The organism is Micromonospora sp. NPDC053740 (genome assembly GCF_040677775.1).
Lineage (GTDB): Bacteria > Actinomycetota > Actinomycetes > Mycobacteriales > Micromonosporaceae > Micromonospora > Micromonospora alfalfae.
Window position 1 is genome coordinate 173,015 of the sequence record NZ_JBFASO010000013.1, and the last position, 53,948, is coordinate 226,962.

Consider the following 53,948-nt stretch of genomic DNA (forward strand, 5'->3'; position numbering starts at 1 on the left):
AGACAAGCGAGTTGTGCGTCGATCGGGGAGACGGGCGACTTACGCGGACTCCCGGCGAGATGTGCCGCTGAGCGGCCGGCCGGGCGACGCAGCGGATCAGGACAGGGCGTAGGTGTCCTCGATCTCGTGGCGGCTGCCCGGCATCACCAGCACCGACGTCATGATCGGATCGCCGGATGCCTGATGCACGGTGATGACGACGCTCATCACCGACTCGTCGGCCGGCACGTCCAACGCCTCAGCCTCAGGCTGACTCACTCGGCGAGCGGTCATCCGCTCGGTCGCGTAGTCGGCCCGTAGACCCTTCTGACGCGCGATGAGGCCGAGCAGGCCACCAGGGATCGGGTCCGGCTTGGTGATGTCGGTACCGACCGCGACGTCCACCGGGACGAACGTGGCGACCAGATCCACCGGCCCCGCCTCCGAGACGGTCCGTCGGCGCCGCTCGTAGACCGGCGTGCCCTCTGGAATCTTCAACTCCGCCGCGATCCGCGAAGAAGCGAGCACCGGACCGACATGCAGGATCTCCGTCTCCCCGGCCTCGTCCAGCTCGACCGCATCACGGGCATAGTCGGGCGAGGTGCGGCCGGCCGCGGGCCGGCCACGGACAAAGCTGCCCTTGCCCTGCTGCGACTCGATCCAGCCGTCCTGCTTGAGGATGCCCAGCGCCTTGAGCACCGTCGGGCGGGACACCCCGAACTCCGTACAGAGCTGGTTCTCCGACGGCAGCGCCGCACCGGGCGCGTAGTCGCCGTCCTCGATGCGCTTCCGCAGCGTGTTCAACACGCGCAGGTATTTCGGCGTCGGTATCTCGTACGCCATCGCGGGCCACCCCACCTAGGAACGCTGCATGAATCTCAGCAGCTTATGAGTTGTTTGCATGACAGAACAAGTCAGCTCAGCCGTCCCGCGCTACACGCTCCACCGCTTCGGTCAGCCATCCCGACCAAGACGACGGAGCGTTCACCAGCTCCGGCCGGGATGCGCCCGGCCACCGGCGCGGCAGGCAGCCGTACCGGCCAAACACCCGCAGCGCCGCCCGCCGTTGCGGGCACGGGCCTTCCTCCCCGCAGCCGGCGCAACGCCCGTCCGCGCTCGACGGCGTGTGCCGGTCAAGATGCGCTTGTGCCGCGCGGAGCTGGTCGCGCACGGCACCGGACAGGTACGTGGTCACCGGGTCGATCCCTCGGGCCGTAGCAGGCTGGCGCGTACCAGGATCTGTGCCTGCGGCCCCCGAGCGCCGGACGGGCTCAGTCTCATCCCCTCGACCCAGATCCACGGCTCGTGTGCCGGGCGGTTGACCACCAACCGGATCCCGGTCACCCACAGCGTCACCGGCCCGTCCGAGGGCCGGTAGCGGTCGGCGGCGCCGATCTGCAGCACCGAGCCGAGTCGTACCCGAACGTCAAACACCGCGTCTCCTCATCACCGGCGCTACGTTGCGAGGCGGCGCGCTGTCGGTCGTGCGTGGCCGGATCTGTAGGCCGGCGATCTGTACGAAGACCTCGCGCCGCGCCAGCGCCTTGCCGCTCGCCGGGTCAATGGAGTAGCCGGTGAGCCACACCCAGCCGTGGTACGTCGGTTTGTCGCAGATTGAGGTAACCCGCAGCCACAACGTACGATCGCCGCCGAACTGCACCGACGCCCGGCCATCGATCAGCACCAGGTCACCCACGGCCGGGACACCCGGCCGGCGCGGCGCCGGTGTGCGAAGCGCCGAGGCGGGCGGGCCATTCACGGGCCGTCGTTCGGGTCGCGGCCCCACACCAGCACCCACCCCGGGCCAGCCTCAGCAGGTCGCCGAGCGACCGGAACCCGCGCAGTCCAGGCAGGACCGCCGGGCCAGGGAACGAGTCCGCTCCGACCCCCGCCCCATCCCCCGGATGGCGGTGCGGGCAAGGGTGTACTTCCAGCCCGCGCCCGAGCAGGATTGGCAGTTGCTCGATACGTTCAGCCCCGTCATGCAGACAGGTTGTGGCACATACCGCCCAGTGACCCGGAAAATCCTTCCGGGGTCGCCGCCGACCGAGGGGAGACAGTGAACCGGTGCGCGGGACGACCAACACCCTGACCATCGGCGAACGCGTCGCCTGGTACCGCCGGCGACGCGGCCTGTCCCAGGAAGTCTTGGCCGGGCTCATCGGCCGTACCGCCGACTGGCTTGGCAAGATCGAGAACAACCGGATCGAACTGGACCGCCTCTCCGTCATCAAGTCCCTCGCCGAAGTCCTGGACGTCTCCCTCGGCGACCTGCTCGGCGAACCCTCGCTGCTCGACTGGACCGGCGACAGCGGCACCGAAACAGTGCCCGCCCTGCGCGCCGCCCTGATGAACTACCGCGCCCTCGGCCCGTTCGGTAGCGGCACAGACACGGAACCGTCGAGCGTCGGCGTGCTCAAGAAGGAGATCGGCGCACTCTGGGACGCCTACCAGGACTCCCGATTCGGGTACGTCACCGGCCGCCTACCCGACCTGCTGCACCGCGCCCAGGCCGCCGCCGACCATCACGACGGCCAGGACCAGGACCAAGCCCGCCGGCTACTCGGCCTGACGTACCAACTCGCCGCCACCCAACTCACCAAGCTCGGAGAAAGCGACCTTGCGTGGATCGCGGCCGACCGCGGTTTGGCCGCAGTCCGCCCCACGGGCGACCCGCTCATCACCGGCTCCCTGTTCCGCTCCGTCGGCCACGCTCTGCACGCCACCGGCCGCTACGCCGAAGCCGTACGCCTCACCGAGGACGCCGCCGGCTACCTTGAGCCCCACCTCAAGCACGCCACGCCAGCGCTGCTCTCCGTCTACGGGACCCTGCTCCTGTCCGGCTCGATGGCCGCCGCCCGGTCCAACGACGCCGCCACCACCCGCACCTTCCTCGCCGCCGCCGACCACGCCGCCGGCCAACTCGGAGCCGACGCCAATTACCTCTGGACCGCGTTCGGCCCGACCAACGTCGCCATCCACCGCGTCGCCACCGCCGCCGAACTGGGCGACCTACAAGTCGCCATCGACCTCGGCCCGCGCGTCGACACCGCCGGCCTACCGATGGAGCGTCGGGTACGCCACGCCCTCGAAGTCGCCCGCGCCTACAGCTCTTGGAACCGCGTCGACGACGCCCAGGCCGTACTGCTGGACGCGGAACAGATGGCACCCGAGCAGGTCCGCCACCACTTCCTCAGCCGCCAGCTCGCCCTGATCTGGGTACGTCGGCAGCGTGGCAAGCCCGCAGCCGAGCTGGTCGGCCTGGCCCGGCGGCTCAAGGTGCTCGACTGAACGCAGCCCATCTAGGCTGCCCTGGTGACGGCCAACGAGATGCCACCCATGGCAACCCCACGCGTCGCCGCAGGCGCCCTCTTCTTCAACAACGAAGGCCACGTGCTCCTCGTCCGCCCCAGCTACAAGAACCACTGGGACATCCCCGGCGGCTACGTCGAGCCGGGCGAGTCGCCGCGTGCGGCATGTGTACGCGAGATCGAGGAAGAACTTGGCCTCACCACTGCGGTCGGCCCCATGCTCGTCGTCGACTGGGCACCGGCCGAGCACGAAGGAGACAAGCTCCTCTTCATCTTCGACGCTGGCTCTCTCAACACAGAGCAAGAGCAGGCCATTCGTTTTGCGGACGGGGAACTCACCGAGTGGCGCTACGTGGCAGTAGGCGATCTGGAGCGTTACGGGCCGCCTCGACTTACTCGGAGACTCCGGGCAGCGGTCGCAGCGCGTTACAGCGGCAACGCCGTTTATGCGGAGCATGGCAACGCCCTCTAGTCCAGATTCTCGATACGGTAGCAGGTAGTCCTGAACCGGGCCGCACACGGCCGCCATGGCGCGCGTGCAGCCCGTCGTGAGGGGCGCGCGCCGACTGGTCAGGGACTCGCTTGCATGCGAGGGGCGAACCGCCAGATCCATGGATCGGGACTAGCTATTCCAGCGACAGCCCGCTTTTGCTTGACGCCGATCGCTTTGGCAATGACGGGCGGACGACTGGAAAGCCGGCTCTAATAATCGAGGTCGTCGATTCCCGTAAGCCACTCTCTATCGTGACTGGAGACGTACTGCTCAGGCAATTGCTCATAGAACGCTCGCAACAGTGGGTAACCCACGTCCGGCTCAACGGCGGCAATGTAGCGAGCCCAGCCCATCAGGCGCTGGGGTAGCATGTCTGCATCCTCGCCGCCGAAGTCGATCATGTAGGTCTCGTAGTCAAATTTCGAGATGATGTGCGAAATCCAGCGCATGCGGCGCTTTATTTCCCGTGGGACGCGGGGGCCATCTGCATCCCCTACATACAGCCCAGTCACGTACTGAGGGCCGCCGCGCCGCATGAAGGCGGTCTTATTTGCATTTAAGGACCAGCCGGAGTCGTTCAGAATCTTCTCGATGTCGACGAAATGTTGGTCAGTCACCTCGCCGGAGAAAGCCAGGTCGTCTACATAGCGCGTGAATGTTAGGCCCTCCGCCGCAGCATATTCTGCGAGAAGCCGATCCGTAGCCTGGAAGGCGAGGTTCGACAGAAATGGCGATGTACTCAGTCCGATTGGAAGCTTGCCAGCTATAGTGACAACACTAACAGCTAGGCCCGCCGCCTTCTCGTCGTAGCCTTGCTCCCGCAATTCGGCCCTTAGTCGTGCCGAATCGATCGACGGAAAGAAGTCTTCGAGATCAACGCGCAGGACGCATGACTTACCGAGATGTTCAGACGCGTTGCTGATTGTCGACCGTTCACGCACGAATCCATGGACGTGATCGGGCGGCTGGTAGGGCAGCACCGTCGAGAAGCTTCGGTGCAAGTTTTTGGTAACCATATCAAACAATGATTTTGGTTTGATTATCTCGCGCAGCCCTCCACGTTTCTTTCGGAAAGAGTAACTCTGGTAAAGGTATCCGACACCCGAAGGAAGGCGCTCAGAAAGCATCTCCAGCGTTCCCACCGGAACGCCTGAATGCTGCGCGAGGTCATGAATCGAGAAGGGCACCCGACCATCCCATGTTCGAGGTACAGGAGTAGGGTCGCGGCCCCTGTCCAAGAACTATTCAGCAACGCACGCGGACTCGCGCACCAAATGACTGCGACCCTACTCAGGGCGGGAGTATACCACACGTCAATGGAGTGGCAGTTTCCGGCTGGAGATGAGGCCCTGTTCCAAGGAATATAGAACTGAAATAAACGGTTCTACCTCGCGGAATGCCCGGTAGCTTCGATTTGCTGGATCTGTGCTATGGCCCGACCGAACCCACCTGCTTACGGCCATCATGATGTAATCGATCAGAGCCATCGACATCGCCTGCTTCTTTGCAGCCATAACCACATTGAGTTGGGGCAGGGGAACACTGCGCCCCAGCTTTCTATACGCTCGACGAAGCGCCCTGTCAGGAAGTTCCCTGACTATCTGCTTTATATCGTCGTTCTGTTCGATGCAGCATAACAATTCCGGCACCTTCCGATGCCGAATTAGTAAGTCACCGAGCAGGCTTTCGTACATGAACGCAAGCTTCTCAGTCTCTGTGTTCCCCGCCCGAGCATCAGTTCTGTCGGTGAGCAGAATATATGCCTTGAAAGACAAGTCCTGCATAAGTTCCAGAAAAGGGCCTGATACTTCGAGTGGATCGGTCGAGGCGTGAAACCCATGCTTACGGAAATCCTCGAAGCTCCGAAGCCCGTTGAGGCTCCGCCGAGCGGATAAGCGGCGGTACAACTCCTGGATGCGGACCTCTATCTGTTCGGAGTCCTCATCTGTTTCTACTGCACCTACGATCAACGGCTGCGACGGATGCCCATTCCCCGACTCGTCCATATACAGCTTCACCGCGCTGCACCCCAGAGGGATTCAGGACGGAGTCGGCGGCTAGGAGCTCCATGCCCAAGGTTCGCCATACGAGCGATAGTCAGCGGATACCGTCGGCGCCAATTATCTGCACAGCTCATGACGGCACTCGTGAGTTAGGGGCGGGCGGCGTGGATGGGTGAACCGAGTAGGGGGCCATATCAACAAAACGTGAAAGATGTAACTGTGCAGCGACGGTCACGGTATCCGTTGGGCCATTACGCTGCTTTGCTAAGATGAAATCCGCTTCGCCGGCCCTCGGTGTTTCCTTGTCGTAGTAATCATCGCGATGCAACAAAATCACCACGTCAGCATCCTGCTCTAGCGCGCCCGAATCTCTGAGATCAGAGATGAAGGGGCGCTTGTCTGTGCGAGATTCTGATCCGCGATTTAGCTGGCTGACCACAAGGAGCGGCACTTGAAGCTCCCTGGCTAAGTGCTTTAATGATCGAGAAATCTCCGCGATCTCATGCTGGCGGCTATCGGAGCGGCGGTCTAGATGGAGCTGCTGAACGTAGTCGATGACGATCAGCCTGACACCGTCCTCCGTTACCGACCGTCGGGCTTCCTCTGTTACATGCCGGATAGACGGGCTGCATGTGTCGTTGATGTAGAGAGGCACCTCTGAGATCTCGCCCATGCAGCGAGCGAGTTTCGTCCAATCGTCATTTGAGAGCTGTCCACTGCGAAGTATATGTAGCGGGACTCGTGCTTCAGCCGACAGGATTCGATTGATTAGCTCATCCCGGGTCATCTCGAATGACATCATAAGCGATGGAAAGTTTCGACGGATTGCGGCATTCCGGAGAACATCGAGGGCTAAAGTGCTCTTGCCCATGGATGGACGGCCTGCGATCAGAACGAGTTCTCCTGGCTTGAGACCATTTAGGAGGCTATCTAACTCCGAGAACCCAGTGGGAATACCGGTCGGCGTCCCTGAATTCGCGGCTTCAATATTATTAAGCGCCGACTCCAGGCCATCGACGAGCAGAATGCTCGAACCTGCCGGAGCAGGTTCGACCAGGGATGCGAGCACGCCTCGATCCATCTTCACCGTCGATGAATGTTCTTGCCACTGCCGAATGGATGCCGAGACAGCGTCCAGTATGTCGGTAGCATCAGTGTCTACACAGATGCCAGCCTCCCAATTCTTTGCCAGCCCTGCGATGGTCAGGTTAGCCGATCCGACAAGCGCACGTCGTTCACCATTGGGATAATGGATGGCGAAGACCTTCGTGTGCATCACTGAGGCGTCTCTTACGAGACTCAGAGTGGCGCGGTCACCATAAGGGGCGAAGAGATCGAGTACCCAAGAGATATCGGCGCGGCGAGGTTGACCATTGCGAGAGTCCACGACTACGTGGACTTGACCTCCGCGTTCCAATACGTCGACGAGTCCAGTTTGGATGAGGCTAATGCCGCCTCGATCGAGGTAGCCAACTTGGGCGTAAAATGCCGTAGCGTCGGCGAGATGCGCAATGAGCCAGTTTGCTGGGGTGTCCTCAGGCTCAAGGGCGCGGTCCAGGTAGCGCACTCGGCTCCTTGTCTAGGCTTGGATGCCAATTGACCGGCTCGTCCCAGCAGGTTTCGTAGCTCGGTCGCGGCTGGTCACCGTACAGCAGAAAAGTACAGCAATCTATGGCGTCATCACAGGTCCCCAGCCGAGCGGACGAAGCATGCGATCTGCTGAAGCTGGCATGGTCTACGTCCGTGTCTACGCCCGACGTTGCCGAAACAGTCTCTTTAGGATCAAGGCGCCGCGCAAGCGCGGCGCAGCGGCCGTGCGCGCTCGGCCTGCTGGCGGCCTCCGGCCGGCATCGGCCGGCACACCCAGCCGCTCTGAAGCGGGACTATTCGCGATCGGTCATGCGGTGCTCCTGGTCGACGCCGAGGCACGCGACAACGGTCGACGCGTCTGCCGAGAGGAAGATCTGGAAGTTGTAGGGCGGATCGGCGGCCGTCACCGACCCGAGACGTAACAGCAGGTTGCCTGCATCTGTCAGGGCTTGGACGGCCTCAGCGAAGCCAAGGGAGGGAACCCCTCTGGCTTTGATGTGCCTCTCCTGCCTGCGATAGATGCTGACCATGTGGCTCGCTGGCAAGGGGTCGCTGTCGATCACGAAAGGCGCCCCTTGCCGGAGCGCAGCACGGCAGGCAACTGGAGCTTCGTCTGAAGTGTCGAGTAGCGACATGAGGCGGTCTCGATCCACGGTAAGACGGTACTGCCGTCGAGGGCCGGGAGGGCGATCCGCGCTGCTCGGGCTGATGCACCCACAAGCCCTGACGATCGCGACGGTGGTCGGCCGCCGTCGGGGCCGGGGCGATCGGCTGCCGCGCCGCTCCGCGGCTTGCCATCGGTTACCCGGCTCCGGACTCGCGGCAAGCCGGCGGCACGGCAAGCCGCCCCCGACCCGAGAGGCCGGGGGCGGTAAGCCGCACGCGCCGGACGCCCCACGTGCCGCCGTGCCAGCCACGTGCCAGTAGCCGGTGTCCCAGGCGGTCAGCAGCGGTCATGATCGGGCACCACGGCACTGCCGCTGACCAGGCGTTCCGGACAGATCAGGTCAGCCGAAAACGATCTTCCAAACTGACGGTGCGGTCATTGGCGACGCAGGGTTCCTGGCTGCCGCGACTACTGTCAACCCAGGTTTTCAGCGGCGGTTTTTTCAAGATGGCTTGAAAATCGAGCGGATTTTTTTAAAAGGTCGCCCTTAGCCGCGCCAGCGGCGATAACGCCAGCAAGGATGGCAACCAAGGTTGTGAACACTATCTGAGTCGGAGTGGGCGAAGCGGTTAGTCCGGCTGCGATTTTAGCTACCTCCGATGCGGAGGTGCCGACGACGACGGCGATTACACCCCAGCCAGGGGCCCACCGCCTCTTGCTCGATCTCGGCACGACGTCCATGGTAAGTGCCCGACGCAAGCGCTGGATGCCGCGCGACAACGGTGTCTGGACTACCAGGCTCACGCGGCGCCGGGCCTGCCGGGAGGCGTACAGGTCGGCGAGAGAGGCGTCCAGCTCGTCGTCGGACTCGAACGGGTCCGGCCGTGCGAGGTTGTCGACGGAGGCGACCGGGCGGACACCCTGGCGACGCGCCGGCTCCGCCACCGGAACGTACTCAGCGGTAGGCCACTCGGGCATACTCTCGGCGCTGCCCGACATCGCGGCTCGCCCCCGCATGCTTGCTGCGACTCCCATTCCTTCACGCAGAAGCCTGGACCCCGTCTCCTGCGGCGCGGACTATTCACGGATCGATCTTGGCGACGATGGCTGCGGCCGAGCCAGTCGGGGCAGGTCAGAGGCCCGAAGGCGACTCGGCCCGTACTCCTTTCCTAAACCGTGTGTCGCAGGTTCGAATCCTGCCGGGGGCACCTCGAAGATCAGCGGGCCAGTCAGACGGCGTAGATGAGCTTGATTCCGTCCAGCCCCAGAACGGCGGCCCGAGTGCCGCGGACCCCGCTGTTGAGGTTGCGCCAACTGTTGTTGCTGGCGGCCTCGTGCACGTACCCGTCGACGACGTTGTAGATGTGCTTCACCCCGTTGAGGTTGAGCGCGGCCAGTGCGGTGCCCTGTGCGCCGTGGATGCCGGTCCACAGGTTGGCCCAGCCGGCGTTGCTGGCGGCCTCGTAGACTCGGCCGCCGTTCAGGGTGTAGAGGATCTTCGTGCTGCCCACTGTGATCGCCGCTACCGCCGAGGCCGGGATGCCCGTGTTCAGGTTCCGCCAGGCGTTGGCGCTGTGCGCCTCGTGTACGTAGCCACCGACGATGCTGTAGACGTACTTGACGCCGTTCAGCGCGATCACCGAGATCGAGGACGAGCCAGCGCCGCCGATGCCGGTGTTGAGGTTGCGCCAGCCGTTGTTGCTGGCGGCCTCGTGCACGTACCCGTCGACGACGTTGTAGATGTGCTTCACCCCGTTGAGGTTGAGCGCGGCCAGTGCGGTGCCCTGTGCGCCGTGGATGCCGGTCCACAGGTTGGCCCAGCCGGCGTTGCTGGCGGCCTCGTGGATCCGGCCGCCGTTGAGGGTGTAGAGGATCTTCGTGGATCCGAGGGTGACAGCTGTCGTCGCCGTGCCGGTCACCGCGCCCGCGCTGCCGGAGACCGGTAGGGCGCGCCAGCCGGCGTTGCTGGCCGCCTCGAACACCTGACGGGGCTGGTCGGCAGGGTTCTGCTGGATGAAGAGCAGCGGGTTGATCCGGGTGCCGGACGGGTCGATCATGTGCCAGTGCAGGTGCGGGCCCGTCGAGCTGCCCGAGCCGGGTGCGCCGGCCGCGCCGCCGGATCGGCCCACGATCGTGCCCGCGCCCACGCTGGCGCCGTTGCCGAGCACGAACTGCGACAGGTGCAGGTACTGGCTGCGGTACCCGTCCGCGTGCTGGATCGTGACGGTGTGCCCGCCCGTGCCGTTGTTGGGGGTGTTCTGGATGGTGCCGGCGCCGCAGGCCGGCAACGCCGTGCCCACCCCCATCCCGAAGTCGATGCCGCCGAGTGACCCGCGGCCGAGGTGACCCTCCCAGGTGTCGGTGATCGGGTAGCCGCTGAACGGGTTGTAGATCGACGGCGCGGCCTGAGCGGCCTCGGGAACCAGCAGGCCACCGGTGCTGATGGCACCCGCACCCAGCACCGCCGCGCGCAACATCGTGCGGCGACTCACTGCGGAGGTGGTCGTGTCGTCGCCGCAGCAGCTGCCTTCGTGACCGTCCGTCATTCCCACTCCTTCTGCGCCCGCCAGGATATCCATGGAGGCTAATGGGTGGGGTGGTCTGGCGGTACCGCGGCCACCGGACGTTGATCAGAGCGTCGGCAGCTGTTCGGCTCGGGTGACCACCTGGTCGATGAGGCCGTACTCCCGGGCCTGCTCGGCGGTGAACCAACGGTCCCGGTCCCAGTCCCGCTGGATCTCGTCGAGGGTCCGTCCACTGTGCTGGGCGATCAGCTCCTGCATCGTCCGCTTCACGTGCAGCATGTTCTCCGCCTGGATGGTGATGTCGGCAGCGGTGCCACCCATCCCGCCGGACGGCTGGTGCATCATGATCCGCGAGTGCGGCAGCGCGTACCGCTTGCCGGCCGCACCCGCGCAGAGCAGGAACTGCCCCATCGAGCCGGCGAACCCGAGCGCCAGTGTCGCCACGTCGTTGCGGACGTAGCGCATCGTGTCGTAGACGGCCATTCCCGCGCTCACCGAACCGCCCGGCGAGTTGATGTAGAGGTAGATGTCCCGGTTGTCGTCTTCGGCGGCGAGCAGCAGGATCTGCGCGCAGATCTGGTTGGCCGACTCCTCAGTCACCTCGGTGCCGAGGAAGACGATCCGTTCCCGCAGCAGCCGCTCGAACACGTGATCACCGAAGGACGGCTGCCCGCCCTCCAGCATTCGCACGTTGTACCCGATCATGTGTCGTCGCCTTCCGCCGTGCCGGCGGGTGGTGGGGACCGCCCGGTTTACCGGCCCCTCCAGCGTGCGGGCGACGGCGGCGGTGGCCCAGTGATTCTGCCGCCGGCAGATCCGCCGACGGCAGAACCCGCGCGGCCTACGCGGCGGTCAGCCGCCGCAGGCCCAGCCGGCTTTCTGCGCTGTCAGCAAGGGCTGCGGTACGCGGACCGGGGCGCGAGCCACCAGCGGAGGCTCTTTCGACGACGCTGAGGGTCGGCTCGCTCGCGACCGGCCCGCGGTGCAGGACGAACCCGCCGACACGTGGTCCCACCAGCAGGGTGGCGTTGCCGATCTCCCGTCGGGTCGCATCGACCCGCTCCAGGTGGGTAAGCGCGGCGCGCGGCGCGGCCGGGAGGCGGGGCTCGACCCGCCGCATGTCGTCGCGGGCCTCGCCGAGCAGGTCGGCGAGGCTGATGCCGAGCGCTCGGCAGATCGCCGCCAGCACCTCCGACGAGGCCTCCTTCCGACCCCGCTCGACCTCCGAGAGGTAGGGCACCGAGACGTCGGCTGACGCGGCCACCTCGCGCAGCGTGCGGCCCTGACGCTGGCGGTGGCGGCGCAGCACCCCGCCGATCACCCGTCGCAGTAACGACATGCGGGCCTCACTTTCGCGGTCGTCGTCGGGAACCCCCCCATCATGCCCGTCCTCGGCTGTCCGGACCGACCCGTCCGGGCCCGCGCCGCTGCGACGGCGCGGGCCCGGGGCTCTCACCGGTACGGGTGGGTGTGCCAGGCGGCCGGTTGGTGCACCAGCGTGACCGTCGGGAGCAGCGCCCCGGTGCTACCGGCGGGGAGCAGGGCGTGCCCGACTGGGCGCGGGCGCCTGCTTTGATCAACTCGGGTTTCCGGAAGTCGCGGTATCCCACGCCGCTTGAGCGGCCCACTTCCTGAAACCCGAGTTGACCATGCCAGCCACGCGCGCGCCGCCGGTTGTCCGCCGCGACCCGGACGTGCGGTCGGCGGTGCACCCGCTATGTTGTGGGCGTGCAGGCGACGGTGGGCGAGCAGGTTCGACGGTGATCCATTTTCCCGCACAGCGCCGGGGCCCACTGAGCGCGCTGAGCCTTCGGCTCGCCGCCGCCCTGGGCCTGGTCTTCGCCGTGGTCGCCGCTGTCTATCTGGGCCGGGACGGCTACCGCGACGTCAACGAGGACGGCCTCACCCTGCTCGACTGCTTCTACTACGCTGTCGTGTCGCTCTCGACCACCGGCTACGGGGACATCACCCCGTCCGCCCCGTCGGCCCGGCTGGTCAACGTCCTCTTCATCACCCCGGCCCGAGTGATCTTCCTTATCATCCTGGTCGGCACCACACTGGAAGTTCTGACCGAGCAGTACCGGACCGGCCGTCGCCTGTCGCGGTGGAGGAGAGCCGTGAAGGACCACGTCATCATCTGCGGCTACGGCACCAAGGGGCGCAGCGCTGTGTCCGCCCTGATGGAGAACGGTCTGGACCGCTCGCGGATCGTGGTGGTGGAGCGCAGTGCCGCCGCCCTGCGGCAGGCCACCTCCGCTGGGCTGGTGGCGATCGAGGGCTCGGCGACCCGGTCGTCGGTGCTGAACGAGGCGCACGTCAAGAACGCGAAGGCCGTGATCATCGCGACCGACAGTGACGACGCGTCGGTGCTGGTCGCGCTGACGGTGCGGCAGCTCACCGCGGGACAGGTCCGCATCATCGCGGCGGCGCGGGAGGCGGAGAACGCCCCGCTGCTCAAGCAGAGTGGCGCGCACCATGTGATCGTCTCCTCGGCCACGGCGGGCCGGCTGCTCGGCCTGTCCACCTCGGCGCCGCCGCTGATCGACGTGGTGGAGGACCTGCTCACCCCCGGCCAGGGCATGGCGCTGGCGATGCGTTCCGCCGAGCGGGACGAGGTGGGTCGCTCGCCGCGCGAGCTGGAGTCGTTGGTGATCGCCCTGGTGCGGCGGGGCAAGGTGGTCACCCTGGCCGACCGGGCCGGCGCGGTGATCGAGACCGGCGACATGCTGGTGCACGTCCGCGACGACCGCCCCCAGTCGGCCACCACCGCCTGATCGTCCTGCCTTCCGGTGTCCCGGCGTGACGGCTCGGCCCCTCGGTGGGTGGCGTGCTGACCGCGCCGCTGTCGGCCGGTGTGCCGGCTCCGCCGCTGTGGTGACGCGGCGTCAGCAGGTGTCGTCGGCGACGCAGATCGCCTCGGTGCAGTTGACCGTTGTGCCGGTGGAGGCTCGGCTGAGCAGCTCGTAGAGCGTCTCCCGCTCGGTGGGAGTCAGCGCTCCCAGCACCTCGTTCTCGGCGCTGGCCAGGGCGCATTCCGCCTCGCTGAGGCGTTTCGCACCGTCTTCGGTGAGTTCGACGACGTGTCGGCGGCGGTCCTCGGGGGAGCGCCGACGCTCGATCAACTGCTCGGCCTCCAGGTCGTTGAGCAGCCCGACGATGTTGGTGCTGTCCATTTCCAGGATGGTGGCGAGCGCCTGTTGACCGGTGCCGCCTCCGGCGCGCAGCACTGTGAGCGCGACCAGGTGCCGGGGGCGTAGCCCCAGCGGCGCCAGCACCGATTCCGACCGCAGCCGCATCCGCCGGGCCAGGTGGTCCAGGAGTGCGCCCGAACGGTGCTCGGAGGAGTCGAGCGGCTGGGCGGACATGTGACCCAGTCTACCGACTCAGCGGAACATCGGCCTGCTATAAATAGTTGGTGCTTCACAGACGATTCCTGGAGGGGGAATAATGCATCTGCTGCATATCGACTCGAGCATCCGCGGTGACTGGTCGATCAGCCGGCGGCTCACCGCCCGCGCTGTCGACGCATGGCGTGCGGCGCACCCGGACGGCACTGTGGCCTACCGGGACCTGGGCGCCGAGCCGCTGCCGCACCTGGATTCGGAGGGCGGCCTCGCCCGGATGACGCCACCGGACCAGCACACGCCCGCCCAGCGCGAATCCTGGGAGCTCAGCGAGCGGTTGGTCGACGAGGTGAAGCAGGCCGACGTGGTGCTGCTCGGACTGCCGCTTTACAACTTCGGCGCGCCGAGCAGCGTCAAGTCCTGGGTCGACCACCTGATCGTTCCCGGCCTGGCGTACGACCCGACGTCGCAGGAGGGCCTGCTCGGCGGACGCGAGTTCGTGGTGCTGGCCACCCGGGGTGGCGGCTACGGCGAGGGCACCCCGCGCTACGGCTGGGACCACGCCGAACCGTGGCTCCCGCACGGCCTGTCGATGACCGGCATGCAGCCGCGCTTCATCAGCGCCGAGCTGACCCTGGCCCCGTCCGTGCCGGCGATGGCCGAGCTGATCCCGCTGCATGAGGCGAGCCTCGCGGCGGCCGAGAAGGAGATCGACAACCTCTGGACGCCGGCCACCGCCCAGCGCTGAGACAGCGCCGGCACTGACGAGAGCGGCCGCCCCCGATCGGGGACGGCCGCTCTCGTCAGTGCGGACGGGTCAGCTGATGGTCCAGGTGTCGCCGCTGCCCAGCAGGCCGGCGAGCTGCTGCTCGGGGGTCTCGGTGACAGTCGCCTTGGCGGCCGCGAGCTGAGCCTGCACCACGCTGTCGTACGACGGTCGGTCCACCGAGCGGAACACCCCGATCGGGGTGTTGCGCAGATCCAGGCCGGGCAGCCGGGACAGTGCGAAGGCGTACGCCGGGTCGGTCACCGTCGCGTCGTGCACGACGATCTCCTCCGGGCGCACCGAGCTGGTGTCCCGGACCTCCAGGCCGAAGCCGCCCGGCGGGTGCACCACGCAGAACCGCCCGTCGGCACCGAAGGTGATCGGCTGCCCGTGCTCCAGCCGGATCAGGTAGTCGTCCCGGGTGGACGGGTCCTTGAGCTGTTCGAACGCCCCGTCGTTGAAGATGTTGCAGTTCTGGTAGATCTCCACGAAGGCCGAGCCCTCGTGCTCCGCGGCGGCCCGCAGCACCGACTGGAGGTGCTTGCGGTCGGAGTCGATGGTGCGGCCCACGAAACTGGCCTCCGCGCCAAGGGCGAGCGAGAGCGGGTTGAACGGGGCGTCCGCCGAGCCGGCCGGCGTCGACTTGGTGATCTTGCCGACCTCGGACGTCGGTGAATACTGGCCCTTGGTCAGACCGTAGATCCGGTTGTTGAACAGCAGGATCTTGAGGTTGACGTTGCGCCGCAGCGCGTGGATCAGATGGTTGCCACCGATGGAGAGCGCGTCGCCGTCACCGGTGACCACCCAGACCGACAGGTCCGGCCGGGACACCGACAGGCCGGTCGCGATCGCCGGGGCCCGACCGTGGATCGAGTGCATCCCGTACGTGTTCATGTAGTACGGGAAGCGGGACGAGCAGCCGATCCCGGAGACGAAGACGGTGCGCTCCCGGGGGATGTTCAGCTCCGGCATGAACTGCTGGATGGCTGCCAGGATCGCGTAGTCACCGCAGCCGGGGCACCAGCGCACCTCCTGGTCGGACTTGAAGTCCTTCGCGGTGAGCTTGACGGCGACGGGCTCAGACATTCTTCAGCACCTCTTCCAGCGTCGTCTCCAGCTCGGTGGCCGTGAACGGAAGGCCGCGGACCTGGTTGTAGCTGATCGCGTCGACCAGGTAGCGGGCCCGGATGACGTGGGCCAGTTGGCCCAGGTTCATCTCCGGGATGACCACCTTGTCGTACGAGCGGAGCACCTCACCGAGGTTCGCCGGCATCGGTGCCAGGTGCCGCAGGTGCGCCTGGGCGATGGAGAGGCCGCGCTGGCGGACCCCGCGGCACGCCGCGCCGATCGGCCCGTACGTCGAGCCCCAGCCGAGGACCAGGACCCGGGCGTCGCCGTCGGGGTCCTCCACCTCGATGTCCGGCACCGGGATCGTCTCGATCCGGGCGGCCCGGGTGCGCACCATGAAGTCGTGGTTGGCCGGGTCGTAGGAGATGTCACCGGTCTTGTCGGCCTTTTCCAGACCGCCGATCCGGTGCTCCAGGCCAGCGGTGCCGGGGATCGCCCACGGTCGGGCCAGGGTCTCCGGGTCGCGCAGGTAGGGCAGGAAGGTGGTGCCGTCCTCGCCGTTGGGCTTGGTGGCGAACTCGACCCGCAGGTCGGGCAGCGACTCCACGTCCGGCAGCAGCCACGGCTCGGAGCCGTTGGCGACGTAGTTGTCGGACAGCAGGATCACCGGGGTGCGGTAGGTGAGCGCTATCCGGGCCGCCTCCAGCGCCGCGAAGAAGCAGTCCGACGGTGACCGGGGCGCGATCACGGCGACCGGTGCCTCACCGTGTCGACCGTAGAGCGCCATGTTGAGGTCGGCCTGCTCGGTCTTGGTCGGCATGCCGGTCGACGGGCCGGCGCGTTGCACGTCCACGATCACCAGCGGCAGCTCCAGCGCCACGGCTAGGGAGATCGTCTCGCTCTTGAGCGCCACGCCGGGGCCGCTGGTGGTCGTCACGCCGAGCGACCCGCCGTAGGAGGCCCCCAGCGCGGCGCCGACGGCGGCGATCTCGTCCTCGGCCTGCACTGTGATGACGCCGAAGCGCTTGTGCTTGCTCAGCTCGTGCAGGATGTCCGACGCGGGCGTGATCGGGTACGCGCCGAGGAAGACCGGCAGCCCGGAGCGGACCCCGGCGGCGACCAACCCCAGTGAGAGCGCCGCGTTGCCGGTGATGTTGCGGTACGTGCCCGGCTTCATCTTGGCCGGCTTGACCTCGTAGCGGACCGCGAAGTCCTCGGTGGTCTCGCCGAAGTTCCAACCGGCCTTGAAGGCGGCGACGTTCGCGGCGACAAGCTCCGGACGGGCCGCGAACTTGCGCTCCAGGAAGCGCAGCGTCGACTCGTATGGCCGGGAGTACATCCAGGAGAGCAGGCCGAGCGCGAACATGTTCTTCGACCGCTCAGCGTCCTTCTTGGACACCTGGTGGGCGGCGAGCGCACCGACAGTCATCGAGGTCAGCGCCACCGGGTGCACCACGTAACCGGCCAGCGAGTCGTCGTCCAGTGGGCTGGTCTGGTAACCGACCTTGGCGAGGTTGCGCTTGGTGAACTCGTCGGTGTTGACGATGATGTCCGCGCCGCGCGGCAGGTCGGCCAGGTTGGCCTTGAGCGCCGCTGGGTTCATCGCCACCAGCACGTTCGGCGCGTCGCCCGGCGTGAGGATGTCGTAGTCGGCGAAGTGCACCTGGAAGCTCGACACGCCGGGCAGGGTGCCGGCGGGTGCCCGGATCTCGGCGGGAAAGTTTGGCAGTGTGGAGATGTCGTTGCCGAGCTGCGCCGTCTCCGAGGTGAACCGGTCGCCGGTCAGCTGCATGCCGTCGCCGGAGTCACCGGCGAACCGGATGACCACCCGGTCGAGTTGACGGATCTGCTTGGTCACTGTGCCACCTTCGTTCGCGACTGCGGGGCTTGCCCGGCCACGGAACCTCCCTGACGCAACGCTTCACCGCACCGCCCCAGGCTGGTCCGGCCGCTGTCGTTCCTCACCTGAGAGCCTACGTCTAAGGGAGCCCTAACCATCCCCGGAGGTCCGCCGACTGGGACCGGATTGGGGTGCGAAATGCCCGTGTTTGCGGGGTTACGCACCGCCCGCCGTAATTCAGATCACCACTGGCTCGTGCCGACGACCCCGGCCGCGCGGGGCCGGGGTCGTCAGTCGATCAGTCGGCGGGGTTGGGGGTGGGCTCGGGCGGCGGGCCGCCGAGCCGGCGGCGCAGCGAGGTCGTGGCCAGCGTGAGAGCCAGCACCACCAGCAGCGTGGAGACCGCGATCAGGATCACCGCAGTGCGCTGCACCGAGGTCAACCCGCCGTCTCCGGTGGTGGCACCGGCGGGCAGTACGCCCTGTGAGCCGGTCGGCGCGGGCGGGGAGACCACGGGCGTGGCCAGCGCGGCCGCCGAGGTGATCCGGAAGCTCATCTGCACCCGACGGGTCGGGCCGCTGCGTGGATCGAGTTGACCGATCACGGCCCCGGACAGCGGCGCCTCCCGCTGCGCCTGCGGCGTCGCCTCCACCGGCAACTGCACCTCTGCGGTAGTGCCCGCCAGCACCAGGCCGGCGTCGCAGCGGGTACGCGTCGGGTCGACAGCCACGCAGCCGAGCGGTGGGGTCGGCACTGTCACCCCGGCCGGCAGGGCGACCTCGACCCGGCCGGCGGCGTCCACCGCGCCGGTGTTGCCCAGCCGGAGCGTGAGGGTGCTCGGGCCGCCGCTGATGTCGAAGGCCACCTCGTCGGCGGCGAGCGCGATCCCGGGCACCGGCGGGCCTGCTGGGAAGAGCACAGCGAAGCCCTGGTCGTCGGTCGCCTCCCCGGCCGCTCCCGGCGCGTCCGCAATGACCTGGACGGAGCCGCTGAGCGGCATCTGCTTCCACGCTGTGCCAGCGACCCGTAGCCGCAGCACGGTGCTGAACCGGACGCCCGCTCCGGCGGTCCAGGCACCGCATCGGTACGTCCCACCACCGGCGGCGGCGCAACCCTTCGTGCCGGCGTCGGTCAGCCCGGAGGGCAGCGTGTACGAGAGTCGGATGTGCTCCGTCGTGGTGCCGGTGTTGTGCACTGTGACCTGGAGGGTGGCGGCCGTGCTCGCCGTGTTCCAGTACGCCTCGGTGAGGGTGACGTCGCCGGTGGTGACCTGCACGCCCAGCGGGCTCTGCGGCGGCGGCGCCGACCCCGGGGCGGGCGGGCGGACCGTCGGCGCCGGCGGTGTGGGCGGGGCCGGAGGCGCCGTCGGTGGCACCGGGGGAGCCGGGGTGGGCGGTCGGGTGGTGCCGCCCGGCGCGGGCGCGCTGGTGGTCGGCGCGGGCGGCGGGACCTCCGGGGCGGTGGTCACCGGCGCCGGTGGCGTCGTCTCCGGTGGTGGCGCGGCGGTCTCCGGTGCCGGTTCGGTCGGCTCCGGTTCACCGCCCGGGTCTTCGGTGGGGGTGGGCTCGTCCGCCGGTGTGGTCGGGGGCCCCTCGCCTCCCGGCTCGTTGACCGGCTCGGCAGTCGTCGCGACCGGGTCCGCGTCCGGTGCGGCCGCGTTGGCCCAGGCCGGCCCCACGGCGAGCGCCGTGAGCAGGCCGAGCGCGAGCGCGGTCGCCAGCAGGGGCGTGGAACGTCGCCCCTCCGCCCGGTTACCGGGCGATGCCTTCACGCGGGCCATCTGTCCTCCGGTGACATGGGTGGGTGTCCAATATTCGGTAACAGTTGCCCCGGTGCACTAGTCCCATCTGGAAACAAATCCGTAACGTGTTTGGGACGGCCCGTCCGGGTGGACGGTAGGCTGCCGACTGTGAACGGATACCTGGGCTCGTACGCGACGCTCGGGCTCCTGCTGCTCGCCAGCGTTCTCTTCTTCGTTACGGCGTTCTCGGCCAACCGGGTGTTACGCCCGGCGCGTCCAGCCGACCCGCCGGGCAAGCGGGCCAGTTACGAGTGCGGGCTCGACCCGGTCGGTGCCGACTGGGCGCAGATGCAGATCCGCTACTACGTGTACGCCTACCTCTACGTGCTGTTCGCTGTCGAGGCGGTGTTCCTCTTCCCTTGGGCGGTGGTCTTCGACCGGCCGGGCTTCGGTCTGGTGACGGTGGTGGAGATGGCGGTGTTCGTGGCCGTGCTCGCGTTGGGAATCCTCTACGCCTGGCGTAGGAACATCCTCCGCTGGACCTGAGCGCCACTGCCTCCGGCGATCGTGTCGGTCCGACCGCCCGTTCGCTGGCGGTTACGGCGACGACCGGTCAGGCGAGCCCCCGGCGGGTGGCAGTGGGCGGGCGGTCGCCCCGTATCGAGGCCACCATGTCCAGCACCCGGCGGGTCGGGCCGACCTGGTGGGCCCGGAAGACCCGGGCACCCAACCAGGCCGAGACGGCCGTCGCGGCGAGCGTCCCCTCCAGCCGTTCGGCCACCGGTAGCCCCAACGTCTCACCGATGAAGTCCTTGTTGGAGAGCGCCACCAGCACCGGCCAGCCGGTAGTGGTCAGCTCGTCCAGTCGGCGGGTGATCTCCAGCGAGTGCCGGGTGTTCTTGCCGAAGTCGTGCGCCGGGTCGATGAGGATGCCGTCGGGGCGTACCCCTGCCGCTACAGCGCGCTCGGCGAGCCCGGTCACCGTCGCGACCACGTCGGCGACGACGTCGGTGAAGGCGGCCCGGTGCGGCCTGGTCCGCGGCGTCAGTCCGCCGGCGTGCGAACAGACCAGACCGGCGCCGGTCCGGGCGGCCACCCGGACCAACGCCGGGTCGACGCCCGACCAGGTGTCGTTGAGGAGGTCGGCCCCGGCCGCCACGGCCTCCGTCGCCACCTCGGCGCGCCAGGTGTCGATGGAGATCACCACCTCGGGAAACGCGGCTCGGACGGCGGCGATGGTGTCCACCGTGCGCCGGATCTCCTCGGCGACGTCCACGTCCGCGCCGGGGCCGGCCTTGACGCCGCCGATGTCGATGATGGCCGCGCCCTCGTCCACCGCCCGCTCCACGGCGCGCAACGCGCTGTCGGCGGCGTAGGTGGCCCCGCGGTCGAAGAACGAGTCCGGCGTGCGGTTGATGATCGCCATCACCACCAGCTCGCCGGGGGCGAACGTGCGCCCACCCAGCCGAAGCGCCCCGGCCATGCCCGCCTCCTGGAAGTTCGCGCCGTCGCCGCCGCGCCGGCCGGTCCCGACGCTAGTCGGTCGCCCGTCCACGATTCCGGGCGGGCGTCGGCACCGATCGTGATCGAGGCGGGTGGCGGGGTCGCTCCCGGCCGGCTGCCATGCCACGATCAGTACATGGGTCAGCTTCTGCTCCTCCTGGTCGTGGCGTTGACCGTCGCGGCGGTGATATTCGGCGTGACGGTGCTGGTCAGTGGGCGTGATCCCGGCCTGGCGCCGGCCGAGCCGGATTCGCAGGCCGTGGCGTTGCCGGGCACCCGCCCCCTGCGCGAATCCGACGTGGGGGCGGTCCGTTTCGACACCGGCTTGCGCGGGTACCGGATGGATCAGGTCGATCAGGCGTTGCGCCGTGCCGCCTACGACATCGGTTACAAGTCCGAGCTGATCGGCGTACTGGAGTCGGAGGTCATCGCCTTGCGTGAGGGGCGCACCGACGACGCGGACGTGCTGCGGCAGGCCCGCGAGCAGTCCGCCAGCAAGGTGACCACCGCGAACGCGGCCGAGCCGGGCGAGGCACCGGAGTCGGGCGAGGCAGCGGTGCCGGGCGAGGCAGCGCCGTTGACCGGCGAGGCAGGCTCAGCCCCGGTCGGCTCGACGACTCCCGGCCCGTTACCCGCCGCCAGTTCGTCCCCGGCGGATTCCGACGGGGTGGCGCCCGCCGCCGCGCCCGCAGACGACGAGTCGGCCGATCGTGAGCAGACGCCCGGCACCGAGCAGCGCGACGCGGTGGTTCGGTCGGAGTCGGCGTGACCGAGCCGGAGGGCGCTGACGATCTTCGCGAGGCGGCCCGACCCGGCGCGGGTGAGGTGACCGCCACGGTGATCGTCGAGGCCCCGGCGGAGCGGGTGTTCGCCGCGCTGCTCGCCTGGGAACGCCAGTCCGACTGGATTCCGTTCACCCGCGTGCGGGTGGTCGAGGGCGACGGGCGCGAGGGCAGCCGGATCGAGGCGGTGACCGCGCTCGGCCGGGCGACACTGCGCGACGAGATGCGGGTGGTCCGGGTCGACGAGCCGTACGAGATCGGCGTCGTGCACCACGGCCAGCTGCTGCGCGGCCCGGGGGTGCTGCGCTGCACCCAACTGGACCGGGACCGCACCCAGGTCGTCTGGCACGAGTGGTTCCACCTGCCGGGCGGTCCGGCCGGTCGACTGGCGTGGCCGGTGCTCTGGCCCGGCTCCAAGCTCGGCCTCACCCAGGCGCTGAAGAGGTTCGCCCGCCTGGTCGAGCAGGGCCGGCTCCCCTGACCGGTGAGCCCGGTGCCGGCTGCCAACCCGGTGCGCGGAAGAGGTGCCCGACCCGGTGCCGCCAGGTCACCGCGGCGCGCAGGTCCCGGGCGATCGAGGCGTACTCGTGGAAGGCCACCCGGACCGGGTTGTAGCTGCCGACGTTCTTGGTCAGGCCGTACACGCAACGTTCCCCTTCCGGCGCGAACGACGTGAAGAGCCGGTCCCAGACGATCAGGATGCCGCCGAAGTTGCGGTCCAGGTAGCTGCCCTGCGACGCGTGGTGCACCCGGTGGTGCGACGGGGTGTTGAACACCGCCTCGTACCAGCGCGGCATCTTGTCGATCCGCTCGGTGTGGATCCAGAACTGGTAGAGCAGGTTGACCGAGCCGCAGAACGCGACAACGGCCGGATGGACGCCGGCCACTATCAGCGGGATGTAGAACACCCAACTGGTCAGGCCGGTCCACGGCTGGCGCAGCGCGGTGGAGAGGTTGAACCGCTGCGACGAGTGGTGCACCACGTGTGAGGCCCAAAGAATGCGGATCACGTGGTGGCCGCGGTGCGACCAGTAGTAGCAGAAGTCCTGCCCGAGCAGGATCAGTGGCCAGGTCCACCAGAGCTCGGCGACCCGCAGCGGGGTGAGCGCGTAGAGCAGCGCGTACGCGGCGGCGATCGGCACCTTCCAGAGCAGGTCGGCGAAGATGCTGCCCAGGCCCATCGCCATGCTGGTAGCGGTGTCGGCGCCGCCGTAGCCGACCTCGTCGTCGTCGCGGTGCAGCAGGTAGGAGACCCGCTCCAGCACGATGAGCAGCACGAAGGCCGGGATCGACCAGGCGATGACGTCCGGGAACTCCTTCACCGTGCGGCCTCCGCTCGCCGTCACCGGTCGGGGCGCACCGTCGGGTGACCTCGACCTACCGGTCGGTAACAAGCACCATAGGCAGCCGGGCGGCCGGTGGCAATGGGGTGTCGGACGGATGCCCTAGCGTGTACGGGGTGACTGACCTGGTGATCGGCGCCGACGGGCTGGCTCGTTGCGCCTGGGGGTCGAGCACCCCCGACTACGCCATCTACCACGACACCGAGTGGGGGCGGCCGCTGCGCGGCGACGACGCGCTCTACGAGCGGATGACGCTGGAGGCGTTCCAGTCCGGGTTGTCCTGGCTGACCATCCTGCGCAAGCGTCCGGCGTTCCGGCTGGCGTTCGACGACTTCCACATCCCGACCGTCGCCCGCTACGACGACGCCGACGTGACCCGGCTGCTCGCCGACGCCGGCATCGTCCGTAACCGGGCCAAGATCGAGGCGGCGATCGCCAACGCCCGTGCCGCACTGGAACTCCCGGAGGGCCTGTCGGCGCTGCTCTGGTCCTTCGCGCCGGAGCCCCGACCAACTCGCCCCGCCTCGTTCGCCGAGCTGGCACCGATCACCGCGGAGTCGACGGCGATGGCCAAGGCACTCAAGAAGCGCGGCTTCCGGTTCGTCGGCCCGACCACCGCGTACGCGCTGATGCAGGCCACCGGGATGGTCGACGATCACATCGTCGGCTGTCACGTCGCCCTTGCACCGGCGGCGTGATGAGATGGCAGGCATGACGACCGAGACCGCGCACCGGGCCGGTGCGGCCGGCAACGCCGACGGGGTGGGCACCTGGGCGGTACTGCTGCCCGCCGAACGGTACGAGGCCGAGCGGCTCGTGCACCACGACACGCTGGAGCTGACCGGGCTGACCGACGTCGCCCGGCCAGAGCCGGGCGACCAGGTGGCAGTGCTGGTCGACGCGCCGCCACGGCTGGTGGCCCTCGGCCGGGTCACCGCGCGGGGTCGACGCCACCGCGAAGACCCGGACGACCCGCAGTCACCGGTCGAGCCGGGCACGCTCGTCGTCGCGTACACCCGGCGGGCCTTCGACGAACCGGTGCCGGCCGACCTGCTGACGCTCGACGATCAGGTCACCGCTGTGGAGCCGGCGGCCTTCCGGGCGCTGGCCGACCAGCTCGGCCCGCCCCCGGCGCGGCGCACCTGGCTGGTCAGCCTCGACCTGCCGATCGAGGCCGGCACGCCGGCCGAGGCGGTTCGGCTGTTCTGGTCCTACGTGCAGGAGCTGGGCCCCCGTGAGCTGCCCGCCTTTGTCTCGCCGGCCGGCGACGAGCTGGCCATGCAGGCGTTCGTGCTGGGCGAGCAGGCCAACCAGGACCCGGAAGAGGACGACTAGGGCGTGTGTCGAAGTCCTCGGTCGAGCCGAGGCGGAGTCCAGGCGGCGGTTCGGCAAGGCGGAGGTTGGCCCGGATACCGGTGTTGTATCCGGGCCAACCTCCAACGCGGCCGGCCGTCGTCTGGGCCCGCCGCAGGCCGGCCAGGGGCATCGACACACGCCCTAGAACAGCTTCTCCACTCGTCCCCGCCAGTCGGCGAGGACCGGACCCGGGTCGGTGTCCAGCACACGCTCCAGCAGCGTGGCGTAGACGTCACGGAAGTCGGTGGTGTATTTCAGGTCGCCGTCGTCGAGGTCGGTGAGGCTCGGTGGTGCGCCGTGCCAGCCGCCCCGGACGCCCGCGCCGAGCAGCAGCACGTCCGAGGCGGTGCCGTGGTCGGTGCCGTCCGAGGCGTTGGCCCGTACCCGACGGCCGAACTCGGAGTAGACCGCCACCACCACCTTCCGGCCCGCCTCGGTGCGACTCATCCGGTCGGCGAACCCGGTCAACGCCCGGTCCAGCTGACCCAGCAGCACTGCCTGCAACTGCTTCTCGTCGGCGTGCGTGTCGAAGCCACCCAACGACACCGAGAAGACCCGGGTGGACACTCCCGCCTCGACGCACTGCGCCACCAGGTCGAGCTGCGCGTCCAGTGGAGTGCGGGCCCCACCGGTGGCCGTCGCGGGGGCCTGCTCGCCGTCCGGGTCCGCCGTGTCCGGGTCGGCGGAGTCGCGTACCTGGCGGATCATCTCGTCCACCGACCGCAGGTCGGCGAAGCAGGCGGCGGCCCGACCCCGGGCGGCCGACTCGCCCGCCTCGGCGGCGGCGAACGCGGTCAGTGTCGCCGCGGGCAGCCCCTTTGCGGCCTTCCGGTCGGTCACCGGCACTGCCGCACCGGCGCTCTGGGCCCCGGCCAGCAGGGGCGGCAGCGCCGGCTCGAAGGAGACCGCCAGTCGGGGATCGCCACCGGCGCGGTCCAGCCACCGCCCGAGCCAGCCGGTGTTGCCGGGTCGGTCCGGTTGCGCTGTGTGCCAGATGTCCATCGACCGGAAGTGGCTGCGGTCCGGCTTCGGGTAGCCGACCCCGCGCACGATCGCCAGCCCACCGCCGGACCAGCGCTGGTGCAGGCCGGCCAGTGCCGGGTTGAGGCCGAAGTCGTCGTCCAACCGCCGTACCTCCCCGTCCGGGTACGCCAGCTCGGGGCGGGCCGCCCGGTAGGCCGGGTCGGCGTACGGAATGACGGTGTTGAGACCGTCATTGCCGCCGTAGAGGGTCACCAGCACCAGCGTGCGGGACTGCGGGTCGCGGTCGCCGCTGGTGTCCAGCAGGTCCCGCAGGCTGTACGCGCCGGCCCCGGCGGCCAACGCGCCAGCGCCGACCACTCCGCTGGTCAGCAGGAACCTGCGTCGGGTCACTGTGTCCATGTCGACTCCTCCGCTCAGCTGACTGTGTATTCGGGGCTGACCAGGCCGGCGGCCAGCAGCTTGCGGGGCTCACCGGCCAGCGGGGTGAGAGCGGCGCGGGTGCGCCCGCTCCAGGCGTCGACCACCAGCAGTCGGGCCAGCGCGTCCGGTCGGCCGGCGGTGGGCGCAGCGGTCAGTCGGGCCAGCACCGATGGTGCTGTGGCGGCGGCGAGCACCCCTGCCGTCCGTAGCCGGGCCTGTAACGACGAGGTGGTCAGCCAGGCGGACCCGGCCGGCCATCCGCCCACGCTCGGTGGACGCAACGGCACCTGGTCGAGCGCGTTCAGACCGGCCAGCAGTTGTTTACGTTGCTGCTCGGGCAGCGCTGACGGTCGGATGCCGAGCTGCCGCAGCGCACCGACCAACCACTCGACCGGCTGTTTCACCAGCGTGCCCCGGGTCTGCGCGAAGGCCGGCGCGGAGAGGATCGCGCGCACTGTCGCGATGGTGTCCGCGCCGGCCAGACCCTCCGGCGCCGGGGTCTCGGGGCCGGCGTAGCGGAACCAGAGCCGACCGGCCACGAAGGTCGCCGCCGCCGGTTGGGCCGTCAGCAGACCGGCGTACGCCTCGGCGTCGAACCGGCCGCTCTGCCCGAGGATGTTCTTCTCGCCGGGGTCGTGCCGCTTGGGCTCGAAGCGGGCCACCCCGGTACGGCGGTCGACCACCCAGCCGGTCAACGCCCGCGCGCCGGCCTTCACGTCGGCCTCGCTGTAGGCGCCGATGCCGAGGGTGAACAGCTCCATCAGCTCGCGGGCCAGGTTCTCGTTCGGTGCCCTGCGGGTGTTCTTCTGCCCGTCCAGCCAGACGATCAGGGCGGGGTCGCGCACCATCGCGGCGACCAGCGGGCCCAGCGGTCCACGGCCGTGCCGGCGCAGCGTCTCCAACTGGCCCACCATCAGCCGCGCCGACTTGACCTTCTGCGCGCTGGTTGCCCAGTGCCCGTGCCAGAAGAACAGCAACTTCTCGGTCAGCCCGTCCTCGGCGGCCACCATCCGGTTCAGCCACCACTCGGTGACCTGCTGGAGTTGCTTGCGGCGCTCCGCGTTGGCCTGCTGCCGCTGCTCGCGGGTGGAGTCCTTGGTCAGCTCGGCGTACGGGTCGGGGGGCAGCGTCGGGGTCGGTGTGGCAGCCGCGCCCCGGTCCGTCGCCGGCTGGGTGAGCAGCCGGTCCACTGTTGCCGCCGGCCCGGCCCGTTCGGCCGCGTCCACTTCGTCGGCGGTCGGCCCGAAGGTGGCCCGGCGCAGCAGGTGCGCCACCGCTTCACGATCGCTCATGCCCGCCGACGCTAGGCGGCCCGTGTTCGAGGACGGTAAGGGAGGCGTCCGGATCGCGTTCAGCGTCCCTCGAAGACCGGTTTCTGCTTGCCGACGAAGGCGAGGGTGGCCGATCGGTGGTCGGCGGTGGCACCGCAGATCGACTGGGCCTGCGCCTCGGCGGCGAGGGCGTCGGCGAGGGTGCCGGCGTCGGCGATGGAGAGCTGTCGCTTGATCGCCCCGTAGGCGACGGTCGGGCCGGCGGCGAGGCGGGCGGCCAACTCCTGGGCGACGGGCAGCACCTGCTCGTCGTCGTCCGTCAACCTGTTGAGCAGGCCCACCCGGCAGGCCTCCTCGGCGCGGACCGGCTCGGCCAGCATCAGCAGCTCCACCGCCTTGGCGTGCCCGACCAGTCGGGGCAACGTCCAGGAGGCGCCGGTGTCGGCGGCGAGACCGACCTTGGCGAAGGCCATCAGGAAGCTTGTGGACGGGCCGCCGATGCGGATGTCGGCCAGGAACGCCAGCGACGCGCCGGCCCCGGCGGCCATCCCACGGACCGCGGCGATCACCGGCTTGGGCAGGTTGGCGAGTCGGGCGGCGATCGGGTTGTAGTGCGCCCGCACGGTGCCCAGCGGGTCGTTGGCGGAGTTTTCCAGGGTGGCCACGTGCTCGCGCAGGTCCTGCCCGGCGCTGAACGATCCGCCGGCCCCGGCCAGGACGACAGCGCGGCAGGACCTGTCGGTCTCCAACTCCGCGAGGGCGTCCCGCAGCGCCTCCTTGAGCGCCACGTCGAGCGCGTTCATCGCGTTCGGCCGGTTCAGCGTGAGGGTGACGACGGCATCGGTCCGGTCGACCAGCAGCGGCTCGGTCACGTGTCTAACGACCCTTCTGTCGGACGATGCGGTTGCCGGCGTCGAGGCACTGTTCGACGTACCGGTCGGCGGCCGGGCGCAGGCGGGCTGCGTGCCGGTCGAAGAAACTGGCAGCGGCGGTGCCGGGCCACCGCTCGGGCAGCAGCGCCGGGGGCAGTTGCGGATCCTGGAAGAGGAACGTACGCCAGGCGTGCACGAGGCGGAACCGCGTCGCGTACGCCTCCTCGTCGCTGCTGCGTACCGTGACAGCGGCGAGCAGCGGGCGCTGGTCCGCGACGAACCGCTCGTAGGCGCGGCCGATCTCGGCCAGGTTCCAGGCGCGCCGGACCACGCCCATCGCGCCGGGGGTGCCGGAGAAGTGCGAGGCGGTGAACCGCTCGAAGCGGATGCCGGTCTCGGCGAGGAGCAGGTCGACGTCCTCGGCGGGGCGGGTGGCGACCCAGGTCTGCTCGTCGAGCGTCCCGTAGCCGAGGAAGCTCAGGTTGGCGGCGAGCCGCTGGCGGTCCCGTCGGGAGCCCGGGGCCTCCAACACCAGCAGATCGAATCGGCCGTCCCAGGTGACCCGGCCGGTCCGGTAGATCCGGGCAGCTGCCTCGTCGAGTCGGCGGGCAGCTTTCGGTGTGATCGAATATCCCGGTCCGGAGACCAACCGGAGGGGCTCGAGCCAGCCTTGACGCACCATCCGGGAGACGGCGGTGCGAACTGCTGGCGGTGCGATTCCCAGCGGCGCCAGTAGCTTGACCAGGGCAGCAACCGGTGCCCGGCCACCCCTCGGACGGAGGTGGTCGCCGTACAGGTCGAAGAGTGCCGACCGTGCCTGCATGACCGCACATTGTGACAGGCCTTCTCAAGATAAGCTAGATGCTGTTACATCAATGCTGCTCCGGTTTGGGTCCGGCGGTGTTCATCAGGGAAAATCGTCAGTCGACACCCCCGCGACCGTTGCGGGTGGTCGTGACGAAGTGGCTGTGGGGCAACCCACCGACCCTGGTGTAGGTCTGAGGGGAGACAACATGGCGGCGATGAAGCCGCGGACGGGCGACGGTCCGCTGGAAGTCACCAAGGAGGGGCGGGGCATCGTCATGCGGGTCCCGCTGGAGGGCGGTGGCCGGCTCGTCGTCGAGATGACTCCCGACGAGGCCAACGCGCTCGGTGACGCACTGAAGGCAGCGGCCGGCTGAGTAAGGAGTGCTCCGGGCGGCTCACGCCGCCCGGAACGTTCTTCAGGCCCTGAGCCACCGGAATCACCGGTGGCTCAGGGTCTTCAACGCTGCGGGCAGGTGGGTTCGCCGTCGGCCCGCGACACTTTCCTGGAGGTACGGTTCCGCGTGCTCGCCATTCGTCTGATCGCCGAGCCCGACCGGCTCGACGTCCTCGTCCTGCCCGTCCGCTCCGCCGATTCGACGGCGGAGGGTGACACCTCTGCCGAGCCGGTGCCGACCGCCGTGGCGGGCCCGGACGGCACTGCCGACGAGGCGGCCGCGCTGGCGTCAGCGGCCCGGCTGACCGGCCGGGCTGGCGAGATCCACACCCAGCTGCGCCCCGGACGTACCCCCGGCCGACTGCTGCTGCTCGGCATCGGTGACGGCGACGAGGCGGCCTGGCGGACGGCCGGCGCGGCACTGGCCCGCTCAGCTTCGGCTGAGACGCATATCACCATCGCGCTTCCAGCCGAGGTCACCCCGGCCGCGGTTCGCGGGCTGACCGAGGGGCTGCTGCTCGCCCCGTACCGGTTCCGACTCACCGAGGCCGGTGACCGACCGGCGCTCAGCGGCGTCGACCTGCTGCTCGACGACCCCACCGGGTACGAGGACACCGTCGCCACGGCCCGAACCACCGCCGCGATGACCCATCTCGCCCGGGACCTGACAAACACTCCCTCGTCGGTGAAGACCCCGCAGTGGTTCGCCGACCAGGTGGCCTCCGCCGCAGCCGACCTTCCGGACCTGCGACTGCGGGTCCGTGGCCCGGCCGAGCTGACCACCGAGGGCTTCGGCGGGATCCTCGCCGTGGGCGGTGGCTCCGCCAGCGGACCACGGCTGGTCGAACTGGACTGGCACCCCGCCAACGCGCGCACCCACGTGGTGCTGATCGGCAAGGGCATCACCTTCGACACCGGCGGCATCTCGATCAAGCCGGTGGCGTCGATGAAGCTGATGCGCAAGGACATGGCCGGCGCGGCCGCTGTCGTCGCCGCCACACTGGGCGCCGCCGCGCTGCGGCTGCCGGTCCGGATCACCACGTTGACCCCGCTGGCCGAGAACATGGTCAGCGGCTCGGCGTTCCGCCCCGGCGACGTGATCCGGCACTACGGCGGTACGACCAGCGAGACGACGAACTCCGACGCCGAGGGTCGGCTGGTCCTCGCCGACGCGCTGGCGTACGCGGTGCAGCAGCTCAAGCCGGACCTGTTGCTCGACCTGGCCACGCTCACCGGCGCGAACTCGGTGGCGCTGGGCAAGCGCACCGCCGCCCTGTACAGCGAGAACGACGAACTGGCCGACGGCGTGCTGGCTGCCGCCGAGGCGGCCGGCGAGTCGGCGTGGCGGATGCCGCTGCACACCGACTATGTGGAGTACCTCGGCAGCGAGATCGCCGACCTCTACAGCGCACCCACCCAGGGTGCGGGCTCGGTGCTGGCCGCGCTCTACCTGCGCGAGTTCACCGGCGAACTACGCGACCGCTGGCTGCACCTGGACATGTCCGCCCCGTCCTGGGCCGACGGCGACCAGGCCGAGGTCAGCCGTGGCGCCACCGGCTGGGGCGTCCGCTCGTTGCTGCGCTGGCTCGCCGACGTCAACTAGGGCGTGGGTCAGAGCCTCGGCGCGACCGAGGCTCTGACCCGTCCTGCGCGCGAATCAGCACTTCACAGCGGCGAGTAGCCCATGCCCGACCGGAAGCAGCGCGGGGATCCAGTGCTCCGACTCCCGGACCGCCTTGATCGTTTCGCGAACCGTCACCGTCTCCGCGTCCCGGGCGGACGGGTCGCCGATCCGGTCGCTGGCCAGCACACCGTTGAGCGCCAGCACGCCCCCCGGGCGCAACAGCCGCAGCGCCGCCTCCACGCAGGCGTGGAAGCCGGTCGCCTCCGCGTCCACGAAGACCAGGTCGTAGGCACCGTCGGCGAGCCGGGGCAGCACGTCGAGCGCCCGACCGGTGATGATCCGGGTACGCCCGGCCGCGAAACCCGCCTCGGCGAAGATTCGCCTGGCGATCCGCTGGTGCTCCACCTCCACGTCGATGGTGGTGAGCACGCCGTCGACGCGCATGCCGCGCAGCAACCAGACGCCGCTGACCCCGGTGCCGGTGCCGATCTCCACCACCGCACGGGCGTTGCCGGCGGCGGCCAGCAGTCGCAGCGCCGCCCCCGCGCCGGGGGTGACCGCGTCGAGGCCCACCTCCCGGGCCAGGCTGCGGGCGGTACGCAGAACGAGATCCTCGGTGACGTACGACTCGGCGAAGTGCTGGGCCTGTGTCGTCGAACTGCCGGAACCGGCGGCCGTGGCGATGGAGCACCTCCGGGGGCGGTGCGTGGTGCGGGGGCGGGTTGGCACTGTGAGCGTAGAGGCGACCGTTGTGGGGCGCAGCCGCGCCTCCGCCGGAAGCGATCACGGGGCAACCGCTGACTGCACCGCGTCCATCCGTGCAATCCTGGAGGCGGTATCCCGTCAGCCGCGACCAGACCGGCCAGTGGCCGGGCGACGCGGCGCGGGATCCGGGGACGGACTGGGAGGCACCGACGTGACCGACGGCTGGGACTGGCGCCGGGGCGGTGAGACTCCGGCTCCGGCGCGACCGCCCGGGGCAGGAGCCCCGTCGGTGGGGCCGCCGAGCATGCCGGGGGCTGATGGCACGCCCCTCGCCTCGCCAGGCGGCGCGCCCACACCGGGGTGGCCGGCGTCTTCCGGCGCGCCCACAGCGGCCTGGCCGGCGTCTTCCGGTGGCCCGACACCGGGCTGGCCCAACTCGGCTGCGGGCGGGCCCAACTCGGCCGAGGCGTCGGCCTGGTGGTCGGACGCGCTCGCCGACCCCTGGCGCGACCCGGCGGCCCCGGCGGCTGTGGTGGTGCCCGGGGTGGTGGCTCCCGGCACCGAGCCCGAGCCGGTCAGCGACCCCGACGCGCCGGGCCGGCCGACACTGCGCCACCTGTTGCTCATTCCCGTGATCACCGCGCTGCTGGCCGGCACCCTCGGCGGTGCGTTGGGCTACGCGTTCGCGGTGCGCGGCGGCGCTGGTGCGGCGGTCCTCGGTGCTGCGCCCGCTGAGGTGCCGGCGCTGGCGCAGCGCAAGCCGGAGTCGCTGGCCGGGGTCGCCGAACGGGTCCTGCCCAGCGTGGTCACCGTACGGGTGAGCAGCCTCGGCGGGACCAGTGAGGGTTCCGGGTTCATCGCCAGCGCCGACGGTCATGTGATCACCAATGATCATGTGGTGGCCGGCGGCACCGGTAAGGCCTCGGTGGTCTTCAACGACGGCAGCACCGCACCGGCGACCATCGTCGGTCAGGACGCGGAGTCGGACATCGCGGTGATCAAGGTGAGCCGTCAGGGGTTGCGACCCGTGGAGTTCGGCGACTCCGACGCGCTGGCGGTCGGTGACCCCGTGCTCGCCATCGGCTCGCCGTTGTCGCTGGCCAACACGGTCACTGCCGGCATCGTGAGTGCGCTGGACCGGACGATGCAGGCCGGCGAGCCGGGCGGCCCGGTGCGTTACTACGCCGCCATCCAGACCGACGCCGCGGTCAACCACGGCAACTCGGGCGGCCCACTTGTCGACGGCGCCGGCCGGGTGGTCGGAGTTAACTCCACCATCAAGTCACTTGTCGCCGAGGGGCAGGAGGCGGGCAATATCGGGCTCGCCTTCGCCATCCCGATCAACCAGGCCAAGCGGGTGACCCAGGACATCATCGGCACCGGCAAGGCCCGGCGTACGGTGATCGGCGCCCGGGCGGACGGCCCGACCGGGGTTGTCGGGGGCGGCCTGCGGCTGGCCGAGGTGGAGCCGTCCGGCCCCGCTGACGGCGCAGGACTGAAGGTCGGCGACGTGATCCTCAAGATCAACGGGCGGCCGATGACCGAGCCGACGGATCTGACCGCGTTGGTCCGCAAGTACGCGCCGGGCTCGGTCGTGACAGTCGAGTATCGGCGGGGTTCCGCCCGGCAGAACACCTCGGTAACTCTCGCCGCGGACGCGAAGTGATTCACCGCGGAAGCGAGACGAACAGCGGCGCACCCCCTGCCCGAAAGCCGTCCGCCGTGCGTAGTCTTGCTGCTGACGCCGAGAGGAGGCCCGCGGAATGCTCGACAACCTGAACTGGTGGGAAATCGGTGCGCTGCTGCTCCTGGCGCTGTTGATCTTCGGCGACCGGCTCCCCGCCGTGATCACCGACGGCCTGCGGTTGGTGCGCAACCTGCGCAACATGGCCCGCAACGCCACCGGCGACCTGAGCCGTGAGCTGGGCACCGACATCCAACTGGAAGACCTGCACCCGAAGGCGTTCATCCGCAAGCACCTCCTCAGCGAGGAGGACGAGGCGGCGATCCGCAAGCCGTTGCAGGGCGTCTACGACAACCTGCGCGCGGACGTCAGCGGCGTGCACAACGACCTGAAGGACGTGGCCAACGCCGCCGACCTGCGGTCGAGCGAAGCCCGGTCCGGCGCGGCCACCAGCAGCCCCCCGGCTCCGGCCCCCCGCGTCAGCTACGACGACGCCACCTGACCGACCCGTACCCCTGCCCCTGGGAAGGCGGCCGACCCACCGCTCGGCTGGATCGTGCCCGCCTGGGCCCGGCGTCGCCTTTGATCAGCTCGGGTTTCCGGAAGTCGCGGCATTCCACGCCGGTCAAAGGGCCGACTCCCTGAAACCCGAGTTGATCATGCCGGTCACTCGCGGCGGCCTGGCCGTGCCATCCACCGACGCGACTCAGCCCGCCGGCCAGCAGTGGCCGACGGGCTGACGGTGTTCCGGGTGGTCAGCGGCCAGCGGGCTTGAGGCCGAGTGGCTTGCCGAGCAGTGACTCGCGGCGCAGGGCGAGCCGGTCGGCGATCGTGCCGAGCGCCTGCGCGGCCGGGGACTCCGGCTCGGCCAGCACGATCGGGTTGCCGGCATCGCCGGCCTCGCGGACCCGGGTGTCCAGTGGGATCTGACCGAGCAGCGGCACCTGGGCGCCGATGGTCCGGCTCAGCGACTCGGCAACCGCCTCACCACCGCCGGCGCCGAAGATCTCCATCCGGGAGCCGTCCGGCAGCTCCAGCCAGGACATGTTCTCGATGACGCCGACCACCCGCTGGTGGGTCTGCAGGGCGATCGCCCCGGCCCGCTCCGCCACCTCCGCGGCGGCCGTCTGCGGGGTGGTGACGATCAGGATCTCCGAGTTGGGCAGCAACTGGGCCAGCGAGATGGCCACGTCACCAGTGCCCGGCGGCAGGTCGAGCAGGAGCACGTCCAGGTCGCCCCAGTAGACGTCGGCCAGGAACTGCTGCAGTGCCCGGTGCAGCATCGGGCCGCGCCACACGACGGCGGCGTTGCCCGACGTGAACATGCCAATGGAGATCACCTTCACGCCGTGCGACTGCGGCGGCATGATCATGTCTTCGACGCGGGTGGGCCGCGCCTCAGTGCCGAGCATCCGGGGCACCGAGTGGCCGTAGATGTCGGCGTCGACGACCCCGACGGAGAGCCCACGGGCGGCGAGCGCCGCCGCCAGGTTGACGGTGACGCTGGACTTGCCGACGCCGCCCTTGCCGCTGGCCACCGCGTACACGCGGGTGCGCGAGCCGGGCTGGGCGAACGGGATGACCGGCTCCTCGGTGGCGCCACCGCCGCGCAGCTGCGACTGCAACGACTGCCGCTGCTCGGGGGTCATCACCCCAAAGTCGATCTCCACGCCGGTGACGCCGGGCACCGCGGCGACGGCGGCGGTGATGTCCGTACGCAGCTTGTCCTTCAGCGGGCAGCCGGCGACTGTGAGCAGCAGCTCGACGCGGACCACGCCGCTGGCACCGATCGTGGCGGAGCGGACCATGCCCAGCTCGGTGATGGGCCGGCGGATCTCCGGGTCGTTGACGGTGGCCAGGGCGGCCTGGATCGCGTCCTCGACGGTGCTCACTGGTGCTGACATGCCCGCAATGCTACGTCGCGGGGCATCCGTTGCCGCCGCTGCCCGGGGCGGTGTGAGCCAATCGATGACCCGTCGGTCAGCTCTCTGACCGGCGCGGGCCGGTGCCGTCCGGCCGGGCGTCCCGGGTGAAGTCGCCGTCCAGGTCGTCGCGGGGTTCCTCCAGGCCGACACCGTCGGTCGGCCGCTGGCCACGTCGCTCCTGCCGGCTGTCCTTCTCCTGCTGGCGGCGCTCCAGTCGCTGCCGGCGTTGCCCCATCTCGTCCAGTTCCTCGGCCAGCCGGGCCAGCTCGGAGCGGAGGAAGTCACGGGTGGCCACCTCACCCAGGGCGATCCGCAGGGCCGCGATCTCCCGGGCCAGGTACTCGGTGTCCGCCTTCTGCGCGGTGGCTCGCCGCCGGTCCTCCTCCAGGGCCACCCGGTCCCGGTCGGCCTGCCGGTTCTGGGCCAGCAGGATCAGCGGGGCCGCGTAGCTGGCCTGCAACGACAGCACCAGGGTCAAAAACGTGAAGGTGTACGGGTCGAAGCGCAGGTTCGCCGGGGCCAGGGTGTTCCAGGCGAACCAGATCGCGATCACCACAGTCATGACGACGATGAAGTTCGCGGTGCCCATGCCCCGGGCGATGCCCTCGGACCACCGACCGAACGCCTCCGCGTCGAACCGGGGCAGCTTGACGCCCCGGGGCTCGCGCGGCTGGTCGAGCCGTTCGTTCCGCCGCTGCTCAGCCATCCGCGCCGTCCAGCGCAGGGTCGGTGGTGCCCGGGGCGGCCAGGGCGTCGCGGTCCCGCCAGTCCCGGGGCAGCGAGTGGTCCAGCACGTCGTCGACCGTGACGGCGCCGACCAGCCGGTTGTTGCGATCGATCACCGGCATGGCGACCAGGTCGTAGGTGGCCATCCGGCGGGTGATCTCCGGCAGTGGCGTGGTGGGGCGCAGCGGGTCGATGTCGTTGACCACCACCTTGCCCAGCAGATCGGCCGGTGGTTCGCGCAGCAGGGCCTGGAAGTGCACCATGCCCAGGTAACGGCCGGTCGGCGTGTTCTGCGGTGCCCGGGTCACGAAGACCTGCGCGGCGACGGCGGGGGACAGCTGTGGCTCCCGGATCCGGGCCAGCGCCTCGGCGACTGTGGCGTCCGGCGGGAGGATGACCGGCTCGGACGTCATCACACTGCCCGCCGTGCCGGGGGTGTACTTCAGCAGTTGGCGTACCGGGTCGGCCTCGTCCGGCTCCATCAGGTCCAGCAGCACGTCCTGCTCGGGTGGGGGCAGTTCGTTGAGCAGGTCCGCGGCGTCGTCCGGGTCCATCTCCTCCAGGACGTCGGCGGCCCGCTCCCGGTCCAGGGCGGCGAGGATCTCCACCTGGTCGTGCTCCGGCAGCTCGCTGAGCACGTCGGCCAGTCGCTCGTCGTCCAGCGCGGCCGCGACCTCGTTGCGTCGCGCGTCGGGCAGATCCTGCAACGCGTTGGCCAGGTCGGCGGGGCGCATGTCCTCCAGGACGGCGAGCAGGTTCGCCGTACCCCGGTTGTCGGCGATGCCGCTGAGCCCGCGCACCCGGTCCCACTCGACCTGGTGCAGGTGGCCGCGGCGGCTGAGCCGACCGGTCTGCTCGCGTACGGCGACACGGGTCAGCGACCACTCGCCGCCCCTGGTGCACTCCATCGCGACGTCCACGACAGCGCCGGGCTGGCCGCCCGGGTCGAGTTGCACCCGCCGGTCGAGCAGCTCCTGGAGCACCAACAGCTCGTTTGGGCGCTTCTCGAACCGGCGCAGGTTGAGGGTGCCGGAGCCGAGCACGACGGCGTCCGCGTCGATGGAGGTGATCCGGTTGATGGACAGGAAGATCCGACGACGCATCGGCATCTCGGCGACGAGGCCCACCACCTCCGGCGGACGTTTCGTCGCCCGCAGCCGTGCCACGGCGTCACGAACCCGGCCCACCTGGTCGCCGTTCGGGTCGAAGACGGCGACTCCGGCGAGACGGGCGATGTAGACCCGGGTCGGCGTACTCACGGGCACCAGCCTAAGCGCCTAGTGTTTATCAACATGTCGACAGTGGCCTACGAGATCGTGGACGTCTTCACCGATCGCCCCTTCGCCGGCAACCCGCTGGCGGTGGTGTTCGGCGCGGAGGCGCTGGCCACCGAGCAGATGCAGGCGCTCGCGTTGGAGTTCAACCTGTCCGAGACGGTGTTCGTGCTGCCGCCGACCCAGGTCGGCGTCACCTACCGGGCCAGGATCTTCACTCCGGTGGAGGAGTTGCCCTTCGCCGGTCACCCCAGCGTCGGCGCGGCGGTCACCGCCTGCCGGCGGGGCATGTTCGGTGTGGGGCAGGTCACCCAGGAGTGCCGGGCCGGTGTGCTGCCGATCGAGGTGACCGCGTCCGGGGCGACGCTGACCGGTGGCGCCCCGACGCTCGGGCCGGAGCTGGACCCGGAGCCGTTGCTGGAGATCGCCGGCCTGGTCGCCGGGGACCACATCGGGCCCGCGCCACGGGTCGCCGGCTGCGGGCTGGAGTTCCCGTACCTGCCGGTGCGTCCGGAGTCGGTGGCCCGGGCCCGGGTGGACCCGGCGGCGGCGCAGCGGTACGGGGTGTCGCACGTCAGCGTCTTCTCCTGGGACGCGGCGGCGCAAACCGCGCACGCCCGGGTCTTCGTGCCGGGGATCGGCGTTCCGGAGGACCCGGCGACCGGTTCGGCGGCGCTCGGCCTCGGTGTCTGGCTGGTGGCGAGTGGTCTGCTGCCCGGCGAGGGGCGGTCGGAGTACGCGGTCCGTCAGGGCGCGGAGATGAACCGGCCGTCCGCGTTGGCCTGCACCGTCACAGCGGCGAACGGGGTGGCGGTCGGCGCGACGGTCGCCGGCCAGGTGGTGCCGGTGGCCCGCGGCGAGATCGCCGTGCCGCCGTTCGTGGGCTGAGCGGAGGCGCCGATGCGGGAGGATGCGGGTGTGACGGACGAGGACGCCCCCGGGGGCACCCCACTGGTCGACGAGGCGATGAAGAAGGCCGCCGTGGCCTGGGTCAGCGTTGCGGGCGGGCCGGCGCTTGCGCTCTGGTGCGCCCCGCTGGAGGGCGCGCTGCTGGTGGTCAGCGGGCCGGGCGAGCAGGCCGCACCGGGTCTCGCCGACGCGACCGAGGCCCAGGTCACCCTGCGCGGCGACCACGGCGGCCGGATCGTCACCTGGCCGGCCCGGGTGAGCCGGTTGCAGCCGGGCACCGAGGCGTGGGACGTCGCCGCGCCGCTGGTGGCGGCGAAGCGCCTCAACGCGCCCGGTCCGACCGCTGACCTGGTGGCCCGATGGGCCGCCGACGGATGCGCTGTGAACCGCCTTGCCCCGGCCGGTACGCCGCTGGCCGGAGCGGAGTTACCGGCCGACGCGCAGGCCGAGCCACCTCGGGCGACTCCGGCGGTCCGGGCCACCCGCAAGCCGTTCCGCCTGCACCGGGTCCGCCGCCGCTGATCGGTTGATCAGCCGGTCCGACCGCCGACGCCCGCCACCGTGGCGTCGGCGTCGACGAGGGCGAGCACATCGCCCAGGGTGCCGAGCGTGGGGCCGCGCCAGTCCCGGTCGGCGTTGAAGACCATGTGCGTGGCCAGATCCGGTGCGGCGAGCCGGACGGCGGTCATCCCGGCCCGCTCGGCGCCGGTCAATTCCTGGCTGCCGCCGTCACCGACGTAGAGGCAGTCGCCCGGCGCGAGCCCGAGCCGCTGGCAGGCCGTCAGGTAGAGCGTCGGGTCCGGTTTGCACCGCCCGACCTGCACCGAGAAGACCCGCACGTCGAGCAGGGGGGCGACCGCGAGCTGCGGCAGGAAGGCCGGCAGTTCGTGCGTACAGTCGCTGATCACGCCGGTGCGCAGGCCGCGCTGGCGCAGAGCCGCCAGCACCGGCACCGCGTCGGCCCGTAGCCAGGTGTCGGCGCGGACCGCCCGGTGCCGGGACGCCACCGCCGCCCGTACGGCCTGGTCGCTGGGGTGTACGCCGGCCTGGGCGCACACCCAGCGCAGTGTCGCCTCCGCGTCGCCGAGCCGGCCGCTGGCCCGCTCGTAGTAGGTGCGGTTCAGCACCTCGGTCAAGATCTCGGTGGGACACCCGAGCAGCTCGGCGGTGCCGACGTGCGCGACACCGCGTTGTACCGAACGGGTCAGGGTGCCGAAGAAGTCGAACAGCACCGCCTGGTAGCTGGGCATGGGGGAGCGCCTCCGGGCGGTCGAGGGTCGTCGGCGCGAACCCGCGTGATCGTAACGGAGTGATGACCCTCTGTGCTGACCGTCATACGTGTGAGGATTACGTCCCGTGCCCCCACCTTCACCCCGGCCGTCCCTGGACCCGCTGACCACCGGAGCGGTCGGGCTGGCCGTGGTCGCCGTGTCGTCGTCCGCGCCGCTGATCGCGTACGCCGCCGCCCCCGCGCTGGCCATCGCGTTCTGGCGCAACCTGCTCGCGGTGGCCGTGCTGAGCCCCTTCGCGCTGGTCCGACGCCGCGCCGAGTTCCGCAGACTGACAGTGGGCGCGGGCCGGCGGGAGGGCCTGTTCTGCGTGCTCTCCGGCGTCGCCCTGGCCGGGCACTTCGCGACCTGGGTGCCGAGCGCCCAGCTCACCTCGGTCGCCACGTCCACCGCCCTGGTCGCCACCCAGCCGGTCTGGCAGGGGCTGATCGCCCGCGCCCAGGGGCGTCCGCTGCCCCGGGTGGTGTGGATCGGCATCGCGGTGGCGGTCGGCGGCGCGGCGGTCGCCACCGGGGTGGACGTGGGGGTCTCCGGCCGGGCCGTCCTCGGTGACGTGCTGGCGCTGGTCGGCGCGATGTTCGCCGCCGTCTACACCGCCTTCGGCGAACGTGCCCGGGTCAGCATCAGCACCACCACCTACACCACCATCTGCTACGGGATCTGCGCGCTGATCCTGCTGGCCCTGTGCCTGGTCGGCGGCGTACGGCTGACCGGCTTCGACGGCCGTACCTGGCTGGCCATCCTGGCCCTGGTGGCTGGGGCCCAACTGCTCGGGCACTCGATGTTCAACTACGCCCTACGGAAGATCCCGGCGACCACGGTGAGCGTGCTGATCCTGCTGGAGGCGCCGGGGGCGGCGGTGCTCGGCTGGGCCTGGCTGGGGCAGCTGCCCCGCCCGTACGCGCTGCTGGGGATGGCGTTGCTGCTGGCCGGGGTGGCGGTGGTGGTGCTGGGCGGCGCCCGCGCCGGCCGCCGTGCGGCCGAACCCACCGCCCTGCCCGCCGACCCGACGCCACTGTCCTGACGGAGATTCACAGGTACGCGGCGAAGTGGTCCGCGACCAGGTCGGTCAGTCCCTCGCCGTCCAGGCTGCCGTCGACCCGGATCACGCGGACCTTCAGTCGCTCGGCCTGCACGATCGCATCCGCCGCCACCAACTCGTCGCGTTCCCACCGGTGACGGTTCGCAAGAACCGGGTCGCTCGCCCCGGCTACCGCAGCGCTGGCCCGGGGCAGTCGGGTGATCTGGTGGGCGCGGAACCCGGGGGTGGGCACCAGCACCACCATCTGCCGTACCGACTCCACCAGCGGCGCGACCAGTTCCGCTCGCAGTCCCCAACCCTCGGCCACCACCCGCCGTCCGCAGACCAGTGCGCTGAGGTCGTCGAGCACCCATTCGAAGCGACGGGGGAAGCCGGCCAGTGTCTCGGCCGCCATCCGCGCCGGATCGGTGTGCACCCAGGCGGCGTCCGGGTCGGGGTCAGCCGGCGGGTCACCACGTCGGACGCGGTCGGCCACGCGTCGGTCGTCGTGGCCGCGAGCGTCGTGCCGGTCGTAGAGGTACGCGGTCAGCCCGTGCCGCAGCGCCAGGTTGACGGCGACAGTGGACTTACCCGCCCACTGTCCGCCACCGATCCACAGGGCCCGTCGCGCGGTGGCTGTCGCATCGAAATCCATGGACTTACCCTGACCGCCGACCGGGCCAAGATCAAGTCTTGTTATCGCGGGTCGAGGATGATGAAGTGAAGGTGGAAGGCACCTCCCCGCACCTCGACGCCCCCTGGTGGTCGGCGCGGAGTCGCCGAGAGCGGCGAGCAGCCTGCCCAGTTCCCCGTCGGCGAGGAACACAACATCAACGCTGGTTCCCTCCGCGGAGGGCCCGCCCGGCGTCTGTCCGGGTGAGGAGGGCGATCCGTTGACGACTGAGGACCGCACCCGGGACGGCTTCGCCGACTTCGTCCGGGCCGAGACCGCCGGGCTGACCCGGCTCGCGTACCTGCTGACCGGTGACCGGCATCATGCCGAGGACCTGGTCCAGGTGGCACTCGCTCGGGTCGCGGTGCGGTGGGAGCGGATCGTCGACCCGCGCGCCTACCTGCGCCGGGTGCTCTGCACGCAGGCGGCCAGTTGGTGGCGCTGGCGGCGGGCCCGCCCACCGGAGCGGCTGGACGGGGCGTTGCCGGAACGCCCCGGGCCGGGTGACGACACCGATCTGCGGCTGGTGCTGTCGGCGGCGCTGGCCCGGTTGACCGCGCGGCAGCGCGCGGTCCTCGTGCTGCGCTACTACGAGGACCGCACCGAGACGGAGACGGCGCAACTGCTCGGCTGTCGGGTCGGCACGGTGAAGAGTCAGACCCGCCACGCCCTCAATCGACTCCGTGTCCTCGCCCCCGAGTTGGCCGAACTCGTCGGCCGTGACCCGCAGGAGGTGGCCCGGTGACCACTCGGCTCTCCGAAGCGCTGCGTCGCCTCGCGGACGACGTGCCGCCCGCGCGCGTACCGGAGGGGCTCTTCGACGCGGCGCGGACCCGGCACCGTCGTCGCCGGGCCGTCGTCGCCGGCGCGCTCGCCGTCCTGGTCCTGCTCCTGGGCACTGGGTACGCGCTGCATCCAGTCGCCCTGCCGCTGCCCGCCAGCCCTCGGCACGACGCCCCGGGCCTGCCCACCCGGCTCGTCGACCCGCCGCTGCGGACCGCCTCGGTGGGGGCGTCGGCGCCGGGTGCCGCCGCGATGCTCTTCGGCGGTCCCGCCGTGCGCACCAACTGGCTCGAGACCCGGATGGCTGTGGTGGCCGCCGACGACGACCGCTACCGCGTGCTGAACGGCGATCCGGCCGTCGCGGGTTTTGAGGCGATGCTCTCCCCGGACGGCCGGTATGTCTGGATGGGCGCGTCGCTGCTCGATCTCACGTCCGGAAGGACCACCACGGACCGCCCGGACGGCTATCCACTCGCGTTCGCGCCCAACGGGAAACGCCTGGTGTACGCCGACGACGACACCTCGTTCACGTCCCCGAACACCTACTCCACCCCGTACGTGGGGGTCTACGACCGGGATCGCGGAACCGACGTGCTGCGGGTGCGGGTCGGCACCACCTGGGTTCCGCCAGGGCGCACTGCCGCGTTGTCGCCGGACGGCGGCGACCTCGCCCTTCAGCTCCGCGACGAGGTCTGGTTGGCCCGGGTGGACGACGCGGGCGCGGATCGGGTGGCCGAGCCGTACCGGAAGCTGCCGTTGGCGGGCGGGCGGCTCGCCGGGGCCGGGTCCTGGCTGCCGGACGGCCGTTCGGTTGCTGTCCTCGGCCGATCCACCTGCACTGACTGCCCGGTTCCGTCCTACCGACGCACCTGGACGCTGGTGCCCCGGTCCACAGTCGACGGCACCCCGCTGGCCGGCGCGGCGTTCCCGCCGCTGCGCTCCCGCTCGTTCGTGCAACTGCTCGGCTGGCGCTCGGCGGACGAGGCGGTCGCGTTGGTCGGCGTACCGGGCCCGGCGGCGGTGGACAGCCCGGAGGAGCACGACGTCGCCTGGGGGCCCTATCACGAGGTCGGCACGGAGGCGGTGGAACTCGTGGTGCTACGTCGGGGGGCGACCGCGCCGGAGGTGCTCTTCCGGACGCCGGAGGGCATCACCGACCTGTCGGTCGCCGCCGACCTCGCGATCGACGGGGCGGTACGCGAATCCGGCCGCCCTCACTACGGGCCACCGCCGTTCTGGGCGCTCGCTGTGGGGTTCATCCTGGCGGTCCTGGTCGCGCTGCCCGTGCTGTCGTGGCTGCGAGGTCGGCGCGCTCGACGGTCAGACCGACTCCTCCGCGGCGGCTAACCTCCGTGCACCTCGATGACCCGGGTCGTCGGGGCGGCCTCGCCGAGGGCGGCACGCAGGGCCGCCCGGTCCGGGTCGGCGAGGAACGACTCGTAGCCGGCCCGTCCGGCGAACCGGATCACGTGCACCTCGGCCTGCCCGTCGGTGCCGCGCAGTCGCCGTTCCAGCCGGCCGCCGTGCCGTTCGAGCAGGGCCAGCACGGCGTCCTCGTAGCGCTGCCCGGCGGCCTCTGCCCCGACGGCGAACTCGACGATCGCGACGAGTGTCAGCACGCCGGCCCGGTCAGTCATCGAGACCGACAGCCTTGGCGCTCGCCGCCCACAGCCGGGCGGCGAGCTGCGGATCGGCCGCCTTCCGGAGCGGTCGACGCGGCCGACGGTCGATGTAGTAACCCCCGTTGATCAGCCGGGAGCGCTCCTGGTTGGCCAACCACACCAGGGTCTCGGCACCCTTCTCCGGGCTGCGGAACGGCATGAAGCGCATGCCGAACGCGACAAGCCTGCTGTCGTTGGCGAACCGGGTACGGACCACCCCCGGGTGGAAGCTGTACGCGGCAAGGTCCGGCCAGCGCCGGGTGGCCTCGGCGGTGAACAGGATGTTCGCCTGCTTGCTGGTGCCGTACGCGCCCATCGGCCGGTAGTCACGCAGCGGCTTGTTCAGGTCGTCCGGGTCCAGTGCGCCGAAGCGGTGCGCGCCGGAGGCGGTCACCACGACCCGGCCCACCCGGTCGGCGAGCAGGTTGGTCAGCAGGAACGGGGCCAGGTGGTTGGCCTGGATCGACATCTCGAAACCGTCGACGGTCCTCAGTGGTTGCAGCGCGATGGCCCCGGCGTTGTTGGCCAGCACGTCGATCCGGTCGTACGCGGCCCGGAGCTGTTCGGCCAGTCGACGTACGTCGTCGAGGATCGCGAAGTCGGCCCGGAACAGTTCCGGACGTTCACCTGCGTTCTCCCGTACCCGCTCGGCTGCGGCCTGCAGACGGGCCGGGTCCCGCCCGACCAGCACCACCTGGTCGCCCCGGCAGGCCAGGTGCACGGCGGTGGCCAGCCCGATGCCGGAGCTGGCCCCGGTCACCACCACCAGTCGACGCCCAGTGAGATCTTCCACAGGTCCATTCACCCCGGTCATGGCGCGAGGTTACCGTGGCGTCACAACGCCCTTTGGGATCGTTAAGGTCTCGGATCTGTCGTCAGGTGGCGTCGGCATGCCCGCCGGACGCTGGAAGGAGCGCATCCATGGCCGCAGTCGGTCGCCCCCGCAGGTCCTGCCTCGCCGTGCCGGGTTCCAGCGTGAAGATGCTCGGCAAGGCCCAGGGCCTCCCGGCCGACCAGGTCTTCCTCGACCTGGAGGACGCCGTCGCCCCACTGGCCAAGCCGGACGCGCGCAAGAACATCGTGGCCGCCCTCAACGAGGGCGACTGGGCCGGCAAGACCCGGGTGGTCCGGGTCAACGACCTGACCACCCCGTGGACCTACCGGGATGTCATCGAGGTCGTCGAGGGCGCCGGCGCCAACCTGGACTGCATCATGCTGCCGAAGGTGCAGACCGCCGCCCAGGTGCAGTGGCTGGACCTGACGCTCACCCAGATCGAGAAGACGATCGGCCTGGAGGTCGGTCGGATCGGCATCGAGGCGCAGATCGAGAACGCCGCCGGTCTGGTCAACGTGGACGCGATCGCCGCCGCCTCGCCGCGCGTGGAGACCATCATCTTCGGCCCGGCCGACTTCATGGCGTCGATCAACATGAAGTCGATGGTGGTCGGCGGCCTGATCCCGGACTACCCGGGCGACCCGTACCACTACATCCTGATGCGGATCCTGATGGCCGCGCGGATGCACGACAAGCAGGCCATCGACGGCCCGTTCCTGCAGATCCGCGACGTCGACGCGTTCCGCGAGGTGGCCAAGCGCTCGGCCGCGCTGGGCTTCGACGGCAAGTGGGTGCTGCACCCGGGCCAGATCGACGCCGCCAACGAGGTCTACCAGCCGGCGCAGGCCGATTACGACCACGCCGAGCTGATCCTCGACGCGTACGAGCACTACACCTCGGAGGCCGGCGGCCGGCTCGGCGCCGTGATGCTCGGCGACGAGATGATCGACGAAGCGTCCCGCAAGATGGCGCTGGTGGTTGCGGCCAAGGGCCGGGCCGCCGGGATGAGCCGTACCTCGTCGTTCACCCCACCAGAGCGCTGACCGGCCGGGCCGGGACGACCGCCGACGGCTGTCGGTCCGGCCCGACAACCGGCGGTACGCCGGCCCGCCGCCGGTCAGTAGCTGCTGCTGTTGTCGCTCGTCGCGATCGCGTAGATGATCGCGGCGGCGTAAATGGCGATCAACAGCACCAGGAACCCGGTGAGAATCCAGCCGACGATGATGGCGGCCTTCGCCATCCCCGCCCCGCCCTCGCCGCTGACCCGGATCTGCTTCTGCGCAACGTGCCCGAGGATCGCGCCGATCGGCGCGGTGATGCAGGACGTGAAACCGATCAGGGCCAGCACGAACGCCGCGATGGCCATTCCGTTGGTCTTCGGCGGCTGCGGGTAGCCGTAGCCGGGGTACTGCGGCGGGTAACCGGGTGGGGCGTATCCGGGCGGGGCGTAACCGGGCATCGGCTGGGTCGCCGGGTGCTTCACGCCGGCGTACGGGTCGACCGGGGCGTACGGGTCGGGGGCGTACGGGTCGACCGGGCCAGGTTGCGCGGGCACTGGCTGACCGGCCACCAGGGTCGGGTCCGGTGCGGGGCTCGACGGCTGGGCCGACCACGTGGGATCGCTCCAGTTGCCGGGCGGCGGGGGATTGGTCATACGAACTCTCCGTCAGGTTGGGGTGCGGAGACAGGGTAGCCAGCGCCGCCCAAACCCGACGCCCCTGCTTCCGGGTGCCGCGTTGCTCGGGCCGGTCGTAACGGGCAGGATCCCTGACATGGCATACGACGCGCGCGCCGCGGACCGCTCCGGCAGTCGACCCCGACGGGACGTCAGCCGCCCCGGCGCGGCCCGGCGCGCCCGGACGGCCGCCCCGGCGGGCAGCCCCGGCCCCGACGAGCCGGTCGCGCTCACCGACCCGGTCACCATGCGCCTCGACGGGCGGGTCGCCCTGGTCACCGGGGCGGGCAGCCCGGACGGCATCGGGTACGCCACCGCCCGGCGACTCGCCGACCTGGGCGCACGGGTGGCTATCGTCTCCACCACCCGACGCATCCACGAGCGGGCGACCGAGCTGGGGGTGACCGGCTTCGTCGCGGACCTGACCGACGAGTCCGAGGTCGGCGCGTTGGCCGATGCGGTCGCCGAGCAGTTGGGCGACGTCGAGGTGCTGGTGAACAACGCCGGCCTGGCCAGTCGCGCCAGCCAGGGGGTGCTGCGGCCGGTAGCGCAGCTGACCTACGACGAGTGGCGCGGCGAGATCGACCGCAACCTCTCCACAGCGTTCCTGTGCAGCCGGGCGTTCATCGGGGGGATGGCCGAGCGGGGTTGGGGTCGGATCGTCAACCTGTCGGCCACTGCCGGCCCGGTCAACGCCCTGCCCACCGAGGCCGCGTACGCCGCGGCGAAGGCCGGCGTCGTCGGGCTGACCCGGGCCCTGGCCATGGAGATGATCGCCGACGGCGTGACAGTCAACGCGGTGGCGCCCGGCACCATCTACACCGCGGCGTCCACCATGGCCGAGATCAAGCAGGGGTTGGGCACGCCGGTGGGGCGACCGGGCACTCCTGACGAGGTCGCCGCGGCGATCAGCTTCCTCTGCTCGCCGGCCGCCTCGTACATCACGGGGCAGATGCTTGTGGTGGACGGCGGCAACAGCGTCCGCGAGGCCCGCTTCCGCTGACGGCCCCGGCGAGCGCCGGCCCGTTCGTCAGTAGCCGCCGCTGTCGCCGGTGTTGCCGAAGGCCACCAGCGCCAGCCAGCCACAGCAGGCCAGCACGGTGAGCCCGGTGAAGACGTAGCCCAGGATCAGCCCCCAGGTCGCGAGCTGGTCGCCCTCCTCGCCGCTGGTGCGGATCTGCCGCTTGGCCACGTGGCCGAGCACGGCGCCGGCCGGCGGAAAGACGAAGGCGAACACCAGCGACAGGATCGCCAGCACGTTGGTGCCCCGACCCGGCCCGGACGGCGGTGGGCCGTACTGGCCGTAGGGGCCCTGCGGGGGGTACGGCGGCTGCTGGCTCCAGTGCGCCGACTGCTGTGGGCCCTGGTGGCCGTACGGCGACGGTTCGCCCGCCGGTGGCCCGTACGGTGACCGTTCCGTTGGCAGCTCGTACGCCGGCTGGTCCGGCTGCGGCGTGTACGGCGGCTGGCCGGCCGGCGGTGGCGCGTACGGCGACTGGTCCTTCGGTGGCTCGTAGGGTGACGGCGGCGGCTCGTCCTCGGGCGGCGGTCCCGACGGCGGGTAGCTCACAGCTGTCCTCCTCCTGCAGGTGCCGGAAAAGTCCCTCTTGCCGGACGCTACCCGCAGCGGTGAACCTTTTCACAGCGGTTGTGTGGACTGGTCACCTTGGCCTCGTCGACCTGAGGGGCCGATACTGACCCAGCGTTCAGTTACCCATGAGTAGTGCGCGGATCCCCGGAGGCTGAGATGGCCAGACTCGCCCAGACGCCCGGCCTGACCGATGTGCAACAGTCGATCCTGGAGACCGTTCGGGACTTCGCCGACAAGGAGATCATCCCGCACGCGCAGCGGCTGGAGCACGCCGACGAGTACCCCACCGACATCCTCGACGGCATGCGCGAGATGGGGCTGTTCGGTCTCACCATCGACGAGGAGTACGGCGGGCTCGGTGAATCGCTGCTCACCTACGCGCTGGTGGTGGAGCAACTGTCCCGAGGCTGGATGTCGATCTCCGGCATCGTCAACACCCACTTCATAGTGGCGTACCTGATCTCCCAGCACGGGTCCGCCGAGCAGAAGGCCCGGCTGCTGCCGAAGATGGCCACCGGCGAGGTGCGCGGAGCGTTCTCCATGTCCGAGCCCGAGACCGGCTCCGACGTCTCGGCGATCAAGTCCCGGGCCGTCCGCGACGGCGACCGCTACGTGCTCAACGGGCAGAAGATGTGGCTCACCAACGGGGCCTACTCCTCGGTGGTGGCCACCCTGGTCAAGACCGACACCGGCGCGGAGTCCGTCTACGGCAACATGAGCACCTTCCTGCTGGAGAAGGAGCCGGGCTTCGGCGAGACCGCCCCCGGCCTCACCATCCCCGGCAAGATCGAGAAGATGGGTTACAAGGGCGTCGAGACCACCGAGATGGTGCTCGACGGCGTGACGGTGCCCGACTCCGCGATCCTCGGCGGCGCCGACCGGGTGGGCCGCGGCTTCTACCAGATGATGGACGGCATCGAGGTGGGCCGGGTCAACGTGGCCGCCCGTGCCTGCGGCATCTCCATCCGCGCCTTCGAGCTGGCGGTGAGCTACGCCCAGCAGCGCAAGACCTTCGGCCAGCCGCTCGCCAAGCACCAGGCGATCGCCTTCAAGCTCGCCGAGATGGGCACGAAGATCGAGGCCGCGCACGCCCTCATGGTCAACGCCGCCCGACTCAAGGACGCCGGCCAGCGCAACGACGTCGAGGCCGGGATGGCCAAGCTGCTCGCCTCGGAATACTGCGCCGAGGTCGTCCAGGAGGCGTTCCGCATCCACGGCGGCTACGGCTACTCCAAGGAGTACGAGATCGAGCGGCTGATGCGGGAGGCCCCGTTCCTGCTCATCGGCGAGGGCACCTCAGAGATCCAGAAGACCATCATCAGCCGAGGCCTCCTCAAGGAATACAAGCTCTAACCCCGCCCCCCCGCCCTCGCGATCTTGCACTTTCGGTTGCCCGATTGCCCCTTGTGTCGGGTATGCCGGGACAGTAAGTGCAAGATCGCGGGATGGGGTGGGGTGGGTCAGGTCAGGCGGGTCAGGTTGGCGGCGGCTCGTTCGACGATGAGGCAACGGTCCTCGACGTAGTCCATGCCGGCCTCCTCCGCGATCTGCCGCGCTTCGGCCGAGACGATGCCCAGTTGCAGCCAGACCGCCGGGGCGCCGATCGCCGCCGCGTCCCGGACCACCTGCACGGCGTCGGCCGCCGGTCGGAACACGTCCACCAGGTCGACGGGGTGGGGAATGTCGGCGAGGGTCTTGTAGGCCCGTTCTCCGAACAGTTCGTCGACCGTCGGGTTGACCGGGATGATGCGCCAGCCGTACTGCTGCATCTGCAACGGCACGCCGTGCGCGGCCTTGAACGGGTCGCGGGACGCGCCCACGACGGCGATCACGGCGGAGTCGGCGAGGATCTGCTGAGCGGTACGCACCCGCCGACTGTAGCTCCGACTACAGCAGCGTCAGCTGTTCGGCCGTAGACGGCGGCGGCTCGGGCAGGCTGCGGTTGTCGCCCCGCTCCCCGCGGTGCAGCCCGTGCCTGCGGGCGGCGATCCGCACCCGTGCGGTCAACTCCCGCTGGTACGCCTGCGGCGCATACGCACCGGCCCGGTAGAGCTCACGGTAGCGGGGGACGAGGTGCGGGTGCTCGCGGGCGAGCCAGTGCGCGTACCACTCCCGGGCACCGGGGCGCAGGTGCAGGGGCAGGGCGGTCACGCTCGTCGCGCCGGCGGCGGCGATCGCCGAGACGGTGGTGTCGATCGACTCGTCGCTGTCGCTGAGGCCGGGCAGGATCGGGGCCATCAGCACGCCGACGGAGAAGCCGGCGTCGGCGAGTGCCCGGACGGCGTCCAGTCGGCGGCGTGGGTGCGGTGTGCCGGGCTCGACGGTGCGCCAGAGGTGCTCGTCGACGAACCCCACCGAGAAGGAGATGCCCACGGTTGTCACCTCGGCGGTCTCGCGCAGCAGCGGCAGGTCGCGCAGGATCAGCGTGCCCTTGGTGAGGATCGAGAACGGGTTGGCGAAGTCTCGCAGGGCACCGATGATCTGCGGCATCAGCCGGTACCGACCCTCGGCGCGCTGGTAGCAGTCCACGTTGGTGCCCATCGCCACGTGCGCGCCCCGCCAGCGCGGCGCGGCCAGCTCCCGCCGGACCAGCTCGCCGGCGTTGACCTTGACGATCACCTTGCGGTCGAAGTCCGCGCCGGCATCAAGATCGAGATAAGTGTGAGTGTTTCTCGCGAAGCAGTATCGACATGCATGAGAACAGCCCCGGTACGGGTTGATCGTCCACTCGAACGGGACGCGGGACTGCCCGGGCACCCGGTTGAGGATGGACTTGGCCTGCACCTCGTAGAAGGTCATCCCGGCGAACTCGGGGGTGTCGAAGGTGCGGGCGACGGCGCCGGGCAGCGCCAGCGGCAGGGGTGGCGTCGCTGGCGCTGCCCGCTCGGGGTCTCCCTCGACCGGGGGAGCGGTGAGGTTGTCCCAGCGCATGGGCACTATTCGAACACGTGTACGAGGTGAGCGCAAGTGACCCGCCGTACACCGGTGGGCGTCCGGGTGGTCGGAGAGGGGAGGATGGACGCCATGGAGACGTCGACCTTCGTCTACGACGGGGACTGCGCGTTCTGCACGAGCTGTGCGGAGTTCATCGAGCGCCGCATCCCCACCGCCGCACGGGTGGTGCCCTGGCAGTTCGCCGACCTGGACGCGCTCGGCCTCACAGTGGCCGAGTGCGAGGAGGCAGTGCAGTGGGTCGGCGCGGACGGCTCACGCGCGGCCGGCCCGGACGCCATCGCGAAGCTGCTCGCCGCGAGTGGTCCGCTCTGGCGGGTCGCCGGCGCCGGCCTGCGGATTCCTCCGGTACGCGTCGCGGCCTGGCCGTTGTACCGCTGGGTGGCGCGCAACCGGCACCGACTTCCCGGTGGCACGGCGGCCTGCTCCCTGCCCCAGGAAGCCCGGGAGCGGCTCTACGGGCCGGCCGGTCGCCCGACCACCGGCGCCTGATCGTCGAGCGCCGGCCCCGCGCCGGCTGCCACCGGGCCCGGGTCGGCCGGCGTCGGGTCGACCTCGGCGCGGCGCGGTTGCGGGGCATCCGTCGTCGCCGCCTCGGGAGAGCCACGCCTGACGAGCCGGCGACCCCAGACCAACGGGCGTACCCGCTCCAGCGGTAGGAAGCTGGTCATCGCGGCCAGGTGCGGCGCGAACGAGATCGTGATGGTCGCGATGGTGACCGCGTGGAACGAGTAGAAGAAGCCGACCATGGCGTGTCGCCAACGGGGCGGCAGGAAGAAGACCACCGGGCTGAGCAGCTCGAACGCCACGATGCCGAACTGGGCGACGATGAGCAGGTACGGCACCTGGGCGATGAGGTCCGCCAGGTCGGTGCCGCGCCGGATGATCGCGCGGGCCAGAACCGAGCCGGTCAGCCAGTCCAGACCGCCGAAGCGCAGCTTGGCGAAGGCGGCCAGGAAGTACGTGCAGATCACCGCGATCTGGGTGACGCGCAGCGCCCAGCCACCGGCCTCGGTGCGGGTGGTGTCGCCGTGTCGGGCGCGACCGGCGGTGGGCAGCACTGCCAGTGCGACGAGCAGCCCGAACCGGTCGTGGTCGACCTTCCCGTAGCTCATCGCGATGATCATCCACTCCAGGTAGAGCGCGCACACCGCCCAGCCGAGCAGCCGGGGCGCTCGTCCGGTGGCGGCGAGGAGTGCGAGCAGCAGCAACGCCCAGAAGATCACCGTCACCAGCGTCTCGGTTGGCGTCGGCAGTGGGAGCAGGCGGCCGATCAAGAGTGGCTGGTAGAGGTCGCCGGGCACGCTGACCCGGGTGCGTACCCAGGGGGTGAAGATCACCAGATCGGCGGCGACGAACAGGTAGACCACGGTGCGGAAGGCGGCCACCCGCCCCCGGGGTACGGCCTCGGTCAGCCAGCGGGTCATCGGGTGGCCTGCCAGCGGACGACGGTCTGGTCGGTGTGGCTGCCGGTCGGTCGGCCGGCGCGGATCCCGTGCCAGCGGATGACGATGCGGACCTCCACCAGCGCGGGGGCGTCCGGGTGGCGTTCGGCGTACGCGTCGGCGACCTCGGTGAGCAGCGTCGGGTCGGCGGCGTATCGGGCCTGCTGACCCTCGATCTCGGCGCGCCGGATGCCTGTCGCGTTCTGGTCGAGGTCGATCACCGCCCCGGAGCTGTTCACCCCCTCGACGCGGGTGTCGGGCGCAGGTGCGTTCGGCGGGTTGGAGGTGGAGTACATCCGGAACGGGCCGAACGGGAAGTCGTCGTCGCCGCCCCAGAAGGTGCCGACGACGAGCAGGGCGAGGCCCAGTGCGGTAGCGCCCAGCCGGGTCACGCGCCCGCGGGTGGTCAGGTTCTCCATCGGGTCGTGACGATACGGGATGTACCGACGCCCTCGGGTCCCTCCGACGGCCAGTTCGGCCTGACCAGGCAGGTGATCATGCGGGAGTTGGCGGGGGTACGACGAAGGCCGGGCCCGCATCGGGCCCGGCCTCGCGTGTCGTCGTGGGGACGACTCAGTGGTTGTGCTCGGCCAGCTGCTTGCGGACGTCGTCCATGTCCAGCGCCTCGACCTGCTCGATCAGGTTCTCCAGCGCGGACTCGGGAAGGGCGCCCGGCTGGGCGAAGACGATGACGCCGTCGCGGATCGCCATGATCGTCGGGATCGAGCGAATGTCGAACTTGGCGCCCAGCTCCTGCTGAGCCTCCGTGTCGACCTTGCCGAAGACGATGTTCTGGTGCTTCTCCGAGGAGCGCTCGTAGACCGGGGCGAACCGCTTGCACGGACCACACCAGTCGGCCCAGAAGTCGACCAGGACGATGCCGTCGTTGCCGGTCACCTCGTCGAAGTTGGTCGAGGTCAGCTCAACGGTTGCCATTGCACTCTCCGATCACCGCGGTTTATCTACGTCCCGTAGAACCAGGGCTGACCGTATCGAATTCCCGGGTGGTGGGGCACGAAACGTGCACCGGGCTGCCGGGGGGTGCCGGGGACCATCGACAGGCATCTGTTCACACCCGACCTGCGGAACGCAAGTGCATGACGCACTTGCGTGACCTGCGGTAATGGGAGCGTTTCCAGGGAGATCCACGCGATTGAGCTCTACGAATCGGTAACTTGGGCTTTGACGAGGAGGTATCCGGCCTGCGGAGATCGCTGATCAACCTCCGCTTCGTCACGCACAGTAGTGTTACAAAAAGATAAATGTGACCGCGATCTCTGTTGAACCTACGCAGGCGTAGGGCAGAATTCCTCACATCAGAGCGTGGGCGGCGGGTGCCGGGGAGGGCCCCGCCGCTCATTGCGTCTCCCCCCAGGCAGAGTGACCGGTGTGACATTTCCGCCGCCGTCGCGCCCCGCCGGTCGCCTTAACCATCGGTAAGGCATGCTGTGCCGAACTCCATCGCCGCCCGTCGAAGGGACCAGCATGCAGTTCGGTCGCTACTACGAGGAGTTCGAGGTCGGCGCGGTCTACCGGCACTGGCCGGGCAAGACCGTCACCGAGTACGACGACCACCTCTTCTGCCTGCTCACCATGAACCACCACCCGCTGCACATGGACGCGCACTACGCCGCGACGGCCAGCCAGTTCAAGCGCAACGTCGTGGTCGGCAACTACATCTACTCACTGCTGCTCGGCATGTCGGTGCCCGATGTGAGTGGCAAGGCGATCGCCAACCTGGAGGTCGAGTCGCTGCGGCACGTCGCGCCGACCTTCCACGGCGACACCATCTACGGCGAGACCACTGTGCTGGACAAGCGTGAGTCCGGCTCGAAACCCGACCGGGGCGTGGTGTCGGTGGAGACCCGCGGCTACAACCAGGACGGCACGATGGTCTGCGTCTTCCGGCGCAAGGTCATGGTCCCCAAGCGGGAGTACGCGGCCGCTGCGGTGCCCGACGGCGTGGATCCGGAGCGGCCCAGCTTCCCCGAGCCGCGCTGACGGTCGCGGCGGGCTCGACCGTCGACGAACACCGGGCTCCTTCCCCACAGCGGGTCTGCTGGGGAAGGGGCCCTGTTCCCGTCGCGGGGCATATGCTGACGCCGGAGGTTCCGATGAGCCACTCCGTAGCGGGAGAGCCGTCCTCTGCCGGCCGCCGAGCCGCACCCTTGACCACC

Annotated in this window: 61 protein-coding genes (1 of these 61 cut by a window edge); 24 read left to right on the forward strand and 37 right to left on the reverse strand. The window is 70.1% G+C overall.

The window, feature by feature from the left end; translation table 11 throughout:
- Nucleotides 1-96: 96 nt before the first annotated feature.
- The 4 genes from AB0K35_RS29645 to AB0K35_RS29660 all read right to left on the reverse strand — a co-directional run bounded on the left by AB0K35_RS29645 (nucleotide 97) and on the right by AB0K35_RS29660 (nucleotide 1,675).
- Nucleotides 97-822, reverse strand: coding sequence for a GntR family transcriptional regulator (locus AB0K35_RS29645; protein ID WP_363889586.1), 726 nt, complete (start codon nucleotides 820-822; stop codon nucleotides 97-99).
- Nucleotides 823-898: 76 nt separating this feature from the next.
- Nucleotides 899-1,174: a hypothetical protein gene (locus AB0K35_RS29650; protein ID WP_363889588.1), complete on the reverse strand. Its 276-nt coding sequence runs from the start codon at nucleotides 1,172-1,174 to the stop codon at nucleotides 899-901.
- A complete protein-coding gene (locus tag AB0K35_RS29655; protein ID WP_363889591.1) occupies nucleotides 1,171-1,413 on the reverse strand; it encodes a hypothetical protein in 243 nt (80 codons plus the stop codon). The genes AB0K35_RS29650 and AB0K35_RS29655 overlap by 4 nt, the downstream gene beginning before the upstream one ends.
- Nucleotides 1,406-1,675 carry a hypothetical protein gene (locus tag AB0K35_RS29660; protein WP_363889593.1) on the reverse strand — a complete coding sequence of 90 codons (270 nt, stop codon included), beginning with the start codon at nucleotides 1,673-1,675 and terminating at the stop codon, nucleotides 1,406-1,408. Before AB0K35_RS29660 ends, AB0K35_RS29655 begins: the two co-directional genes overlap by 8 nt.
- Before the next feature lie 371 nt (nucleotides 1,676-2,046).
- On the opposite strand from AB0K35_RS29660, the gene AB0K35_RS29665 reads away from it, so the two are divergent.
- Entirely contained in the window at nucleotides 2,047-3,270 is a 1,224-nt protein-coding gene (locus AB0K35_RS29665) for a helix-turn-helix transcriptional regulator (protein WP_363889596.1), read from the forward strand.
- 24 nt (nucleotides 3,271-3,294) lie between these two features.
- Complete coding sequence (locus tag AB0K35_RS29670; protein ID WP_363889599.1) at nucleotides 3,295-3,762, forward strand: NUDIX hydrolase; 468 nt, start codon at nucleotides 3,295-3,297, stop codon at nucleotides 3,760-3,762.
- A 230-nt stretch (nucleotides 3,763-3,992) separates the two neighbouring features.
- On the opposite strand, the gene AB0K35_RS29675 is transcribed toward AB0K35_RS29670, so the two are convergent.
- The 8 genes from AB0K35_RS29675 to AB0K35_RS29710 form a co-directional block, all read right to left on the reverse strand.
- A complete protein-coding gene (locus tag AB0K35_RS29675) occupies nucleotides 3,993-4,970 on the reverse strand; it encodes a reverse transcriptase family protein (protein WP_363889601.1) in 978 nt (325 codons plus the stop codon).
- 126 nt (nucleotides 4,971-5,096) lie between these two features.
- Entirely contained in the window at nucleotides 5,097-5,801 is a 705-nt protein-coding gene (locus AB0K35_RS29680) for a hypothetical protein (protein WP_363889603.1), read from the reverse strand.
- Between the two features lie 115 nt (nucleotides 5,802-5,916).
- Nucleotides 5,917-7,353 carry a DnaB-like helicase C-terminal domain-containing protein gene (locus AB0K35_RS29685; RefSeq protein WP_363889605.1) on the reverse strand — a complete coding sequence of 479 codons (1,437 nt, stop codon included), beginning with the start codon at nucleotides 7,351-7,353 and terminating at the stop codon, nucleotides 5,917-5,919.
- Between the two features lie 316 nt (nucleotides 7,354-7,669).
- Nucleotides 7,670-7,939, reverse strand: coding sequence for a hypothetical protein (locus AB0K35_RS29690; protein ID WP_363889607.1), 270 nt, complete (start codon nucleotides 7,937-7,939; stop codon nucleotides 7,670-7,672).
- 518 nt (nucleotides 7,940-8,457) lie between these two features.
- Complete coding sequence (locus AB0K35_RS29695) at nucleotides 8,458-8,586, reverse strand: hypothetical protein (protein ID WP_363889609.1); 129 nt, start codon at nucleotides 8,584-8,586, stop codon at nucleotides 8,458-8,460.
- A gap of 626 nt (nucleotides 8,587-9,212) precedes the next feature.
- The gene (locus AB0K35_RS29700) at nucleotides 9,213-10,529 is read right to left on the reverse strand and encodes a M23 family metallopeptidase (RefSeq protein ID WP_363889611.1); all 1,317 of its coding nucleotides are present in this window, start codon (nucleotides 10,527-10,529) and stop codon (nucleotides 9,213-9,215) included.
- Between the two features lie 84 nt (nucleotides 10,530-10,613).
- Nucleotides 10,614-11,213: an ATP-dependent Clp protease proteolytic subunit gene (locus AB0K35_RS29705; protein ID WP_328651117.1), complete on the reverse strand. Its 600-nt coding sequence runs from the start codon at nucleotides 11,211-11,213 to the stop codon at nucleotides 10,614-10,616.
- Nucleotides 11,214-11,349: 136 nt separating this feature from the next.
- Nucleotides 11,350-11,847 carry a helix-turn-helix transcriptional regulator gene (locus AB0K35_RS29710; protein ID WP_308193566.1) on the reverse strand — a complete coding sequence of 166 codons (498 nt, stop codon included), beginning with the start codon at nucleotides 11,845-11,847 and terminating at the stop codon, nucleotides 11,350-11,352.
- A 421-nt stretch (nucleotides 11,848-12,268) separates the two neighbouring features.
- Between AB0K35_RS29710 and AB0K35_RS29715 the strand changes: the two genes are divergently transcribed.
- Nucleotides 12,269-13,282 carry a potassium channel family protein gene (locus tag AB0K35_RS29715; protein WP_238671228.1) on the forward strand — a complete coding sequence of 338 codons (1,014 nt, stop codon included), beginning with the start codon at nucleotides 12,269-12,271 and terminating at the stop codon, nucleotides 13,280-13,282.
- A 111-nt stretch (nucleotides 13,283-13,393) separates the two neighbouring features.
- Here the strand turns inward: AB0K35_RS29715 and AB0K35_RS29720 are convergent, their stop codons facing one another.
- Nucleotides 13,394-13,873 (reverse strand): MarR family winged helix-turn-helix transcriptional regulator, encoded by a 480-nt coding sequence (locus AB0K35_RS29720; RefSeq protein ID WP_238671227.1) that lies wholly within the window; start codon nucleotides 13,871-13,873, stop codon nucleotides 13,394-13,396.
- 82 nt (nucleotides 13,874-13,955) lie between these two features.
- On the opposite strand from AB0K35_RS29720, the gene AB0K35_RS29725 reads away from it, so the two are divergent.
- Nucleotides 13,956-14,600, forward strand: coding sequence for an NAD(P)H-dependent oxidoreductase (locus AB0K35_RS29725; RefSeq protein WP_238671226.1), 645 nt, complete (start codon nucleotides 13,956-13,958; stop codon nucleotides 14,598-14,600).
- Nucleotides 14,601-14,669: 69 nt separating this feature from the next.
- Here the strand turns inward: AB0K35_RS29725 and AB0K35_RS29730 are convergent, their stop codons facing one another.
- The 3 genes from AB0K35_RS29730 to AB0K35_RS29740 all read right to left on the reverse strand — a co-directional run bounded on the left by AB0K35_RS29730 (nucleotide 14,670) and on the right by AB0K35_RS29740 (nucleotide 19,306).
- Complete coding sequence (locus tag AB0K35_RS29730; RefSeq protein ID WP_238671225.1) at nucleotides 14,670-15,704, reverse strand: 2-oxoacid:ferredoxin oxidoreductase subunit beta; 1,035 nt, start codon at nucleotides 15,702-15,704, stop codon at nucleotides 14,670-14,672.
- Nucleotides 15,697-17,544 carry a 2-oxoacid:acceptor oxidoreductase subunit alpha gene (locus AB0K35_RS29735; protein ID WP_238671224.1) on the reverse strand — a complete coding sequence of 616 codons (1,848 nt, stop codon included), beginning with the start codon at nucleotides 17,542-17,544 and terminating at the stop codon, nucleotides 15,697-15,699. Before AB0K35_RS29735 ends, AB0K35_RS29730 begins: the two co-directional genes overlap by 8 nt.
- 280 nt (nucleotides 17,545-17,824) lie before the next feature.
- A complete protein-coding gene (locus AB0K35_RS29740; protein WP_363889620.1) occupies nucleotides 17,825-19,306 on the reverse strand; it encodes a hypothetical protein in 1,482 nt (493 codons plus the stop codon).
- A 129-nt stretch (nucleotides 19,307-19,435) separates the two neighbouring features.
- On the opposite strand from AB0K35_RS29740, the gene ndhC reads away from it, so the two are divergent.
- On the forward strand, nucleotides 19,436-19,813 hold the full coding sequence (gene ndhC / locus AB0K35_RS29745) for an NADH-quinone oxidoreductase subunit A (protein WP_091394827.1): 378 nt from the start codon (nucleotides 19,436-19,438) through the stop codon (nucleotides 19,811-19,813).
- 67 nt (nucleotides 19,814-19,880) lie between these two features.
- On the opposite strand, the gene folP is transcribed toward ndhC, so the two are convergent.
- Complete coding sequence (gene folP / locus AB0K35_RS29750; protein WP_357364573.1) at nucleotides 19,881-20,750, reverse strand: dihydropteroate synthase; 870 nt, start codon at nucleotides 20,748-20,750, stop codon at nucleotides 19,881-19,883.
- Nucleotides 20,751-20,906: 156 nt separating this feature from the next.
- Between folP and AB0K35_RS29755 the strand changes: the two genes are divergently transcribed.
- Nucleotides 20,907-21,539, forward strand: a complete 633-nt coding sequence (locus tag AB0K35_RS29755) for a DivIVA domain-containing protein (protein ID WP_363889625.1) — start codon at nucleotides 20,907-20,909, stop codon at nucleotides 21,537-21,539.
- Nucleotides 21,536-22,033 (forward strand): SRPBCC family protein, encoded by a 498-nt coding sequence (locus tag AB0K35_RS29760; RefSeq protein WP_238671220.1) that lies wholly within the window; start codon nucleotides 21,536-21,538, stop codon nucleotides 22,031-22,033. The genes AB0K35_RS29755 and AB0K35_RS29760 overlap by 4 nt, the downstream gene beginning before the upstream one ends.
- Here the strand turns inward: AB0K35_RS29760 and AB0K35_RS29765 are convergent.
- A complete protein-coding gene (locus AB0K35_RS29765; protein ID WP_363889628.1) occupies nucleotides 21,978-22,874 on the reverse strand; it encodes a sterol desaturase family protein in 897 nt (298 codons plus the stop codon). The genes AB0K35_RS29760 and AB0K35_RS29765 overlap by 56 nt on opposite strands.
- A 137-nt stretch (nucleotides 22,875-23,011) precedes the next feature.
- On the opposite strand from AB0K35_RS29765, the gene AB0K35_RS29770 reads away from it, so the two are divergent.
- Together AB0K35_RS29770 and AB0K35_RS29775 are read left to right on the forward strand one after the other, a co-directional pair.
- Entirely contained in the window at nucleotides 23,012-23,593 is a 582-nt protein-coding gene (locus AB0K35_RS29770) for a DNA-3-methyladenine glycosylase I (RefSeq protein ID WP_363889631.1), read from the forward strand.
- A 13-nt stretch (nucleotides 23,594-23,606) separates the two neighbouring features.
- Complete coding sequence (locus tag AB0K35_RS29775) at nucleotides 23,607-24,230, forward strand: hypothetical protein (RefSeq protein ID WP_357364581.1); 624 nt, start codon at nucleotides 23,607-23,609, stop codon at nucleotides 24,228-24,230.
- Between the two features lie 162 nt (nucleotides 24,231-24,392).
- Here the strand turns inward: AB0K35_RS29775 and AB0K35_RS29780 are convergent, their stop codons facing one another.
- From AB0K35_RS29780 to AB0K35_RS29795, 4 genes are read right to left on the reverse strand one after another with little or no spacing between them, the layout of a single operon-like run.
- Nucleotides 24,393-25,634, reverse strand: a complete 1,242-nt coding sequence (locus AB0K35_RS29780) for a DUF1501 domain-containing protein (protein WP_363889634.1) — start codon at nucleotides 25,632-25,634, stop codon at nucleotides 24,393-24,395.
- Nucleotides 25,635-25,648: 14 nt separating this feature from the next.
- Nucleotides 25,649-26,947 carry a DUF1800 domain-containing protein gene (locus tag AB0K35_RS29785; protein WP_363889636.1) on the reverse strand — a complete coding sequence of 433 codons (1,299 nt, stop codon included), beginning with the start codon at nucleotides 26,945-26,947 and terminating at the stop codon, nucleotides 25,649-25,651.
- Between the two features lie 59 nt (nucleotides 26,948-27,006).
- Nucleotides 27,007-27,798, reverse strand: a complete 792-nt coding sequence (locus AB0K35_RS29790; protein ID WP_238671215.1) for an enoyl-CoA hydratase-related protein — start codon at nucleotides 27,796-27,798, stop codon at nucleotides 27,007-27,009.
- A 4-nt stretch (nucleotides 27,799-27,802) separates the two neighbouring features.
- Complete coding sequence (locus tag AB0K35_RS29795; protein WP_091394799.1) at nucleotides 27,803-28,621, reverse strand: PaaX family transcriptional regulator C-terminal domain-containing protein; 819 nt, start codon at nucleotides 28,619-28,621, stop codon at nucleotides 27,803-27,805.
- A 190-nt stretch (nucleotides 28,622-28,811) separates the two neighbouring features.
- Between AB0K35_RS29795 and AB0K35_RS29800 the strand changes: the two genes are divergently transcribed.
- Together AB0K35_RS29800 and AB0K35_RS29805 are read left to right on the forward strand one after the other, a co-directional pair.
- Nucleotides 28,812-28,979, forward strand: a complete 168-nt coding sequence (locus AB0K35_RS29800; protein WP_007455245.1) for a DUF3117 domain-containing protein — start codon at nucleotides 28,812-28,814, stop codon at nucleotides 28,977-28,979.
- A gap of 147 nt (nucleotides 28,980-29,126) precedes the next feature.
- Nucleotides 29,127-30,602: a leucyl aminopeptidase family protein gene (locus AB0K35_RS29805; RefSeq protein WP_363889638.1), complete on the forward strand. Its 1,476-nt coding sequence runs from the start codon at nucleotides 29,127-29,129 to the stop codon at nucleotides 30,600-30,602.
- A 54-nt stretch (nucleotides 30,603-30,656) separates the two neighbouring features.
- Here AB0K35_RS29805 and AB0K35_RS29810 read toward each other — a convergent pair whose 3' ends face one another.
- Entirely contained in the window at nucleotides 30,657-31,226 is a 570-nt protein-coding gene (locus AB0K35_RS29810) for an O-methyltransferase (protein ID WP_112581855.1), read from the reverse strand.
- 406 nt (nucleotides 31,227-31,632) lie between these two features.
- Here AB0K35_RS29810 and AB0K35_RS29815 point away from each other — a divergent pair, with 406 nt between their 5' ends.
- Both AB0K35_RS29815 and AB0K35_RS29820 read left to right on the forward strand, forming a co-directional pair.
- Nucleotides 31,633-32,994 (forward strand): trypsin-like peptidase domain-containing protein, encoded by a 1,362-nt coding sequence (locus AB0K35_RS29815; protein WP_238671213.1) that lies wholly within the window; start codon nucleotides 31,633-31,635, stop codon nucleotides 32,992-32,994.
- A gap of 97 nt (nucleotides 32,995-33,091) precedes the next feature.
- A complete protein-coding gene (locus tag AB0K35_RS29820; RefSeq protein ID WP_357364590.1) occupies nucleotides 33,092-33,514 on the forward strand; it encodes a preprotein translocase subunit TatB in 423 nt (140 codons plus the stop codon).
- 253 nt (nucleotides 33,515-33,767) lie between these two features.
- On the opposite strand, the gene AB0K35_RS29825 is transcribed toward AB0K35_RS29820, so the two are convergent.
- The 3 genes from AB0K35_RS29825 to AB0K35_RS29835 form a co-directional block, all read right to left on the reverse strand.
- The gene (locus AB0K35_RS29825) at nucleotides 33,768-34,916 is read right to left on the reverse strand and encodes an Mrp/NBP35 family ATP-binding protein (protein WP_145787534.1); all 1,149 of its coding nucleotides are present in this window, start codon (nucleotides 34,914-34,916) and stop codon (nucleotides 33,768-33,770) included.
- Between the two features lie 76 nt (nucleotides 34,917-34,992).
- Nucleotides 34,993-35,643 carry a DUF1003 domain-containing protein gene (locus AB0K35_RS29830; RefSeq protein WP_238671211.1) on the reverse strand — a complete coding sequence of 217 codons (651 nt, stop codon included), beginning with the start codon at nucleotides 35,641-35,643 and terminating at the stop codon, nucleotides 34,993-34,995.
- Complete coding sequence (locus AB0K35_RS29835) at nucleotides 35,636-36,922, reverse strand: CBS domain-containing protein (protein ID WP_238671210.1); 1,287 nt, start codon at nucleotides 36,920-36,922, stop codon at nucleotides 35,636-35,638. Before AB0K35_RS29835 ends, AB0K35_RS29830 begins: the two co-directional genes overlap by 8 nt.
- A gap of 33 nt (nucleotides 36,923-36,955) precedes the next feature.
- Between AB0K35_RS29835 and AB0K35_RS29840 the strand changes: the two genes are divergently transcribed.
- Together AB0K35_RS29840 and AB0K35_RS29845 are read left to right on the forward strand one after the other, a co-directional pair.
- The gene (locus AB0K35_RS29840; RefSeq protein ID WP_238671209.1) at nucleotides 36,956-37,825 is read left to right on the forward strand and encodes a PhzF family phenazine biosynthesis protein; all 870 of its coding nucleotides are present in this window, start codon (nucleotides 36,956-36,958) and stop codon (nucleotides 37,823-37,825) included.
- A gap of 12 nt (nucleotides 37,826-37,837) precedes the next feature.
- On the forward strand, nucleotides 37,838-38,368 hold the full coding sequence (locus AB0K35_RS29845) for a hypothetical protein (protein ID WP_112669808.1): 531 nt from the start codon (nucleotides 37,838-37,840) through the stop codon (nucleotides 38,366-38,368).
- A gap of 8 nt (nucleotides 38,369-38,376) precedes the next feature.
- Here the strand turns inward: AB0K35_RS29845 and AB0K35_RS29850 are convergent, their stop codons facing one another.
- A complete protein-coding gene (locus AB0K35_RS29850; RefSeq protein ID WP_238671208.1) occupies nucleotides 38,377-39,096 on the reverse strand; it encodes an HAD family hydrolase in 720 nt (239 codons plus the stop codon).
- A 106-nt stretch (nucleotides 39,097-39,202) separates the two neighbouring features.
- On the opposite strand from AB0K35_RS29850, the gene AB0K35_RS29855 reads away from it, so the two are divergent.
- Nucleotides 39,203-40,159: a DMT family transporter gene (locus tag AB0K35_RS29855; protein ID WP_363889647.1), complete on the forward strand. Its 957-nt coding sequence runs from the start codon at nucleotides 39,203-39,205 to the stop codon at nucleotides 40,157-40,159.
- Nucleotides 40,160-40,166: 7 nt separating this feature from the next.
- Here AB0K35_RS29855 and AB0K35_RS29860 read toward each other — a convergent pair whose 3' ends face one another.
- Nucleotides 40,167-40,811, reverse strand: a complete 645-nt coding sequence (locus AB0K35_RS29860) for a hypothetical protein (protein ID WP_363889650.1) — start codon at nucleotides 40,809-40,811, stop codon at nucleotides 40,167-40,169.
- 238 nt (nucleotides 40,812-41,049) lie between these two features.
- Between AB0K35_RS29860 and AB0K35_RS29865 the strand changes: the two genes are divergently transcribed.
- Together AB0K35_RS29865 and AB0K35_RS29870 are read left to right on the forward strand one after the other, a co-directional pair.
- The gene (locus AB0K35_RS29865) at nucleotides 41,050-41,574 is read left to right on the forward strand and encodes a SigE family RNA polymerase sigma factor (RefSeq protein ID WP_355005104.1); all 525 of its coding nucleotides are present in this window, start codon (nucleotides 41,050-41,052) and stop codon (nucleotides 41,572-41,574) included.
- Nucleotides 41,571-42,959 (forward strand): hypothetical protein, encoded by a 1,389-nt coding sequence (locus AB0K35_RS29870; RefSeq protein WP_363889653.1) that lies wholly within the window; start codon nucleotides 41,571-41,573, stop codon nucleotides 42,957-42,959. The genes AB0K35_RS29865 and AB0K35_RS29870 overlap by 4 nt, the downstream gene beginning before the upstream one ends.
- On the opposite strand, the gene AB0K35_RS29875 is transcribed toward AB0K35_RS29870, so the two are convergent.
- The gene (locus tag AB0K35_RS29875) at nucleotides 42,956-43,249 is read right to left on the reverse strand and encodes a hypothetical protein (RefSeq protein ID WP_363889656.1); all 294 of its coding nucleotides are present in this window, start codon (nucleotides 43,247-43,249) and stop codon (nucleotides 42,956-42,958) included. The genes AB0K35_RS29870 and AB0K35_RS29875 overlap by 4 nt on opposite strands.
- On the reverse strand, nucleotides 43,242-44,066 hold the full coding sequence (locus AB0K35_RS29880; RefSeq protein WP_238671368.1) for an SDR family NAD(P)-dependent oxidoreductase: 825 nt from the start codon (nucleotides 44,064-44,066) through the stop codon (nucleotides 43,242-43,244). Before AB0K35_RS29880 ends, AB0K35_RS29875 begins: the two co-directional genes overlap by 8 nt.
- A 128-nt stretch (nucleotides 44,067-44,194) precedes the next feature.
- On the opposite strand from AB0K35_RS29880, the gene AB0K35_RS29885 reads away from it, so the two are divergent.
- A complete protein-coding gene (locus AB0K35_RS29885) occupies nucleotides 44,195-45,151 on the forward strand; it encodes a CoA ester lyase (protein WP_238671206.1) in 957 nt (318 codons plus the stop codon).
- Nucleotides 45,152-45,225: 74 nt separating this feature from the next.
- Here the strand turns inward: AB0K35_RS29885 and AB0K35_RS29890 are convergent, their stop codons facing one another.
- Nucleotides 45,226-45,762, reverse strand: a complete 537-nt coding sequence (locus tag AB0K35_RS29890; protein WP_363889659.1) for a DUF4190 domain-containing protein — start codon at nucleotides 45,760-45,762, stop codon at nucleotides 45,226-45,228.
- A gap of 118 nt (nucleotides 45,763-45,880) precedes the next feature.
- On the opposite strand from AB0K35_RS29890, the gene AB0K35_RS29895 reads away from it, so the two are divergent.
- Nucleotides 45,881-46,786: an SDR family NAD(P)-dependent oxidoreductase gene (locus AB0K35_RS29895; RefSeq protein WP_210781830.1), complete on the forward strand. Its 906-nt coding sequence runs from the start codon at nucleotides 45,881-45,883 to the stop codon at nucleotides 46,784-46,786.
- Nucleotides 46,787-46,813: 27 nt separating this feature from the next.
- On the opposite strand, the gene AB0K35_RS29900 is transcribed toward AB0K35_RS29895, so the two are convergent.
- Nucleotides 46,814-47,353 (reverse strand): DUF4190 domain-containing protein, encoded by a 540-nt coding sequence (locus AB0K35_RS29900; protein ID WP_238671204.1) that lies wholly within the window; start codon nucleotides 47,351-47,353, stop codon nucleotides 46,814-46,816.
- A 177-nt stretch (nucleotides 47,354-47,530) separates the two neighbouring features.
- Between AB0K35_RS29900 and AB0K35_RS29905 the strand changes: the two genes are divergently transcribed.
- The gene (locus tag AB0K35_RS29905; RefSeq protein WP_238671203.1) at nucleotides 47,531-48,727 is read left to right on the forward strand and encodes an acyl-CoA dehydrogenase family protein; all 1,197 of its coding nucleotides are present in this window, start codon (nucleotides 47,531-47,533) and stop codon (nucleotides 48,725-48,727) included.
- 107 nt (nucleotides 48,728-48,834) lie between these two features.
- On the opposite strand, the gene AB0K35_RS29910 is transcribed toward AB0K35_RS29905, so the two are convergent.
- Nucleotides 48,835-49,242 carry a CoA-binding protein gene (locus tag AB0K35_RS29910; RefSeq protein WP_151489547.1) on the reverse strand — a complete coding sequence of 136 codons (408 nt, stop codon included), beginning with the start codon at nucleotides 49,240-49,242 and terminating at the stop codon, nucleotides 48,835-48,837.
- Nucleotides 49,243-49,261: 19 nt separating this feature from the next.
- Complete coding sequence (locus tag AB0K35_RS29915) at nucleotides 49,262-50,305, reverse strand: Rv2578c family radical SAM protein (protein WP_363889664.1); 1,044 nt, start codon at nucleotides 50,303-50,305, stop codon at nucleotides 49,262-49,264.
- A 93-nt stretch (nucleotides 50,306-50,398) separates the two neighbouring features.
- Between AB0K35_RS29915 and AB0K35_RS29920 the strand changes: the two genes are divergently transcribed.
- The gene (locus tag AB0K35_RS29920; protein WP_109819716.1) at nucleotides 50,399-50,818 is read left to right on the forward strand and encodes a thiol-disulfide oxidoreductase DCC family protein; all 420 of its coding nucleotides are present in this window, start codon (nucleotides 50,399-50,401) and stop codon (nucleotides 50,816-50,818) included.
- On the opposite strand, the gene AB0K35_RS29925 is transcribed toward AB0K35_RS29920, so the two are convergent.
- The 3 genes from AB0K35_RS29925 to trxA all read right to left on the reverse strand — a co-directional run bounded on the left by AB0K35_RS29925 (nucleotide 50,782) and on the right by trxA (nucleotide 52,707).
- A complete protein-coding gene (locus AB0K35_RS29925) occupies nucleotides 50,782-51,753 on the reverse strand; it encodes an HTTM domain-containing protein (RefSeq protein WP_238671201.1) in 972 nt (323 codons plus the stop codon). The two genes, AB0K35_RS29920 and AB0K35_RS29925, sit on opposite strands and share 37 nt — an antisense overlap.
- Nucleotides 51,750-52,190, reverse strand: a complete 441-nt coding sequence (locus AB0K35_RS29930; protein WP_238671200.1) for a hypothetical protein — start codon at nucleotides 52,188-52,190, stop codon at nucleotides 51,750-51,752. Before AB0K35_RS29930 ends, AB0K35_RS29925 begins: the two co-directional genes overlap by 4 nt.
- A 154-nt stretch (nucleotides 52,191-52,344) precedes the next feature.
- Nucleotides 52,345-52,707 (reverse strand): thioredoxin, encoded by a 363-nt coding sequence (gene trxA, locus AB0K35_RS29935; RefSeq protein ID WP_007455291.1) that lies wholly within the window; start codon nucleotides 52,705-52,707, stop codon nucleotides 52,345-52,347.
- Nucleotides 52,708-53,256: 549 nt separating this feature from the next.
- Between trxA and AB0K35_RS29940 the strand changes: the two genes are divergently transcribed.
- Entirely contained in the window at nucleotides 53,257-53,772 is a 516-nt protein-coding gene (locus AB0K35_RS29940; protein WP_030486570.1) for a MaoC family dehydratase, read from the forward strand.
- A 92-nt stretch (nucleotides 53,773-53,864) separates the two neighbouring features.
- Nucleotides 53,865-53,948, forward strand: the start of a protein-coding gene (locus AB0K35_RS29945; protein WP_238671199.1) for a hypothetical protein. Its footprint extends 453 nt past the window's final position; only the first 84 of its 537 coding nucleotides appear in the window; its start codon is at nucleotides 53,865-53,867; its stop codon lies beyond the right edge, outside the window.

Excerpts from the sequence above, each read along its gene's own strand:
- AB0K35_RS29775 (WP_357364581.1), top strand. The coding sequence starts at position 23,607 with ATGACGACCGAGACCGCGCACCGGGCCGGTGCGGCCGGCAACGCCGAC.
- AB0K35_RS29840 (WP_238671209.1), top strand. The coding sequence starts at position 36,956 with ATGTCGACAGTGGCCTACGAGATCGTGGACGTCTTCACCGATCGCCCC.
- AB0K35_RS29905 (WP_238671203.1), top strand. The coding sequence starts at position 47,531 with ATGGCCAGACTCGCCCAGACGCCCGGCCTGACCGATGTGCAACAGTCG.
- AB0K35_RS29815 (WP_238671213.1), top strand. The coding sequence starts at position 31,633 with ATGCCGGGGGCTGATGGCACGCCCCTCGCCTCGCCAGGCGGCGCGCCC.
- AB0K35_RS29925 (WP_238671201.1), bottom strand. The coding sequence starts at position 51,753 with ATGACCCGCTGGCTGACCGAGGCCGTACCCCGGGGGCGGGTGGCCGCC.
- AB0K35_RS29920 (WP_109819716.1), top strand. The coding sequence starts at position 50,399 with ATGGAGACGTCGACCTTCGTCTACGACGGGGACTGCGCGTTCTGCACG.
- AB0K35_RS29730 (WP_238671225.1), bottom strand. The coding sequence starts at position 15,704 with ATGTCTGAGCCCGTCGCCGTCAAGCTCACCGCGAAGGACTTCAAGTCC.
- AB0K35_RS29875 (WP_363889656.1), bottom strand. The coding sequence starts at position 43,249 with ATGACTGACCGGGCCGGCGTGCTGACACTCGTCGCGATCGTCGAGTTC.
- AB0K35_RS29915 (WP_363889664.1), bottom strand. The coding sequence starts at position 50,305 with ATGCGCTGGGACAACCTCACCGCTCCCCCGGTCGAGGGAGACCCCGAG.
- AB0K35_RS29820 (WP_357364590.1), top strand. The coding sequence starts at position 33,092 with ATGCTCGACAACCTGAACTGGTGGGAAATCGGTGCGCTGCTGCTCCTG.
- AB0K35_RS29885 (WP_238671206.1), top strand. The coding sequence starts at position 44,195 with ATGGCCGCAGTCGGTCGCCCCCGCAGGTCCTGCCTCGCCGTGCCGGGT.
- AB0K35_RS29830 (WP_238671211.1), bottom strand. The coding sequence starts at position 35,643 with ATGGCTGAGCAGCGGCGGAACGAACGGCTCGACCAGCCGCGCGAGCCC.
- AB0K35_RS29850 (WP_238671208.1), bottom strand. The coding sequence starts at position 39,096 with ATGCCCAGCTACCAGGCGGTGCTGTTCGACTTCTTCGGCACCCTGACC.
- AB0K35_RS29710 (WP_308193566.1), bottom strand. The coding sequence starts at position 11,847 with ATGTCGTTACTGCGACGGGTGATCGGCGGGGTGCTGCGCCGCCACCGC.
- AB0K35_RS29645 (WP_363889586.1), bottom strand. The coding sequence starts at position 822 with ATGGCGTACGAGATACCGACGCCGAAATACCTGCGCGTGTTGAACACG.
- AB0K35_RS29940 (WP_030486570.1), top strand. The coding sequence starts at position 53,257 with ATGCAGTTCGGTCGCTACTACGAGGAGTTCGAGGTCGGCGCGGTCTAC.
- folP (WP_357364573.1), bottom strand. The coding sequence starts at position 20,750 with ATGGCCGGGGCGCTTCGGCTGGGTGGGCGCACGTTCGCCCCCGGCGAG.
- AB0K35_RS29700 (WP_363889611.1), bottom strand. The coding sequence starts at position 10,529 with ATGACGGACGGTCACGAAGGCAGCTGCTGCGGCGACGACACGACCACC.
- AB0K35_RS29890 (WP_363889659.1), bottom strand. The coding sequence starts at position 45,762 with ATGACCAATCCCCCGCCGCCCGGCAACTGGAGCGATCCCACGTGGTCG.
- AB0K35_RS29720 (WP_238671227.1), bottom strand. The coding sequence starts at position 13,873 with ATGTCCGCCCAGCCGCTCGACTCCTCCGAGCACCGTTCGGGCGCACTC.
- trxA (WP_007455291.1), bottom strand. The coding sequence starts at position 52,707 with ATGGCAACCGTTGAGCTGACCTCGACCAACTTCGACGAGGTGACCGGC.
- AB0K35_RS29800 (WP_007455245.1), top strand. The coding sequence starts at position 28,812 with ATGGCGGCGATGAAGCCGCGGACGGGCGACGGTCCGCTGGAAGTCACC.
- AB0K35_RS29740 (WP_363889620.1), bottom strand. The coding sequence starts at position 19,306 with ATGGCCCGCGTGAAGGCATCGCCCGGTAACCGGGCGGAGGGGCGACGT.
- AB0K35_RS29725 (WP_238671226.1), top strand. The coding sequence starts at position 13,956 with ATGCATCTGCTGCATATCGACTCGAGCATCCGCGGTGACTGGTCGATC.
- AB0K35_RS29785 (WP_363889636.1), bottom strand. The coding sequence starts at position 26,947 with ATGAGCGATCGTGAAGCGGTGGCGCACCTGCTGCGCCGGGCCACCTTC.
- AB0K35_RS29825 (WP_145787534.1), bottom strand. The coding sequence starts at position 34,916 with ATGTCAGCACCAGTGAGCACCGTCGAGGACGCGATCCAGGCCGCCCTG.
- AB0K35_RS29705 (WP_328651117.1), bottom strand. The coding sequence starts at position 11,213 with ATGATCGGGTACAACGTGCGAATGCTGGAGGGCGGGCAGCCGTCCTTC.
- AB0K35_RS29860 (WP_363889650.1), bottom strand. The coding sequence starts at position 40,811 with ATGGATTTCGATGCGACAGCCACCGCGCGACGGGCCCTGTGGATCGGT.
- AB0K35_RS29930 (WP_238671200.1), bottom strand. The coding sequence starts at position 52,190 with ATGGAGAACCTGACCACCCGCGGGCGCGTGACCCGGCTGGGCGCTACC.
- AB0K35_RS29795 (WP_091394799.1), bottom strand. The coding sequence starts at position 28,621 with ATGCAGGCACGGTCGGCACTCTTCGACCTGTACGGCGACCACCTCCGT.
- AB0K35_RS29780 (WP_363889634.1), bottom strand. The coding sequence starts at position 25,634 with ATGGACACAGTGACCCGACGCAGGTTCCTGCTGACCAGCGGAGTGGTC.
- AB0K35_RS29845 (WP_112669808.1), top strand. The coding sequence starts at position 37,838 with ATGCGGGAGGATGCGGGTGTGACGGACGAGGACGCCCCCGGGGGCACC.
- AB0K35_RS29895 (WP_210781830.1), top strand. The coding sequence starts at position 45,881 with ATGGCATACGACGCGCGCGCCGCGGACCGCTCCGGCAGTCGACCCCGA.
- AB0K35_RS29755 (WP_363889625.1), top strand. The coding sequence starts at position 20,907 with ATGGGTCAGCTTCTGCTCCTCCTGGTCGTGGCGTTGACCGTCGCGGCG.